62 protein-coding genes and 1 riboswitch (2 of these 63 running past the window's edge) are annotated in these 57,671 nt (G+C 29.7%); of the genes, 52 read left to right on the top strand and 10 right to left on the bottom strand.

Annotation, left to right across the window (positions count from 1 at the left end; genetic code table 11):
• The 34 genes from LGK97_RS01675 to scpB all read left to right on the top strand — a co-directional run.
• Positions 1-31, top strand: partial view of a GspE/PulE family protein gene (locus LGK97_RS01675; protein WP_226257993.1) — the 3' portion only. It extends 1,637 nt beyond the left edge of the window; only the last 31 of its 1,668 coding nucleotides appear in the window; the start codon falls outside the window, past its left edge; it ends in the stop codon at positions 29-31.
• An 84-nt stretch (positions 32-115) separates the two neighbouring features.
• A complete protein-coding gene (locus tag LGK97_RS01670) occupies positions 116-1,312 on the top strand; it encodes a type II secretion system F family protein (RefSeq protein WP_226257992.1) in 1,197 nt (398 codons plus the stop codon).
• Between the two features lie 37 nt (positions 1,313-1,349).
• Complete coding sequence (locus LGK97_RS01665; RefSeq protein WP_226257991.1) at positions 1,350-1,793, top strand: type II secretion system protein; 444 nt, start codon at positions 1,350-1,352, stop codon at positions 1,791-1,793.
• Complete coding sequence (locus LGK97_RS01660; RefSeq protein WP_226257990.1) at positions 1,774-2,220, top strand: prepilin-type N-terminal cleavage/methylation domain-containing protein; 447 nt, start codon at positions 1,774-1,776, stop codon at positions 2,218-2,220. The genes LGK97_RS01665 and LGK97_RS01660 overlap by 20 nt, the downstream gene beginning before the upstream one ends.
• Positions 2,217-2,675 (top strand): hypothetical protein, encoded by a 459-nt coding sequence (locus LGK97_RS01655; protein ID WP_226257989.1) that lies wholly within the window; start codon positions 2,217-2,219, stop codon positions 2,673-2,675. Before LGK97_RS01660 ends, LGK97_RS01655 begins: the two co-directional genes overlap by 4 nt.
• Entirely contained in the window at positions 2,665-3,102 is a 438-nt protein-coding gene (locus tag LGK97_RS01650) for a hypothetical protein (protein WP_226257988.1), read from the top strand. The genes LGK97_RS01655 and LGK97_RS01650 overlap by 11 nt, the downstream gene beginning before the upstream one ends.
• A gap of 3 nt (positions 3,103-3,105) precedes the next feature.
• Positions 3,106-3,912 carry a hypothetical protein gene (locus LGK97_RS01645; protein WP_226257987.1) on the top strand — a complete coding sequence of 269 codons (807 nt, stop codon included), beginning with the start codon at positions 3,106-3,108 and terminating at the stop codon, positions 3,910-3,912.
• A 6-nt stretch (positions 3,913-3,918) separates the two neighbouring features.
• Entirely contained in the window at positions 3,919-4,365 is a 447-nt protein-coding gene (locus tag LGK97_RS01640; RefSeq protein WP_226257986.1) for a hypothetical protein, read from the top strand.
• 1 nt (position 4,366) lies between these two features.
• A complete protein-coding gene (locus tag LGK97_RS01635) occupies positions 4,367-4,771 on the top strand; it encodes a hypothetical protein (protein ID WP_226257985.1) in 405 nt (134 codons plus the stop codon).
• 248 nt (positions 4,772-5,019) lie between these two features.
• Positions 5,020-5,577, top strand: a complete 558-nt coding sequence (efp, locus tag LGK97_RS01630; RefSeq protein WP_226257984.1) for an elongation factor P — start codon at positions 5,020-5,022, stop codon at positions 5,575-5,577.
• A gap of 184 nt (positions 5,578-5,761) precedes the next feature.
• A complete protein-coding gene (spoIIIAA, locus tag LGK97_RS01625; protein WP_226257983.1) occupies positions 5,762-6,691 on the top strand; it encodes a stage III sporulation protein AA in 930 nt (309 codons plus the stop codon).
• Positions 6,684-7,202, top strand: a complete 519-nt coding sequence (gene spoIIIAB / locus LGK97_RS01620; RefSeq protein ID WP_226257982.1) for a stage III sporulation protein SpoIIIAB — start codon at positions 6,684-6,686, stop codon at positions 7,200-7,202. Before spoIIIAA ends, spoIIIAB begins: the two co-directional genes overlap by 8 nt.
• Before the next feature lie 14 nt (positions 7,203-7,216).
• Positions 7,217-7,414, top strand: coding sequence for a stage III sporulation protein AC (gene spoIIIAC / locus LGK97_RS01615; protein ID WP_226257981.1), 198 nt, complete (start codon positions 7,217-7,219; stop codon positions 7,412-7,414).
• Positions 7,415-7,487: 73 nt separating this feature from the next.
• Positions 7,488-7,871 (top strand): stage III sporulation protein AD, encoded by a 384-nt coding sequence (gene spoIIIAD, locus LGK97_RS01610; RefSeq protein ID WP_226257980.1) that lies wholly within the window; start codon positions 7,488-7,490, stop codon positions 7,869-7,871.
• An 83-nt stretch (positions 7,872-7,954) separates the two neighbouring features.
• A complete protein-coding gene (gene spoIIIAE, locus LGK97_RS01605) occupies positions 7,955-9,103 on the top strand; it encodes a stage III sporulation protein AE (RefSeq protein ID WP_226257979.1) in 1,149 nt (382 codons plus the stop codon).
• A gap of 68 nt (positions 9,104-9,171) precedes the next feature.
• Positions 9,172-9,765 (top strand): stage III sporulation protein AF, encoded by a 594-nt coding sequence (spoIIIAF, locus tag LGK97_RS01600; protein WP_226257978.1) that lies wholly within the window; start codon positions 9,172-9,174, stop codon positions 9,763-9,765.
• 48 nt (positions 9,766-9,813) lie between these two features.
• A complete protein-coding gene (gene spoIIIAG / locus LGK97_RS01595) occupies positions 9,814-10,464 on the top strand; it encodes a stage III sporulation protein AG (RefSeq protein ID WP_226257977.1) in 651 nt (216 codons plus the stop codon).
• Between the two features lie 38 nt (positions 10,465-10,502).
• Positions 10,503-11,006, top strand: coding sequence for a SpoIIIAH-like family protein (locus LGK97_RS01590; protein WP_226257976.1), 504 nt, complete (start codon positions 10,503-10,505; stop codon positions 11,004-11,006).
• Positions 11,007-11,087: 81 nt separating this feature from the next.
• Positions 11,088-11,477 carry an Asp23/Gls24 family envelope stress response protein gene (locus LGK97_RS01585; RefSeq protein WP_226257975.1) on the top strand — a complete coding sequence of 130 codons (390 nt, stop codon included), beginning with the start codon at positions 11,088-11,090 and terminating at the stop codon, positions 11,475-11,477.
• 183 nt (positions 11,478-11,660) lie between these two features.
• Entirely contained in the window at positions 11,661-12,056 is a 396-nt protein-coding gene (gene nusB / locus LGK97_RS01580) for a transcription antitermination factor NusB (protein ID WP_226257974.1), read from the top strand.
• 338 nt (positions 12,057-12,394) lie between these two features.
• The gene (gene xseA / locus LGK97_RS01575; RefSeq protein WP_226257973.1) at positions 12,395-13,600 is read left to right on the top strand and encodes an exodeoxyribonuclease VII large subunit; all 1,206 of its coding nucleotides are present in this window, start codon (positions 12,395-12,397) and stop codon (positions 13,598-13,600) included.
• Complete coding sequence (locus LGK97_RS01570; RefSeq protein WP_226257972.1) at positions 13,600-13,833, top strand: exodeoxyribonuclease VII small subunit; 234 nt, start codon at positions 13,600-13,602, stop codon at positions 13,831-13,833. Before xseA ends, LGK97_RS01570 begins: the two co-directional genes overlap by 1 nt.
• 64 nt (positions 13,834-13,897) lie before the next feature.
• Positions 13,898-14,767 carry a polyprenyl synthetase family protein gene (locus LGK97_RS01565; protein WP_226257971.1) on the top strand — a complete coding sequence of 290 codons (870 nt, stop codon included), beginning with the start codon at positions 13,898-13,900 and terminating at the stop codon, positions 14,765-14,767.
• A gap of 100 nt (positions 14,768-14,867) precedes the next feature.
• Positions 14,868-16,730, top strand: coding sequence for a 1-deoxy-D-xylulose-5-phosphate synthase (dxs, locus tag LGK97_RS01560; RefSeq protein WP_226257970.1), 1,863 nt, complete (start codon positions 14,868-14,870; stop codon positions 16,728-16,730).
• 55 nt (positions 16,731-16,785) lie between these two features.
• Complete coding sequence (locus LGK97_RS01555; protein WP_226257969.1) at positions 16,786-17,598, top strand: TlyA family RNA methyltransferase; 813 nt, start codon at positions 16,786-16,788, stop codon at positions 17,596-17,598.
• A 67-nt stretch (positions 17,599-17,665) separates the two neighbouring features.
• On the top strand, positions 17,666-18,547 hold the full coding sequence (locus tag LGK97_RS01550; RefSeq protein ID WP_226257968.1) for an NAD(+)/NADH kinase: 882 nt from the start codon (positions 17,666-17,668) through the stop codon (positions 18,545-18,547).
• Positions 18,516-18,968, top strand: a complete 453-nt coding sequence (locus tag LGK97_RS01545) for an arginine repressor (RefSeq protein WP_226257967.1) — start codon at positions 18,516-18,518, stop codon at positions 18,966-18,968. Before LGK97_RS01550 ends, LGK97_RS01545 begins: the two co-directional genes overlap by 32 nt.
• Positions 18,969-18,979: 11 nt before the next feature.
• Positions 18,980-20,668, top strand: coding sequence for a DNA repair protein RecN (gene recN / locus LGK97_RS01540; protein WP_226257966.1), 1,689 nt, complete (start codon positions 18,980-18,982; stop codon positions 20,666-20,668).
• A gap of 253 nt (positions 20,669-20,921) precedes the next feature.
• The gene (gene spoIVB, locus LGK97_RS01535) at positions 20,922-22,052 is read left to right on the top strand and encodes a SpoIVB peptidase (protein WP_226257965.1); all 1,131 of its coding nucleotides are present in this window, start codon (positions 20,922-20,924) and stop codon (positions 22,050-22,052) included.
• 228 nt (positions 22,053-22,280) lie between these two features.
• Positions 22,281-23,105, top strand: coding sequence for a sporulation transcription factor Spo0A (gene spo0A, locus LGK97_RS01530; RefSeq protein ID WP_226257964.1), 825 nt, complete (start codon positions 22,281-22,283; stop codon positions 23,103-23,105).
• Positions 23,106-23,489: 384 nt separating this feature from the next.
• Positions 23,490-24,140, top strand: coding sequence for a stage II sporulation protein M (gene spoIIM / locus LGK97_RS01525; protein WP_226257963.1), 651 nt, complete (start codon positions 23,490-23,492; stop codon positions 24,138-24,140).
• 514 nt (positions 24,141-24,654) lie between these two features.
• Complete coding sequence (locus tag LGK97_RS01520; protein WP_226257962.1) at positions 24,655-25,836, top strand: D-alanyl-D-alanine carboxypeptidase family protein; 1,182 nt, start codon at positions 24,655-24,657, stop codon at positions 25,834-25,836.
• Positions 25,837-26,154: 318 nt separating this feature from the next.
• The gene (locus LGK97_RS01515) at positions 26,155-26,895 is read left to right on the top strand and encodes a segregation/condensation protein A (protein WP_226257961.1); all 741 of its coding nucleotides are present in this window, start codon (positions 26,155-26,157) and stop codon (positions 26,893-26,895) included.
• Position 26,896: 1 nt separating this feature from the next.
• On the top strand, positions 26,897-27,499 hold the full coding sequence (scpB, locus tag LGK97_RS01510) for an SMC-Scp complex subunit ScpB (protein ID WP_226257960.1): 603 nt from the start codon (positions 26,897-26,899) through the stop codon (positions 27,497-27,499).
• 179 nt (positions 27,500-27,678) lie between these two features.
• Here scpB and ytfJ read toward each other — a convergent pair whose 3' ends face one another.
• Together ytfJ and LGK97_RS01500 are read right to left on the bottom strand one after the other, a co-directional pair.
• Positions 27,679-28,110 (bottom strand): GerW family sporulation protein, encoded by a 432-nt coding sequence (gene ytfJ, locus LGK97_RS01505; RefSeq protein ID WP_226257959.1) that lies wholly within the window; start codon positions 28,108-28,110, stop codon positions 27,679-27,681.
• Entirely contained in the window at positions 28,103-28,663 is a 561-nt protein-coding gene (locus LGK97_RS01500) for a DUF2953 domain-containing protein (RefSeq protein WP_226257958.1), read from the bottom strand. Before LGK97_RS01500 ends, ytfJ begins: the two co-directional genes overlap by 8 nt.
• A 133-nt stretch (positions 28,664-28,796) precedes the next feature.
• On the opposite strand from LGK97_RS01500, the gene LGK97_RS01495 reads away from it, so the two are divergent.
• Positions 28,797-29,930 (top strand): D-alanyl-D-alanine carboxypeptidase family protein, encoded by a 1,134-nt coding sequence (locus LGK97_RS01495; RefSeq protein WP_413228405.1) that lies wholly within the window; start codon positions 28,797-28,799, stop codon positions 29,928-29,930.
• Between the two features lie 182 nt (positions 29,931-30,112).
• On the opposite strand, the gene LGK97_RS01490 is transcribed toward LGK97_RS01495, so the two are convergent.
• Positions 30,113-31,711, bottom strand: a complete 1,599-nt coding sequence (locus LGK97_RS01490; protein WP_226257957.1) for a recombinase family protein — start codon at positions 31,709-31,711, stop codon at positions 30,113-30,115.
• Between the two features lie 211 nt (positions 31,712-31,922).
• Here LGK97_RS01490 and LGK97_RS01485 point away from each other — a divergent pair, with 211 nt between their 5' ends.
• Complete coding sequence (locus tag LGK97_RS01485; protein ID WP_226257956.1) at positions 31,923-32,078, top strand: hypothetical protein; 156 nt, start codon at positions 31,923-31,925, stop codon at positions 32,076-32,078.
• A gap of 190 nt (positions 32,079-32,268) precedes the next feature.
• A complete protein-coding gene (locus LGK97_RS01480) occupies positions 32,269-34,587 on the top strand; it encodes an ATP-dependent Clp protease ATP-binding subunit (protein WP_226257955.1) in 2,319 nt (772 codons plus the stop codon).
• A gap of 48 nt (positions 34,588-34,635) precedes the next feature.
• Here the strand turns inward: LGK97_RS01480 and LGK97_RS01475 are convergent, their stop codons facing one another.
• Positions 34,636-35,295: a phosphatase PAP2 family protein gene (locus tag LGK97_RS01475; protein WP_226257954.1), complete on the bottom strand. Its 660-nt coding sequence runs from the start codon at positions 35,293-35,295 to the stop codon at positions 34,636-34,638.
• A gap of 117 nt (positions 35,296-35,412) precedes the next feature.
• On the opposite strand from LGK97_RS01475, the gene LGK97_RS01470 reads away from it, so the two are divergent.
• The 3 genes from LGK97_RS01470 to LGK97_RS01460 all read left to right on the top strand — a co-directional run bounded on the left by LGK97_RS01470 (position 35,413) and on the right by LGK97_RS01460 (position 38,528).
• Positions 35,413-36,348: a sulfide/dihydroorotate dehydrogenase-like FAD/NAD-binding protein gene (locus LGK97_RS01470; protein WP_226258008.1), complete on the top strand. Its 936-nt coding sequence runs from the start codon at positions 35,413-35,415 to the stop codon at positions 36,346-36,348.
• Positions 36,345-37,622, top strand: coding sequence for an FAD-dependent oxidoreductase (locus tag LGK97_RS01465; RefSeq protein WP_226257953.1), 1,278 nt, complete (start codon positions 36,345-36,347; stop codon positions 37,620-37,622). The genes LGK97_RS01470 and LGK97_RS01465 overlap by 4 nt, the downstream gene beginning before the upstream one ends.
• 354 nt (positions 37,623-37,976) lie before the next feature.
• Positions 37,977-38,528 (top strand): hypothetical protein, encoded by a 552-nt coding sequence (locus LGK97_RS01460; RefSeq protein WP_226257952.1) that lies wholly within the window; start codon positions 37,977-37,979, stop codon positions 38,526-38,528.
• A 126-nt stretch (positions 38,529-38,654) separates the two neighbouring features.
• On the opposite strand, the gene LGK97_RS01455 is transcribed toward LGK97_RS01460, so the two are convergent.
• Complete coding sequence (locus LGK97_RS01455; protein ID WP_226257951.1) at positions 38,655-40,283, bottom strand: transglutaminase domain-containing protein; 1,629 nt, start codon at positions 40,281-40,283, stop codon at positions 38,655-38,657.
• 269 nt (positions 40,284-40,552) lie between these two features.
• On the opposite strand from LGK97_RS01455, the gene LGK97_RS01450 reads away from it, so the two are divergent.
• The 5 genes from LGK97_RS01450 to LGK97_RS01430 all read left to right on the top strand — a co-directional run bounded on the left by LGK97_RS01450 (position 40,553) and on the right by LGK97_RS01430 (position 45,246).
• Positions 40,553-41,245, top strand: a complete 693-nt coding sequence (locus LGK97_RS01450; RefSeq protein WP_226257950.1) for a response regulator transcription factor — start codon at positions 40,553-40,555, stop codon at positions 41,243-41,245.
• Positions 41,246-41,258: 13 nt separating this feature from the next.
• Positions 41,259-42,233 (top strand): sensor histidine kinase, encoded by a 975-nt coding sequence (locus LGK97_RS01445; protein ID WP_226257949.1) that lies wholly within the window; start codon positions 41,259-41,261, stop codon positions 42,231-42,233.
• A 125-nt stretch (positions 42,234-42,358) separates the two neighbouring features.
• Complete coding sequence (locus LGK97_RS01440) at positions 42,359-43,105, top strand: ABC transporter ATP-binding protein (RefSeq protein ID WP_226257948.1); 747 nt, start codon at positions 42,359-42,361, stop codon at positions 43,103-43,105.
• The gene (locus tag LGK97_RS01435) at positions 43,105-44,670 is read left to right on the top strand and encodes an ABC transporter permease (protein WP_226257947.1); all 1,566 of its coding nucleotides are present in this window, start codon (positions 43,105-43,107) and stop codon (positions 44,668-44,670) included. Before LGK97_RS01440 ends, LGK97_RS01435 begins: the two co-directional genes overlap by 1 nt.
• Positions 44,671-44,688: 18 nt before the next feature.
• Complete coding sequence (locus tag LGK97_RS01430; protein WP_226257946.1) at positions 44,689-45,246, top strand: VanZ family protein; 558 nt, start codon at positions 44,689-44,691, stop codon at positions 45,244-45,246.
• 24 nt (positions 45,247-45,270) lie between these two features.
• Here the strand turns inward: LGK97_RS01430 and LGK97_RS01425 are convergent, their stop codons facing one another.
• Both LGK97_RS01425 and LGK97_RS01420 read right to left on the bottom strand, forming a co-directional pair.
• The gene (locus LGK97_RS01425) at positions 45,271-45,444 is read right to left on the bottom strand and encodes a helix-turn-helix domain-containing protein (protein WP_226258007.1); all 174 of its coding nucleotides are present in this window, start codon (positions 45,442-45,444) and stop codon (positions 45,271-45,273) included.
• Positions 45,445-45,664: 220 nt separating this feature from the next.
• Complete coding sequence (locus LGK97_RS01420; protein WP_226257945.1) at positions 45,665-46,435, bottom strand: YkgJ family cysteine cluster protein; 771 nt, start codon at positions 46,433-46,435, stop codon at positions 45,665-45,667.
• A gap of 202 nt (positions 46,436-46,637) precedes the next feature.
• On the opposite strand from LGK97_RS01420, the gene LGK97_RS01415 reads away from it, so the two are divergent.
• The gene (locus LGK97_RS01415) at positions 46,638-47,060 is read left to right on the top strand and encodes a putative ABC transporter permease (protein ID WP_226257944.1); all 423 of its coding nucleotides are present in this window, start codon (positions 46,638-46,640) and stop codon (positions 47,058-47,060) included.
• Between the two features lie 83 nt (positions 47,061-47,143).
• Here LGK97_RS01415 and LGK97_RS01410 read toward each other — a convergent pair whose 3' ends face one another.
• The 3 genes from LGK97_RS01410 to LGK97_RS01400 form a co-directional block, all read right to left on the bottom strand.
• Complete coding sequence (locus tag LGK97_RS01410) at positions 47,144-47,590, bottom strand: MarR family winged helix-turn-helix transcriptional regulator (protein ID WP_226257943.1); 447 nt, start codon at positions 47,588-47,590, stop codon at positions 47,144-47,146.
• 255 nt (positions 47,591-47,845) lie between these two features.
• Entirely contained in the window at positions 47,846-48,391 is a 546-nt protein-coding gene (locus LGK97_RS01405) for a glutathione peroxidase (RefSeq protein WP_226257942.1), read from the bottom strand.
• Positions 48,392-48,639: 248 nt separating this feature from the next.
• Positions 48,640-51,591 (bottom strand): hypothetical protein, encoded by a 2,952-nt coding sequence (locus tag LGK97_RS01400; protein WP_226257941.1) that lies wholly within the window; start codon positions 51,589-51,591, stop codon positions 48,640-48,642.
• A 260-nt stretch (positions 51,592-51,851) separates the two neighbouring features.
• Here LGK97_RS01400 and LGK97_RS01395 point away from each other — a divergent pair, with 260 nt between their 5' ends.
• The 6 genes from LGK97_RS01395 to LGK97_RS01370 all read left to right on the top strand — a co-directional run.
• Positions 51,852-52,343 carry a ferritin family protein gene (locus tag LGK97_RS01395; protein WP_226257940.1) on the top strand — a complete coding sequence of 164 codons (492 nt, stop codon included), beginning with the start codon at positions 51,852-51,854 and terminating at the stop codon, positions 52,341-52,343.
• Between the two features lie 422 nt (positions 52,344-52,765).
• The gene (locus LGK97_RS01390; protein WP_226257939.1) at positions 52,766-52,996 is read left to right on the top strand and encodes a hypothetical protein; all 231 of its coding nucleotides are present in this window, start codon (positions 52,766-52,768) and stop codon (positions 52,994-52,996) included.
• Positions 52,997-53,297: 301 nt separating this feature from the next.
• Positions 53,298-54,305: an asparaginase gene (locus LGK97_RS01385; protein WP_226257938.1), complete on the top strand. Its 1,008-nt coding sequence runs from the start codon at positions 53,298-53,300 to the stop codon at positions 54,303-54,305.
• Between the two features lie 61 nt (positions 54,306-54,366).
• A riboswitch (purine riboswitch) is annotated at positions 54,367-54,466 on the top strand.
• A gap of 87 nt (positions 54,467-54,553) precedes the next feature.
• Positions 54,554-55,915: an NCS2 family permease gene (locus LGK97_RS01380; RefSeq protein ID WP_226257937.1), complete on the top strand. Its 1,362-nt coding sequence runs from the start codon at positions 54,554-54,556 to the stop codon at positions 55,913-55,915.
• A gap of 165 nt (positions 55,916-56,080) precedes the next feature.
• Positions 56,081-57,235 carry an aminotransferase class I/II-fold pyridoxal phosphate-dependent enzyme gene (locus LGK97_RS01375; RefSeq protein WP_226257936.1) on the top strand — a complete coding sequence of 385 codons (1,155 nt, stop codon included), beginning with the start codon at positions 56,081-56,083 and terminating at the stop codon, positions 57,233-57,235.
• 206 nt (positions 57,236-57,441) lie between these two features.
• Positions 57,442-57,671, top strand: partial view of a YicC/YloC family endoribonuclease gene (locus LGK97_RS01370; protein ID WP_226257935.1) — the 5' portion only. The gene runs 649 nt beyond the window's last position; only the first 230 of its 879 coding nucleotides appear in the window; its start codon is at positions 57,442-57,444; the stop codon falls past the right edge of the window.

Raw genomic sequence — 57,671 nt, 5'->3', positions numbered from 1 at the left:
TGAAGAATTTATAAATGCTACTTATAGTTAAAATTTTAATAATGCTTTTACAAGAACATACTATAATAAAAGTTGGTTATTCTTGTAACGTAGCTAGTGATAGGTGAAATATAAAATGAAGTATAAATATATGGCCAAAACTCTAAGTGGGAGTTTAATAAAGGGAAGCGCTGAAAGTGACAGCGTTTGTGAATTAGCATTACGATTACGTAAAAACAATATATTCTTAATAAAAAGTAGGCAAGTAATAAAAATACCAGAAGTTTCTACTAGGCCAAATCTTAAAACTATATCTATATTTTGTAAACAATTTTCCATATGTATAAAATCAGGAATACCAATATGCGACATTCTTAATTTGCTTTATGAGCAAATGTTACATAAGTCCATTAAAAATAGTCTTGTTAGCATTAGAGAAAATGTACAAAAGGGTAATTCTTTACATTCAAGCATGAAAAGAACTATAAATGTGTATCCTGAATTTATGATAAATATGATTTATTTAGGTGAAGAAAGTGGAAAACTGGATACAATTCTAGAGGAATTATCAACTTATTATGAAAAAGAACATAAACTTATAAAAAAATTTACTAATTCAATGATTTATCCCTGTACTGTATTTCTAACAATAATGATAGTGTCATTATTTTTGTTTATTAAGGTTATCCCTGTATTTATTGGGAATTTGAATTCACTAGATGCTGATATTCCACTTATAACTAGAATTGTTTTAGGGATTAGTAATTTTTTAAGTGGAAATATTTTATGGATATTAATAACCAACTTTATTTTAACTTTTATTCTTATAAAATATTTCAAAACTGAAGGCGGAAAGGTAAGTTTTGATAAGTTCAAGTTTATGTGCCCAGTATTTAGTTCGGTATATAAAAGGCTTATTTATACAAGATTTAGCAAAGGGCTTAATATATTATTAAGTAGTGGAGTTGGGCTTTTAAAGGCTTTTGAAGTAATTAATGACGTTATTGGTGATAGGTATTTCAAACTAAAACTTAAAACAGTTTTTGAAGATATAAAAAAAGGAGAAGAATTGTCAAGCTCTTTAGATGCAATGAACCTGTTTCCAAAGTTTTTTATAGCAATGATAAAAATAGGTGAAGAAACAGGTAATTTAGAGCATATGTTTTTGACTGCTGCGGATATATTCTATGAAGATGCACAGGAAAATGTAGAAAAAGCTACTGCATTAGTAGAACCAATTTTAATAATATTTCTAGGAATTATAATTGGAATAATTGTACTATCGGTGATGCTACCCATGTTAAGTGTTATGGATTCTGCAGGAAAACTATAAAGTGCATCACATTTTTATAAATAAGAAGGGTAACTTTATGCGTAGAGGATTTACATTAATTGAAGTAGTGTTAGTTATATCCATTATGAGTATAATTGCCGGATGTAGTTTTATCTCTTTAAGGTATTACAAAACGATAAGAAATAAAGTAGATGCAGAGTATTATTGTGATGCTGTAGTGAGTTTTATTAATAACTCGAAAATGTATAGTAGAGAAAACTATTGTAGCGTAACTATAATTTTTGATATAGAAAAAAATAAAGTAATGGCTAAAATCGGAAAAGATAAGATAAAAGAGCTATTGTTTAGCAATAGGATAACATTATATGAGGTTAGTGGAAGAAGAGTTAACAAAGCTGTTGTAATTGATAAAGAGGGTTATAGCAACGATGCGTTTACAGTAGTATTAGTGGATAATAATTTAATAAGGCATGAGATTTCCATGAGGGTGGGTACAGGATATGTTAAGGCTAATAAGTAAAAAAGGATTTACTTTAGTTGAAGTATTGTGCAGCTTGGGGGTATTCTCCATAATTTTTATTTGCATGATCTCTTATGAAGTATCTTCTATAAATATAAAAAGGAATATTAAAACTATAAATGATAACGTATTAATAATGGAAACTTTTAAAAATAATATTATATACTCCATGACCTTTGAAGAACTAGAACTGTTACAAAGGGATAATAGAACTTTTATAAATAAAGAAAATATGACTTTTGACAAAAGCAATGCAGCGTTAGCAGATGTGTTTTCAAAACAAGTGGACATAGAAGAACCATACATGAAGCTAAGTTTTGTTAAATACGAGTTAAAAGTATATAGTTTAAATCTCTCATTATATTCGGGGAAACCAAATAATTCTTTAGAACTACAATGTAACTTTTATAAAGGGTGTCATAAATGAAGAAAAAGGGTGTTTCGCTTATTGAAATAGTGATTGTTATAGCCATAGCATTTTTAATGGTGGGGGTAGTAGATAGTATGCTTATTTCCTATTTAAAAAACTATAAAGTTACTTTATTACAAAGCAAGGGAATCAATCATTTAAGTGAGGCCTTAGCCATAATGGAAAAAGAAGTGAATCAAGACACCAATAAAGTAATAACTGAGGGAAATGTTATTAAGATAGCATATTTTAATAAGAATACTCAAAATTATATAAAATGTATCGATAAAAATATTTATATTCTGTATGGAAAAGAACTTAGTTTACCTACAAGTAATTCACCGAAGAATATGATTATTGATGATGTAGAGGATTTTGTGGCTATAAGATATAAAAAGACTCTTTATATAAAAATAGTTTGGTGCAATGGTCAGAAAATTGAGAGGTGCTTAGTAATAAAAAATGCAAACTAAAAGGGGTTTTGTTCTCGTCTATACAATTTTAGTGGGATTAATATGTTTAATTATAATGATGTATATATTTGATATTCAAGTGGAAGAAGTCAAGTATTCTATAAGTGCAAAAAAATATATATTAAAAGAGGATAATTATCAAAGGAACAAAGAGTATTTACTGACTTTATTTTCGAGTTTTATTGATACGAATAATGAACAAATTAAGAGAGAGGGTATAAATGGATTCTTTTACAACTTTAAGGGTAACATTATAGAGTATGGAGAAGCTATGGTAAGTTACTCTAATAATACTAATGAATTTATTTTTGAAACACCTGACGAATATAGAACAACTAGAAATGATTATTTTAAATTAGAAGTTCTTGGTGAAAGGGTTCAGATGATATTTGTAAAAACTGATTATACTTATAAAGCAGGGAGGTAAAAAATGAGATTTAGAAAAAATATGTTTCTAGAAGTTTCCACACAAAGAGTTTCAAGTATGGAGTTTTCTAAAAGTGTAATATTAAATAAAGTTAATAACTTTTTTCATGAAAATACTTACTATGAAGAAACTGAGAATATAAAAGATTTTCAAATTGATATAAAAAATAAAAACTTATATGTTCTTGTGGAAGGTGAAACTGTTTATATTAAAATTATGACTTTGCCTGTGGTGAAAAAACATCAAATTAACGATATGATTAAAAATGAGTTGCGTTATTATTATAAGGAAATAAATCACATTGCATTTACATATAAGCTAATTAAAGAAGATAAATTTAATATGGAAGTATTAGTTTTTTGTTTAAAGGGAAGTAACCTAGACATATTAAAAAATAGCATTGATAATAATATTAAATTAAAAAGAGTAAGTTTAATTCAGTTTTGCTTTAAAAACTATTATTCTAATAAAATTCACGAAAAGAACTATGTTTTTGTTTTTTACTATGGTTTTAATTTGTACTTTTTAATATGTCATAATGGTGAGATTGTGGTTAATAATGTTATGAATATTACGCAGCTATCATCATTTAGTTTTTCAGATATCATGAACGAATTTTTAGAAAAATATAATGATAATGCAAAGCTATGTAAAAAAATATATTATGCAAACATTGGTCAGCTAGATATAAAAGATTTAAATACTGAAGCATTAAGTATTATGGAATTTAAATACTTAGGATTACCACACCAAATATTAGATGATTTAAAGCGAGAAGAGCTGTTAAAGTATATTATAGTAAAAGGGTAGATGGATATGGCAAATAAAACATTTATACCTAATTGGTATATAGATAAAAAGATCAAAGGAAGAAACAAGAAAAATAAGATATGTATCATAGTAATTTCAACCATAAATATTATTTTGTTAAGCTTTATATTAAGTAATTCAAATAAAATCCAAAATATAGAGAGAAAGGTTGTTAGTGAAAAAAGTAATATTATTATTGAAGAAGCATTTAAACCAAATACAATTGTTATTGAGAAGCATAAAGAACTTAGCAGTTTCTTTCAGGCAAATAACTTAAGTTACAAAAATATGACTATAACTAAAGATAACTTAGAAATAGACATTGAAGTAAAAGATTACGAGGAATATATTTATGTGATAAGATGCATAGAAAATCAATATTCAATAAAACAGTTGGTTCCAAACACTAAAAGTGAAGGAAAATTTGACTTCAAGGTTATATTAGGGGTGTAAAATGTGTAATAATCGAAAGTTTGAAATAGGGCTAATTATTTCAGTTATTTTAATGGCGACTTTGTCTTTAAACCTTATTTCTATAAAGAATAAGGTTATAGAACATAAAAATCATACTGTATTTAGTAATACAATTGTAAAAGAATGCAATAATTTAGAAGAATATGGATATAGTGATATTTTGGAATGTTTAAAGGGAAATAGTGATTTACAAATACAATCTATTAGTGCAATAGAAAATGAAAAATGTAATGTTGAAGTAAGTTATAGTGGCGATATAAAATTATTGAATAACTGTTTGTATTATTTAAGTGAAAGTAGAAACTTTTTAGGGGTAAATAGCATTATCATTAATAATGATGCAAAAATTACAAGTATAAGCGTTGATTTTAAGAAGAATAAATAGCTTATTTGTAAAAAATGAGATATAATTATTAATGCTATAATAATGATATTGTAGCTTTAAGTTATATTGTTATAAGAAAACAGAAGATATTTAAAAAATATATAATTTAATTTGCAAATATCATTAACTTTTGATAAAATAACATTGTTCTAAATAATGTTTATGTTTAAGTCGGTATCGATTTGCCTAATAAGGTTATAATATAAATGGGTTAATTGAATTATAAATGAATTTTGGAGGGATACTTAATGATATCAGCAGGAGATATAAGAAAAGGAACCACATTTGAAGATGGTGGACAAGTTTATACAGTAATAGAGTTTTTACATGTAAAACCTGGTAAGGGTGCTGCATTTGTTAGAACTAAGTTAAGAAACGTTATTAACCCAGGGGTTACAGAAAAGAATTTTAACCCAACTACGAAATTACAAGATGTAGTTATAGAAAGAAAAGAAATGCAATATTTATATGCAGCTGACGACCTATACTACTTCATGGATCAAGAAACATATGAGCAAGTACCACTTAATTACGAAAAGGTTGAAGATGCTATCAAGTATCTAAAAGAAAATATGTTTGCTACAATAAAATTTTATAAGAATGAAGCATTCTCTGTAGAAGCTCCAAACTTTGTAGAATTAGTTATAACTAGCACTGAGCCAGGTGTTAGAGGCAATACATCATCAAGTGTAACAAAACCAGCTACTGTAGAAACAGGAGCAATAATTCAAGTTCCAATGTTCGTTAATGAGGGTGAAACTATAAGAATAGACACTAGAAATGGCGATTACATGGAAAGAGTTTAATTAGAAATTTTAAAAAGAGCCTTTGGGCTCTTTTTTTTATTCTTTTTTGGAGGGTTAACACATATATTATGTAAAATGAATTTCAATTAAGTTAAGTCGCATTCTAATAAATAATAAGTTTTTAGTAAAACGGAATACTTTCCTAGATAGTAAAATACAAATTATATATGAAAGGGTGAAAAAAATGTTAGTAACAAAAGATTTATTTGAAATATTACCTAGAACTATTAGAAGTAAATTAGAACAGGTAGAAAATGTGCAGCAACTTGAGGAGCTTAGAATAAAGATAAATAAACCTTTATTTATTCATATCGGCAGCAGAGAAGAGATGTGGGATTATATTGCCACTGCCGAGGATATAAAGTATATAATGCAGAGAATAAGCAACTACTCAATATATGCCTTTGAAGATGAAATTAGACAGGGATATATAACTATAAAAGGTGGACATAGAGTTGGACTTTGTGGAATTTGTGTTATTGAAAATAATACTATAAAAACTATTAAAGAAATTTCATCCATAAACATAAGGGTATGCAAGGAAGTTATTGGATGTGCTGATAAAGTGATGCCCTATATTACTTACAATAATTCGGTATACAATACCATTATTATATCTCCGCCTAAATGTGGGAAAACAACGCTACTTAGAGATATTTCAAGGAGCTTATCAGAGGGCAATAAAGATAAAAAGATTTACGGGAAGAATGTTTCTATAATTGATGAGAGATCTGAAATAGCTGGTTCTTTTAAAGGGATACCACAAATGGATGTGGGTATTCGTTCGGATATATTAGATAATTGTCCAAAGAGCCAGGGAATTATGATGGCAATTAGAAGTATGTCACCAGACGTAATAGTTTGTGATGAAATTGGTACTCAAAAGGATATGGAAAGCATATTAATGGCACTAAACTCTGGAATTAGTTTAATTACAACTATTCACGGCTTTGGTATTGAGGATCTTTACAAAAGGTTAGTTTTTAAGGATATAGTAGATAATTATGTGTTTACTAGGGCAATAGTACTAAGTAATAAAAAAGGAATCGGAACAATTGAATGCATTTATGATTTTTCTAAGGCTAAAGATGTGTGGAGGTCAAATTATGATTAAAGTAATCGGATGTACTGTAATTTTAGCTGCTTCAACTATGGCTGGATATATATATAGCGAAAGGTTAAAGTATAGAGTTACGCAGCTAAATGAAGTCCAAAGGGCAGTTTATCAACTTCAAAATGAAATAACATATGTACATGCTCTTTTGCCTGATGCTTTAAAAAACGTAGCAAGTAAAAGCAGAGAACCAATAAAAGAGCTTTTCAATAAAACTAGTGAATTATTATCTGACAATGAATATGAGAATGTGTATGAGGCAATGAATAGTGCAATGAACATAATAAGTAGTAGGTTAAACCTAACGCTAGATGATACAAATGTTATTTTAGATTTAGCCAAAACCTTAGGAGAGTCTGATATTGAAGGTCAAAATAATATGTTCTCATTAACTATAGAAAATTTGAAAAAACAAATTAAAATATCCGAAGAATTTATGAGAAAGAATATAAAGATGTACAGATATTTAGGTTTTTCTTTTGGTGCAGTACTGGTAATAGCATTAATATAGAGGGGGTTTTCTAAGTGTTAGATGTTAGTTTGCTATTCAAAATAGGAGCAACAGGTATTTTAATTATTATTATTGATAAGATTTTAAAAAGCGGTGGCAAGGATGACATAGCCGTGGTTGCAAATTTAGCAGGAGTAATATTACTGCTTATGATGGTGATAAACTTAGTAAGCAAACTATTTACTTCCGTGAAAACTTTATTTCAATTTTAGGACAAGCAGAATAATAATTGGAGAGAGTTAGCTACGTGCAAAGACAATCACTATGGCGAACAAGGAGGGTAATATGGAAATAATTAAAATAGTTTCATTTGCTTTCATTGCATTATTTATTGTACTTATATTTAAGGGAAAAAGGGATGATATAGCCATCCAAGTTAGTATTGCAGCAGGAATATTGATTTTTTTATTTATGGTAAACAAGCTTACTATAATAATGAGTTTTTTACAAACACTAGCAAATAAAGCCAGTATTGATGTTGTATATTTAAATACAGTTTTCAAGATACTTGGAATTGCTTATTTAGCTTCCTTTTGTAGTGAAATATGTAAAGATGCTGGGGAGAGTGGTCTTGCAGCTAAAGTAGAGTTCTCAGGAAAAATATTAATACTAGTTTTAGCAATACCTATTTTAATGGCAGTAATGCAATCAATTTTAAAAATAATGTAAAGGTATAGTGTGAAAATATTATTAATTTTAGAACAAAAACAAAGCATAAGAAAGTATTACTAATTTTAATATAGAGGTGTAATATGAAAAAAATATTACTAATTTTATTATTTTTAATATGTTTGCCTATTAGTGTACAAGCTACTGAAATAGGCAAAGTGGGAGAAACTGATGAAAGAGAAATAAGTAATCTATATGAGTATATTACTAATATAAAAAGTAAGTATGAAATATTTAACGATATGGAGCCACGAACTTTTGTAGAAGAATTTATGAAAACAGGCGAAAATGGATTTAGTTTTAAAAAGATATCAAATTATGTTACTAAATATGCATTTAAAGAATTAGTTGTATCCACAGAATTAATTGGTAGTTTGATTATTATTGCTATTGTTTGTGCACTACTTAATAATCTTCAAAGTGCCTTTAATCAAGAAAGCTTATCTAATATTGCTTATTTTGCATGTTATGGATTAATGATAGTGCTTATAACTAAAAGTTTTTATATAGGAGTTGAGCTTGCAAAAAGTACTATCGTTAATATGGCAGACTTTATGGCAGCACTTATGCCAGTATTAATGATGCTGCTAGCAAGTGTTGGAGGCTTCACAGAAGCGACATTACTGGACCCAGTAATAATGGGGTTTGCTACTGTAAGTTCTAGAATTTATATAGATATCATTATTCCAATAATATTTATGAGCTTAATTCTGCAATTTGTTAAGAATATATCTAGTGATTATAAAATAAATAATTTAACAAAACTTTTAAAACAAATTGCTATTTGGACACAGGGAATAGTAATGACAATATTTATTGCGGTAATAACTTTAAGAAGTATAGCAGCAGCAACAATAGATCAAGTTACTATAAAAACTGCGAAGTTTGCAGTAGACACTTTTATACCTGTGGTTGGGAAATGCTTATCGGATGCAATTTCAACCGTAGCAGGATACTCACTTCTTTTAAAAAGTGCTATTAGCGGGCTTGGACTAGTTATTATTCTAATAATAGTTTTACTACCTATTATAAAACTGTTAATTATGGCTTTTCTATATAAGCTAGCAGCAGCACTAATTGAACCAATAAGTGATAATCGTACGGTAGATTGTATAAATTCAGTAGGAGATTCCATTATTCTCTTAATGTCTTGTGTAATATCAGTAAGTATAATGTTTTTTATAATGGTTGCAATAGTGGCTTCTACTGGAAAGGCTGCAATGATGGGCTAAATTATCATTTTTGATGCTGCAATATTGTTAAAGGTTATTCTAACTTGTCTATAAAAGGTGGTGATGATTTGATAGAAACATTAAAAGCTTGGGTGGTAAACATCACCATTGCTGTGTTTTTTACATCAGCCGTGGAAATGATTTTACCAGATAACAACATGAAGAAATATGCAAAGTTTGTACTTGGATTACTGCTAATTGTAGTGATTATAACTCCGCTAATTAAAGTTTTTGATAAAAGCTTTGACTTTTATTCTTATTCTAATAAGGCAATGAGCTATGTGGATGATAACAGCAAAGATGGGGAACTCAAAAAATACAAAGATATTAACATATTGAATACATCAAAAAACTTCGAAAAAAACTTAGAGGATGAATGTATTATAAATTTAGAGGAGGCTTATCCGGAAAACAAGTACAATGCAGATGTAGAGGTTATTTATGATAATAAAAGTGGAGTATTCAATATTAATAAAGTTGAAATTGGAGTTATAGACAAAGGGATTAAAAAAGTTAAAAAAATAGATATTAGTGTGAAAAGTGTAGCAGCCCCTAAAGGTGATATTGTTTACGGAGAACAAGGGGAAAAGATAAAGAAGACATTAAGTAGTAAATTTCAAATATCTGCAGATATTATTACTGTCTATAAATTGAACTCATAAACCAAGGATTATTAATTGTTAAATAAGATAAGAAAGAGGGTGTTTTTCATGAACAATAATAATCTGCTTAGTAAAATTACTGAGTATATTAAAACAATATTAAAAGGTGGTGATGAAAACAATAAGAGTAATGGTAGTAAAAAATCTAATAAGTTACTAGGAAACTTGGTATTAATGATTTTAGTGGCAGTAGTGATAGTTTTAGCGAGTAATTTTTTTAAAACTTCTAATTCAAATTCTGCAGTGTTTGAAGAAAAAGAAAAAGTTAACATTGAAAAGACGAATAATTTGGTAGAATCAAAGGATTATGAATCACAATTAGAAAACAAGCTTAAAAACACACTTGAAGGAATTATGGGAGTTGGAAAGGTACAACTTATGATTTATTTTGAAAGTAGTGAAGAAAGCGTACCTGCACTTAATATCAATGATTCTAAAAGCCTAACAGAAGAAAATGATACCTCAGGAGGAAAAAGAAATACTACTCAAGAGAACAATGGAAGAACTGTTGTCATGGCAAGCAATGGGAATGCAAATGAACCACTAATTGTAAAGAAGTATAAACCTACTATTACGGGTGTATGCGTAGTGGCAGAAGGAGCAAATGAAAAAGTTACGCAGCTTAGGATTAGACAAGCAGTAATTAATCTATTTAATTTGCCAGAAAATAAAGTTAATGTATATCCTATGAATAATTAGCATATAATTTCTTAGAAAGGTAGATGGGGGGAAGTATAATGAATAAAAAACAATCTGGTATAATTGTAACATTGCTAGTTCTTATTGTGTTTGCAGGTTATCTTGCAACAAAAGTGAATGGACCATTATATGTAAATGATGGTGATTTCAATAGTGAGAAGACTGCAATATCTTTGAAAGAAAAGAAAGGCTCTTCAAGTTATTTTGAAGAGGCAATACTATCAAGAAACCAAGAAAGTAACAGAACTCTTGAAGTAATCAAGGTCTTAATGGAGGATGCCAATGTTCCAAAAGAACAAAAGGAAACTGCCTCAGAGGAATACTTAAACATAGCAACGGCTACTCAAAATGAAAATGACATCGAACTTGCACTTAAAGCTCAAGGCTTTGATGAAACATTATGTAGTATAGTGGATGACAAGGTACAAGTTCTAGTTAGAACTGATAAAAAGGAACTTTCTAACGAGGAAATTCGTAATATTCAAAATGTGGTAATGAGCAAAACAAAATTAGAAAATATTGTAGTTAGCTTAAAAGAATAATATTTGTAAATCAAATATTTATCTGCTATAATAAGTTTAGCATGAACATGTTTTACCTAAGTTAAACAAGGGGGTACTAATATGGAAGATAAAGTTTTACAAGAAACAGAAATGGGCATTGTTAAGATATCAGAAGATGTGGTTAGTGTCATAGCAGGTCTTGCTGTTGCAGAGATACAGGGAATTGTTGGTATGAGTGCTAGTCTAGTTGGGGGAATAACTCAAATATTAAGCGGAAAGAAAAATTTATCTAAAGGTGTAAAAGTCAATGTTGGAGAGGAAAGTGCAGTAATTGATTTACACGTTGTAGTTGAATATGGTGTTAAGATCCCAGAAGTAACTGAAAAAGCACAAATAAATGTAAAAAGGTCTGTAGAACTCATGACCGGACTTGCAGTATCAGCTGTAAATGTGTATGTACAAAATGTTGTATTACCAAAACCGGAAAAGGTAGAGGAAATAGAAGCATAGTAATAAGCACCCTCTGTAATCAGAGGGTGTTTCTACGTCAAATATATATGTGCTTTGCTTGTTATTTATTTTCATGTGCATAATTATAATTACTTGGACAATAATTTAAATAATATAAAACTTATATTATTATTATAATATTAAAGGTATAATAAAAGATAGAAAAAACTAGGAGGACTACTAATGAACAGAAGAAAGTCACGAGAAATAGCAATGAAATTACTTTTTGAAATGTCAATAAACAAAGAAAGTTATGAGGATACAATTGAAAGCTTCAAGGAGAATACAGATATTGATTTAAATGATATTGACATAGCATATATAACTAAGGTATTAGCTGGAATTCATGAAAATGGTAAGGAAATTGATAAAAGTATAGAAAAACATCTAATTAAATGGAAACTAGATAGATTATCAAAGATGAATCTAGCTATTTTAAGAATAAGTACATATGAAATACTATTTGAGGAAGAAATACCAGATAGAGTTTCTGTAAATGAAGGAATAGAGCTTGCCAAGAAATATGGAGAAGATAGCTCGCCAGCTTTTATAAATGGTATTTTGGCAAAGATGATTTAACAACATCGTAGATGATGATTTAATTGTGGATACTTAATTAATTACAATAACATAAAAAATTTAAGAATAACTAGTCTGATGCCTGATGCGCAAAATATCACTGGCATCTGGGACTAGTTATTTTGTTCAATACACTAAAAATAGATTCTTTTTATTATAAAGAAACTCTTACATTCTTTGAAAATTCGTAATAAATAATATTTTAAAACTATGCAAAAGGATATAGAATGATTAATTGACGTGAATATGGGTAGATTCTATAAGGGAGAAGGCTTTTACTCCTTACACTAAGATTAGGTGTAATTATTATATAAATGCCTACACGGAATGGAGATATAATGTTTATTAAAGTATTAACAGTGACTGCCCTTAATGGGTATATTAAAAAAATAGTAGATAGTGACTTTATATTAAACAATACTAATGTTAAAGGTGAATTATCTAACGTAAAAATACACACTAGTGGACACATATACTTTTCCTTAAAAGATCCATTTGGAAAGATAAACTGTGTTATGTTTAAATCGCAGGCATCTAAACTTAAAATTACCCCTAAGGATGGTATGAATGTTATAATTAAAGGTAAGGTTTCTGTTTATGAACGCGATGGAGCATATCAGGTTTATTGTGACTCAATGGAGTCTGATGGTGAAGGCCAATTATATGTGGCATTTCAAAACCTAAAGGAAAAGTTAGAAAAACAGGGGATGTTTGATGAGGCTCGCAAGAAGAATATTCCTTACTTTCCCACGAGAATAGGGATAATTACATCGCAAACAGGAGCTGCAATTAAGGATATTATTAATGTTGCTACAAGGAGAAATAGAAAGGTTAATATGCTTATATATCCAGCTCTAGTTCAAGGTGTAAACGCCAGTGAAGACATTATAGATGGGATAAAGCATTTTAATAGTCTTAAAAATGTAGATTTAATTATTATTGCAAGAGGGGGAGGGTCCATAGAGGAATTATGGGCATTCAATGAAGAAAACTTAGCCTGTGCAATCTATAATTCTAAAATACCTATAATTACTGGAATTGGACATGAAACAGACTTTACTATAGCAGATTTTGTTAGTGATCATAGAGCACCCACTCCATCAGCGGCTGCGGAAATTGCTGTGAAGAGTTTAGAGGGACTAAATAATGAGATTAAAGCACTTAGAGAGATGCTTTTAAAGTCGGCAGAATTTAAATTGACTAGAGAATATAATAAAGTTAATTTACTAAACAAAACTTTAAAAATAAATAACCCTTTAAATTATATAGTTAATCAATATAATCATATTGATAATTTAAAGGAAAATCTAAGTTATAAATTTAATATGAAGGTTTCATTAGAAAAACATAAACTTTCAAAGCTTAACGCTCTATTGCATGCTCACAATCCCTTGAATGTATTAAATAAAGGATATGCAGTTTTACAAAATAATGAGAAGCAGATTATTAGTGAAATCAACAATCTCAAAAATTTAAAACAAGTAAAAATTACGTTAAAGGATGGAAGTGCAGAATTTAAATTAAGCAACGTGGAGGAATTTTAATGGCAAAGAAAAAAGAAAGTTATGAAAGCATGATGGAAAGACTTGAAGAAATTGTGGACCTGATGGACAGAAATGAGATTACTTTAGAAGAAACCATGGCAAGTTATGAAGAAGGCATAAAAATATGTAACAGTTTATATAAAGTTTTAAATGACACAGAAGGAAAAATAAAGATATTGACTGCAGAAGGTGAAAAAGAATTTATAGAGCCAGAGCATGAGGCTAAAAAGTAAATTATATAATATTGCAACATGGCAGATGATGATTTAACAACAGGTTAAGAGAGGGAGGGAAAAGGTGGATATAAAATTAGTTAAAAATGAAGTGGAACAATGGATGAATGATTATTTTGATGAAAAGCCAGAAAATGATAATAGAAATTTTGAAGCAATGATTTATAGTTTAAAAGTTGGAGGAAAAAGAATTAGACCAACTTTAATGCTTCTTACCTATGCAATGTACAAGGAGGACTATAAAAACATTTTGCCCTTTGCAGCAGCGCTGGAAATGATTCATACATATTCACTTATTCATGATGATTTACCCTGTATGGATAATGATGATTTACGAAGAGGTAAGCCTACAAATCACAAAGTTTATGGAGAAGCAATGGCCATCCTTGCAGGTGATGGATTACTAAACGAAGCAATGATAATAATGCTAAATCAGTGTTTGGATGGAGATTTAAATAAAGTTAAGGCAAGTACCCTTATAGCAAAAGCTTCTGGAGCACAGGGGATGATAGCAGGGCAAATTTGTGATATTTTAAGTGAAGGCAAATCAATATCAGAGGAAGAACTATTATATATGCATAGAAATAAAACTGGTCAACTTATTAAAGTTGCAATATTATGTGGGGCTATATTAGGTAATGCTAATGAAGAGGATATAAGTAGATTAAAAGTATATGGGGATAAATTAGGATTAGCATTTCAGATAAAGGACGATATACTAGATATAATTGGAGATGTTGACATCTTAGGGAAGAATGTAAAGGCCGACGAGTGTAACAATAAAACAACTTTTATAACTATGTATGGACTAGAAAAATGCAAAGAAAAGTGTAGTGATTTAACTCAGGAGTGTTTGGAAATATTAAAGACGCTTAAGGTAAGTACGGAATATTTAGAAGGAATTACTGAGTTTTTATTGAAAAGAGAATACTAAAAAAGTCTAAATTAGATTTTGAATTAAATGTTATTATATGATATAATGTGCCCATAAATATGGGTAAAATAATATATTTAATAAAAGAGGATAGGGATAGATGAATAAAATTTTAGATGATTTTAATAATATAAATGCAATTAAAGAAATGTCCATAAAAGAATTAAATGATTTTTCAGAAGAAATTAGAAACTTCTTAATTGAAAAGGTGTCTAAAACGGGAGGCCATCTAGCCTCTAATTTGGGCGTCGTAGAATTAACGCTAAGTTTATACAATGTTTTTGATTTAGATAAAGACAAAATAATTTGGGATGTGGGTCATCAATCTTATGTACATAAGATTCTTACAGGAAGAAAAGATAAGTTTGATACACTTAGAAATTTTGGCGGATTAAGTGGCTTTCCTAAAAGAGAAGAAAGTAAGTATGATGTTTTTGAAACAGGACATAGCAGTACTTCTATTTCTGGCGCAATAGGTATGGCAAGAGCTAGGGATTTAAGGGGAGAAAATTATGATGTTGTTGCAGTAATTGGTGATGGTGCACTTACCGGTGGAATGGCATTTGAGGCATTAAATGATGTTGGATTTAGAAAAACTAAAATGATTATTGTGCTTAATGATAACCAAATGTCTATCTCAAAAAATGTTGGTGGAATGTCTAAATATCTAAGTGAATTTAGAATTGCTCCAACCTATAACAGGTTGAAGAAAGAGATTAATTCTACTCTTAAAAAAATTCCTACAGTAGGTAATGGAATGGTTAACTCAATTTCAAAGCTTAAGAATGGAATTAAGCAAGTTATTGTACCAGGAATGTTATTTGAACACATGGGTATAAAGTATCTAGGACCTATAGATGGACATGATATAAAAGAAGTAAGTAAGGTTTTAAAGTTGGCTAAGAATATAGATGGGCCTGTGATTATACATGTCATAACAAAGAAGGGCAAAGGGTATAAGTTTGCAGAAAAGGAACCACATAAGTTTCATGGAGTTGGACCTTTTAATTGCTCAAGTGGAGAATTGTGTAGCAGTTCTAGTGAAAGTTACTCTGATGCATTTGGTCAGCAGATTGTGGACCTTGCAAAGAATAATAAGAGCATAGTGGCAATAACAGCAGCCATGCCTGAGGGAACAGGACTTGAAAAGTTTTCTAAGGAATTTGCAAATAGGTTTTTTGATGTAGGTATTGCAGAGCAACATGCAGTTACCATGGCTGCAGGAATGGCAACGCAAGGTTTAAAACCTATTTTTGCAGTTTACTCTACTTTTCTTCAAAGAGCTTATGATCAAATTTTACACGATGTTTGCTTGCAGAACCTACCAGTTATTTTTGCCATAGATAGAGCTGGTATTGTCGGACAGGATGGTGAAACGCACCAGGGAGTATTTGATTTATCATATTTATCTCATATACCTAATATGACAATTATGGCACCTAAATGTGTAAGTGAACTTAAGTCTATGTTAACCTTCGCGGTTAAGCAAGATTACCCAATTGCAATAAGATACCCTAGAGGAGGGGACAATTGTAATGTTAATATGTCCTCTATTGAAAATTTTAAAAGAGGAAAGTGGGAAGTTCTTTTGCATGGAGGGAAAATAGCCCTTATAGCTACAGGCAAAATGGTGCAAAGTGCTATTTTAGTTAGAGAAAAGTTAAAAAATATAGGTGTAGATGCGACTGTAATTAATGCATGTTTTATAAAGCCTATTGACAATGACATGATTTCAGAGCTAGTGGATAAAAACTATGATATAGTAACTATAGAGGATAATCTTATACATGGAGGGTTAGGCTCTTTAGTGTTAGAGTATATAAATACATTAGATTCAAAAACAAGGATAATTAACCTAGGATTTAAGGATGAATTTATTCCTCATGGAACAGTCGATATATTATATAAGTTACATGAACTTGATGTAGACGGAATTTTTCAAAGTATTTTGAAATTAGTTTAAATATTTTTAGTAGTTAATACTGATGCATAGCAGAGGATAATTTAAGGAGTTTTTTATGTTAGAAAGCAAAGAGAGATTAGATGTTCTTGTAGTTCAAAGGGGGATTTTATTTTCAAGGGAAAGAGCAAAAGAAAATATTATTGCTGGAAATATATTTGTAGATGGTATTCGGACTACGAAGTGTGGCAAAAAGATAGAGTTATCATCTAAAATTGAATTTGAAGGAGAAGATTTTCCTTATGTGAGTAGGGGTGGATTAAAGCTTGAAAAAGCTATAAAATCCTTTGATATTGATCTTGAATCTAAAGTTTGCCTGGATATAGGTGCGTCTACAGGAGGATTTACAGACTGCATGCTTTTAAGTGGAGCCTCTAAAGTGTACTCAATAGATGTTGGAACAAATCAGTTAGATGAGAAATTAAGAAATAATGAAAGAGTAGTATCCATGGAAAATACAAATATAAGATATTTAAGTGTAGATAATATAGGAGAGTTTGCCGACTTTGCCAGCATAGACGTATCGTTTATATCCTTAGAAAAAGTTATTCCTAATTTGCTGAGCTTATTAAAAGATGATGGAAGTGTAGTAGCACTATTAAAACCACAATTTGAAGTAGGCATAGGTATTGTAAATAAAAAAGGGGTGGTTAAAAACCCTAGTGAGCATGTAGGAGCCATAGTTAAAATTTTAAATCTCTTGAAATGCTTAAATGTAAAGGTTATTAATATTAGTTACTCATCAATAAAAGGCCCTAATGGCAATATTGAATATTTAATTTACTTTACAAAGTCTAAAGAGTTCAATGGGGATTTCATTGAAACCTATGTATCACAAGTAGTTAGTGAAGCTCATAAAGATTTAAATTAGGTGAAAAACAATTTAAATTGAAGCGCTGCAGGTGATGATTTAACCTAAGTATAGGCAAGGAGGAAATATGAAAAATATTGGCATTAATATAAATACCACTAAGGATAAGGATGGCAAAATAATAAAATATATAAAGAATACCATTGTTGAGTATATGGGTGAAACTAATATATTTATATTCAAGGATTCTATAGGACTTGAAAATACTAAACATAAGGATTTAGATATTATTATTGCTTTAGGTGGGGATGGTACTATTTTAAGAACATCACGAAATCTAAATAATACAAGCATTCCAATCTTAGGAGTAAATATAGGAAATTTAGGGTTTTTATCAAGCGTAGAGCTATTAGAATTTGAGGATGCAATAAAATGCATTAGTGAAGGTAATTATTATGTAGAAGATAGAATGATGCTTAATTGTACATTGCCTTATAGGGGTGGAAATGAAGTATATACTGCATTAAACGAAATAGTTGTGTCAAAGGGTACATTAGCGAGAATTGTTAAATATGAAATCTACATAGATAATAAATTTTACACAGCATTTACAGGAGATGGACTTATAATATCCACTCCAACGGGATCTACAGCATATTCTTTATCCGCAGGTGGACCAATAATTCATCCTAATTTAGATGTTATAGCACTAACACCTATTTGCCCATTATCTTTATCCATGAGAACTATAGTGCTAGATTGTAAAAGTGAAATATCTATAAGTATAAAAGGCGAACATGAAAGCATATTTTTGACATTAGACGGACAGCGCGCCATAAAGCTAAATAATTATGAAAAAATGATAGTAAGTGTTTCAAATAAAAAATGTAGATTGGTTAAGCTTAATGATTATAATTATTTTGATATTTTAAGAAAAAAGATAATTTCTAGAACTACAGATTGTGAGGGAGGAAGAAATGAAGATTGCACGGCAAGCAAAGATAATTGAAATTATACAGGATAAGGACGTTGAAACTCAGGAACAGTTAGCTGAAGAACTAAAAAATAAGGGGTTTGATATTACCCAAGCAACTGTATCTAGGGACATAAAAGAACTAAAATTGATTAAACTTATGAATGAACAAGGAACCCATAAGTATGCGACTGTTTCTCCAGCAGATAGTTTTTTATCAAATAAGCTTGTTAATATTTTTTCGCAAACTGTGCTTTATGTGGATCAGGTAGAAAAGTTTGTAGTACTTAAAACTATATCTGGGGCTGCATCTGCGGCTGCAGAAGCTTTAGATTCTTTAAAATTTAATGGTATTGTAGGAACTATAGCCGGAGATAATACTGTATTCATTTTAGTTAGAACTGAAGAAGATACTAAAGAACTAGTTCAAAAAGTTAAAAAAATGATAAGTGAATAGGAGGAAGCAAGATGCTCCTACAATTAAATATTATGAACTTTGCCCTAATTGAAAAGTTAAGTATTAATTTTGAACAAGGATTTAATGTTCTTTCTGGTGAAACAGGAGCTGGAAAATCCATTTTAATTGATGCTATAAATTATGTGTTAGGTGGGAAGTTCAATAAGAACTTAATTCGAACAGGTGAAGACAAAACTTATGTTGAAGCCATATTTTCAATTGACACTAAAAACAACAAATCAGCTTTAGATGAGATGGATGTTGATTATGAGGATACCATATTTGTAAGTCGAGAAACATTCCAATCTGGAAAGAGTATTGCCAAGATTAACGGGAAATCTATGCTGCTTTCAAAGGTTAAGCATATTAGTAAGACTCTTTTAGATATTCATGGTCAACATGATAATCATAATTTATTAGATAAAGTTAATCATATAACCTATGTGGACTCTTTTGGTGAAACTAGGATTAGTAACGTTATTGGTATCTATAATGAGAAATATGAAAGATTAACTATTATTAAAAATAAAATTCTTAAACTTGAGGGAAACGAAGGACAACGTGAAAAGAGAATTGATTTTTTAAATTACCAGTTGCAAGAAATAAACAATGCCAATTTGAAAATCGGTGAGGATGCAGAGCTTTTAGAAAAATGTGCAATAATTAGTAATGCTGAAAAGTTAGAAAAGCATTTATCAAGAAGCTATAATTTGTTATATACTAGTGATGAAGAAAGTACTTCTGTATTTGATAATTTAGCTATGGCAATTAAAGAATTAAGAACCATTGAAAATCATATGGAAAAAATAAAGCTAATTACAGATTCCATAGAAGAAAGTTACTATAACATAGAGGAAAACATCACGGATTTAAGAAACTTAAAAGAAAATATTTACTATGATGAAAAAGAACTTGAATATATGAATAGTAGAATACAGCAAATTAATACTTGTAAAAAGAAGTATGGATCTACTATTGAAGAAATCTATGAGTATAAAGAAAAAACTCAAGCTGAGCATGAAGAATTAACTAATAGTAGTGAAATAATCGCTTTGCTTAAAAAAGAAAAAATAGTTATAGAAAATCAAATGAGAACTATAGCTGCTGAAATTCATGAAATTAGATGTAGTATTGCAAAGGAACTTCAAGATAAAGTAAAACAAGAATTAAATTATATAGGGCTTGAAAAAAGTAAATTTTATATTGAAGTTAAATTAGAGGATGAATTTTATGAAAATGGATGTGATAAGGTTCAATTTTGCATATCAACTAATCCAGGAGAACCATTAAATCCATTAGAAGATATTGTTTCTGGAGGAGAATTATCACGTATAATGCTTGCACTAAAAACTGTTTTTGTCGATAAAGATGAAATACCTACAGTTATATTTGATGAAATAGACACCGGCATTAGCGGAAGAATTGCACAATGTGTTGCAGAAAAAATGTATTTAATATCATTAAAACATCAAATTTTTTGTGTAACTCATTTAGCACAAATAGCAAGTATGGCAGATACAAATTATTTAATATCTAAAAATGTTATAAATGATAAAACCTATACTAACATTATAAAAATGAATGATATTGAAAAACAACAAGAAGTAGCCAGAATGATGGGTGGAATTGAAGTTACTAAATTAACACTTGAAAACTCTAAGGAAATGATAAATATGGCTAAAAAACAAAAAAGAGATTAATTTTTTGTTTTTTGCAGATAAATCATAATAAAAATAAGTTTTATAGGAGAAAATAAAATCATAAAAATATGGTTTTATTTTTTTGCTTAAAATACGCTTAGTATATCAAAGAAGTAAATCTGATTCCAAAGTTGTTAATATTTTAGCACCTTAGGTGATGATTTAACTAATAATGAATTAATGTTATAGGATAATGTGAAGAATTAGAGGGTAAATTAAAGTTAAGATTATAAGAAAAAAGGAGGTATAGCTTATGAAAAAAAAATTTAATATAATATGCTTGATTATGGCCCCTTTAGCGATTATTATTTTATGTGCATATTTCAAAACCCCAAATATAACTATGTCTATATTTAACAAACCAATTAAATTAAATTATTCGAAGCCTTTAGAGGTTCAAGCAGCTTTTGTAAGAGATAACTCAGAGATAACAGTTTACCCGGGAGGACAGCCAGTTGGGGTTAAACTAAACACTAAAGGTGTTTTAGTAGTAGCATTATCCGATATTGAAGGTGTTAATGGTAAAACGCCTAGCCCTGCGGCCAGTGCTGGAGTGCAAATAGGAGATAGTATAATAAAGATAAATGATGTTGAAATAAATCATGCAGAAGATGTGACAAGGCTTGTAAACGAGAAAAAAGAATCTGAAATCACACTTAAATTACAACGTAAAAATAATGAAAACTTTTTCGAAATAAAGGTTAATCCTACGATTGATTCTACAGATGGAAAACAAAAAATCGGTTTATGGGTAAGAGATTCAACAGCCGGTGTAGGAACACTAACTTTTTATGATGATAAAACTAAAAAGTTTGCTGCACTTGGTCACCCAATTACAGATGCTGATACAGGGACTATACTTAGTGTTAATAATGGTGTAATTGTATCATCTAATATTGTGTCTGTAAAAAAAGGAACGAAAGGAAATCCAGGAGAACTTAGAGGACTTTTTGTAGATGAAAATAAAATAAAAGGACAAATAATTAAAAACACCCAATGTGGAATATTTGGAGATGGAACTAAAAGTCTAATAAACAATAAATTTAATAAACCTATGAATATAGCTTTAAGGAGTGAAATTAAGGAAGGAAAAGCTGAAATATTAACAACAATAAATAGTAGCGAACCAGAATTATTTGAAATAGAAATTCAAAAGCTATTACCTCAAAGTACACCTGGGTCAAAAAGTATGGTAATCAGAATTACAGATCCTAGGCTTTTAGAAAAGACTGGTGGAATAGTTCAAGGTATGAGTGGCAGTCCAATAATTCAAAATAATAAAATAGTTGGCGCAGTTACCCATGTTTTAATTAATAAGCCAGACACCGGATATGGAATATATATAGAGTGGATGCTTAAAGATGCAGATATTTTATCGAAATAGCTAGCATTATTTAAAAATAAGGGTTAAAATAGAAACTAAGGAATAAAGGATAGCAAATGCTATCTTTTATTATATAAATAATAACTGATAGTATGTTTTTAATTTATAAAAAATAGAAAATAATTATTTATTTGTAATTTTTTTAATAATAAGAAGGAATTAAAATTCTTTTGTCGAATTTAATAATTGTTAAGATATGGTAATTTATTTATAAAGGGGAGTTATAAGATGGAGGAAAATAAAATTAGTGTTCTTATTGCAGATGATAATAAGGAATTTTGCAATATTTTAAATGATTACTTGTTAAGCCAAAGAGATATAGTAGTCACAGGAATTGCAAAAGATGGAATTGAAGCTCTTAAGTTAATTAAAGAGAGAAAACCTGATTTAGTGGTATTAGACATAATAATGCCTCATTTAGATGGTTTAGGGGTACTGGAAAGATTGGGAAGTATGGACCTAGATCCAATACCAAAAATAATAGTATTATCTGCAGTAGGTCAAGATAAAATCACACAAAGGGCAATTACACTTGGGGCAGATTACTATGTTGTAAAACCTTTCGATATGGATGTATTTACAAAAAGAATAAGACAAATGTTTAATAACACAATTTCTAGTGATAACAGTAGGAGATCGATTCCTTTTATGGATACAGATACAACTGAACCTATGAAAAGTAATCGTAATCAACCGATGGATTTAGAGGCAGAAATAACAAGCATAATTCATGAAATTGGAGTTCCTGCACATATAAAAGGTTACATGTATCTAAGAGAAGCAATTACTATGGTTGTTAACGATATTGAACTTTTATCTGCAGTAACAAAAGAATTGTATCCATCAATTGCAAAGAAATTTAATACAACTGCTAGTAGAGTAGAAAGAGCTATAAGGCATGCTATTGAAGTAGCCTGGGGACGTGGACAAGTTGAAACAATAAATAAGCTATTTGGATACACTATTCACAATGCTAAAGGTAAACCTACAAATAGCGAGTTTATAGCCATGGTAGCTGATAAGCTAAGATTACAAAACAGAGGCGTTAGCTAAATTAATTAATCTATGTACTTTATGTGCATAGATTATTTTTTTAATACAAATATGGGTTATTAGAAGTTGCAACAATACAAATTTATGTGTTTGTTAATGTTAAATCATCATCTGCGATGCTGCAATATTACCTTCTGAAATGTCATTAAATCATCACCTGCGGTGCTGCAATATTAACAACTTTGGAAGCAGATTTAGACTGCCACCAAAGTAACTTTTTTGGGCTAGGCAACTGCCACTTATAGAAGATGGCAGACTTGAAGCTTCCAAAATGTTGTTAAACTTAATATGCATATAAACCCCTTTTATATCATAAATATTAGGTAAGTTATAATATTATAATTGCTAATAAATAAAAGATGATTAACAAAGGGGGATTGGGTTATGTCTTCAAGTACTATAACCAACAGTATAAACAAACACATACAAGAAAATTTTTGGTTATATATTATAAGTATTCTTTGCGTATTTACAGGTATAATTTTAGGAATATATAGTGTAAAATATATGGGCGATTTTGAGCGAAATGATTTAGTAAATTACTTAATGAATTTTGTTGAACCTTCAAACACAAACAGTATTAGTTATAAGTTAATACTCTTACAATCTATAAAAAATAATCTTCCCGTTGTTATTTTACTTTGGTTTTTGGGTTTGACAATTGTTGGAATACCAATAATTATAATAATTAACTTACTAAAGGGTTTTGCAGTTGGGTTTACTTTTAGCTTTATGATAAGTGGTCTAGGCAAAAGTGGTGTAGGAATTGCAATACTAGGGGTGCTACCTCAAAATTTAATATATGTTCCATGTATTATTTTTGCATCTGTAGTATCCATGGAGTTTTCAATAATGCTACTTAAGAATAAGTTTAATAAACAATGGACAAGTAGTATAATTAGTAGAATAATATATTATAGTGTGATTTTTATAATAATAATTATTATATTATTTATAGGAATTATTATAGAAGCATATATTGCTCCACATTTTATCAAGGGACTTATTGGTAGCTTAGGAAACATGAGCAAATGAGAAATAAAGATTTTTGGCGTTTTATATTATTAACAGGAAAGTGCTTTATAATCTTATTAGTAATTGGATTACTACTTCCAAAGGCGATAGACTACTTACTACAAAACTTAATTAATAACACAAGGATATACAAAAACAGTATTATGGTATACAAACTTGTTGATAAAAACTATAAGTTAATTTACAATTATATTCTTACATTTTATTTGTTTTTTAGATTCTAGTGCATGTGTATAACTTAAATTCATTAACTATATTTAAAGAAAAAATAGATGGTTAAGGTTTGTAAAAATGATTATTACAGGAAATAAGCCAAAGTAGAATAAATGATAAGTCAGTATCTAGTATACTGACTTATTATTTATTCCAGTTTAGATAGAATGTTCCTTTACATTATTATTGATAAATAGTGATAATATTAAGGTAACTTGGTAAAAATAATCTTATAAATTTGAAATAATCTAGGTGGCAATTAGTAGTTGTTGTCTATCAAATTAATAAGAGGAGGATACATATGAAAAAAATCATTAAAAATGTATTATGTTTAATTTTATCAGTAGTTTTAACAACACAGCTTTTTAGTATTCCTGCAAAGGCAGAAGGCGAAGGTGTTGATAATAAAGGAATTTTAGTAGAAGCAAAATCAGCACTACTAATGGAGCCCTATAGTGGTAAGGTAATATATGAGAAGAACTCTCATGAAAAGTTTGCACCTGCATCAGTAACTAAAATAATGACTATGCTCTTAGCTATGGAGGCTATAGATGCCGGAAAGATTAAGTTACAAGATAAAATAACTATAAGTGAGAACTCTAAAAAAATGGGTGGAAGCAGTATGATACTTGATACTGGTGAAATTAGAACAGTGGAAGAAATTTTAAAAGGTATAGCTATTGCATCAGGAAATGATGCGGCAGTTGCAATGGCAGAGTATTTAGGTGGTAGTGAAGGCGCTTTTGTAGATATGATGAATGAAAAAGTAAAAGTTCTTAATATGAAAGATACTTCCTTTAAAAACTGCACTGGCTTAAGTGCAGAAGGGCATCTTACTTCTGCTTTTGATATATCAATTATGTCTAGGGAATTGTTAAAACATCCACAAATATTAAAATACTCTGGAACTTATATGGAAACTATTTCTGAAGGCCGCAAGACACCTATAGGTCTTGTTAATCACAATAAACTTGTAAGATTTTTTGATGGATGTGACGGACTTAAAACTGGATTTACAAATGAGGCAAAGTACTGTATATCTGCTACAGCAATGCGAAACAATGTAAGAATGCTAGCAATAATTATGGGTGCACCAACTTATAAAATAAGAAATAGTGACGCTAGCATGTTAATGAACTTTGGATTTTCAAAATTTGAAACTAAAAAAATTATATCAAAGGATGAAGAGTTTGAAAAAATACCTTTAAACAAAAAAGGTGATAAATATCTAATTCCAAAATCTCAAGAAGATTTTAGTATAACGCTTGAAAGAGGTAAGAAAAATGAAATTACTAAAAAGGTTGTTATACAAGAAGGCTTGAGGGAATATAAAAAAGATAAGGCAATTGGAGTATGTGAGATATACGTTGATAATGAATTATGTGGCAAGGTTATCATATACAGTGACAGGGATATTAAAAAATCTAGGGTTTGGAGTAATTTTAAAAATAATATTACAGACTTATTTAATAGGGCAATTTAAGTAATTTACACTAAAATTCACATAACTATGTGGAGTAAACTATAGCTTCTAGCAATGATTGTTTTGCTTAGAAGCTATGTTTTTTAAAACAGTGTAATTTTATATTGATATTGTTATATTATATATGTTTCAATAGTATTTGTACAATTACTTTACGCTCTGAACAAATATTCACCAGTAATTTAAATGTAGTTTTAAAGTTGAAACATATATACTAGTTATTTTTTAAAAGATGCATTATACTTAAAACAAGCTAAAATAAAAAATCATATAAATATGATTTTTTATTTATAATTATTTATTTAGGAGAGAGTATACATGTCATTAAGCATAAAAGTAACTAATTTTGAAGGACCATTTGATTTATTATTACATCTTATTAAGAAAAATGAGATGAATATTTATGATATTAACATTTTTGAGATTACAAATCACTATTTAGAATACCTTGAAGATATGAAAGAAATGGATTTAGAGGTAACATCAGAATTTATTGTCATAGCAGCAACTTTAATTGAAATTAAGTCTAAGCACCTATTACCCAAAAATAAAGATGAACAAAGCCAGGATGACGAAGAAGATATAGAAAAGGAATTACTAAATAAATTAATAGAGTACAGGAAGTATAAAGTTATAGCTGAAAATTTAAAGGTGCTAGAACAGGGTACAGGTATTTTTTTTAGTAAAAAACCTGAAATAATTGAAGAAATTAATAATGAAGTTAATGAAATAGATTTCTTAAAGAATGTTACAATGTTGAATTTGTATGATTTATACAACAATTTAATGCAACAATATAGAAATAAAATGAATACAAACAATGTAATAAACAAGAAAGTCTTAGTAGATGAATACAAAATTGAAGATAAAATGTTAGAATTAAAAGAAAAATTGGATAAGTGGGGAAAAATCCATTTTACAAAGTTAGTTAAGGACTATTCATCAAAGTTAGAAATTATTGTTACGTTTTTAGCATTACTTGAGATGATTAAAATTAGGAGTGTTAGAGTAATTCAAGAAAATAACTTTAAAGATATATATTTAGAAAGGGTAATTTAACATGAGTGAATTGAATATTAAACAACTAGAGATTGAAGAGGTATCTACCAAAAACATCTATTTTTCTATTATTGAATCATTGCTATTCGTTACTGGTGAATCATTAAAGTTAAGTGAAATAGCAAATATATTAGAATGTAGCATTGATTTTACAATTGAATTATTAAATGAATTAATAATGAAATATGAAGAAGAAGAAGAAAGAGGTATTAAAATTATAGTAACTAATGATGAATATCAATTTGTTACAAAGTCTTGTAATAGTGAATATGTTCAAAAACTATTAAAGACAAACATCAAGCAATCCCTATCACAAGCATCACTTGAAACCTTAGCAATAGTTGCATATAAACAACCCATAACTAGGGTGGAAATCGAGGAGATAAGGGGTGTAAAAAGTGATAGGGCTATATATACCTTATCTGAAAAAAAACTAATTAAAGAAAATGGACGAAAGAATGTTCCGGGAAGACCTATTATTTATGTAACAACAGATGAATTTCTTAAGCATTTTGATTTTGAAAGTCTGGGTGAAATGCCTTCTTTAGAGGAATTTAATAAAGAGGATTTAGATCCAAGCATTGATGAGAATGAAACTGATTAGTTATTTTTGATATAAATGATATATCAATTATTAAACCTCAACACCGTAAGGTTTTTCAGTGAAAAAACTTACAGTGTTGAGGCTTATTTTTAAAAAAATCATAAGTGATAATCGGGGACTAATCACCACTTTAAAGTTTGGGAATTTTGCATAAAAGTAGTTGAAATTTCAAGTGTAGACTACTTTTCATCACAACTTTTAGTATTTTCATCTTCAGGCTGTGAGGGATTATCACATTTTTCTTTAAACATACCTTTAATAATATCAATAACCTGAGGTACGGCATCAACAATTTTATCATATGTATTTTGTTGATCTACGGATAATAACCTTATTGAATCCTTTTTAATTACTAAAAATGCAACAGGTTTAACAGTTACGCCAGCACCAGAACCACCACCAAAAGGATATTTGTTGTCTGAGTCAGAGCATGAGGTACTGTTGAACTCACTACCTCCTGATGCAAAACCAACACATACTCTTGAGATGGGGATGATTGTAGTTCCGTCTGCAGTTGATACAGGGTCACCAACAATTGTATTTACATCTATCATATCTTTTATACTTTCCATAGTGCTTCGCATTAGATTTTCAATTGGATGATTATCCATTTACATTTCCTCCTTTATATTTTTTCAAGTTTGTTTTTTTATGTTTTATTTTTATAAGGCAAATCAAGATTATAAATGCCATATAAATAATTTTTACTAAATTCATATAAATTATACCCAAGATTTCCATATTAAAATCACTTTCTTCAAAATGAGGTATTACTACAAGATTAAATTTTTTTACTTCAATATAATTCATTAATAATGAATACAAAAAACTATAAGAGGAGTGAATTAATCCAAATAAAATAGCTACAAAAGCAGCGTCATCAAATCCGTACTCTAGTTTGGTGTTTAAACTTAATGTGAGCTTTAGTTTTAATTTCTTAATTTTATTTAAGATTTGTTTCATATCTTTTAATTCAAGGTGGCTATATAATTTTTTTTCTGGTAAATTTTTTATAGCATCTTTTGATAATTCTTTCTTTTTCAATTTTTTATTATATATAAAAACTCCTAAAGTTTTGTTTGAGTATTTAAGAGTTATTTTTAAAGGTATTGGAAATAATATAATTGTTAACGTAAAAAGAAATACTATTATAGTTATAAACATCTTAACCTCCCAATGCATCTAGTAATTTCTATTATGTCCAATAGTTTATAAAAAAATCAATAAATAAGAATAATTCCATTATCCGTATCTAATTGAAAGTTAAATTTTAATAAAATTTTGAAGAGGTGATACAGTGAAAAAAGCATTTAAATTTTATTTGTCATTATGCTTAAGTCTATTATGTATATTAACGTCTTTTGCATCTATTGTATATGCGGATGATATCTATGTTAATGCTATAAGTTCAATAGCAGTAGATTGTGAAACGAAGATTGTTTTATATGAAAAGAATGCATACAATCCAATTGAAATTGCAAGCACAACTAAAATATTGACTGCATTAGTAGCAATTAAATCTGGAGATTTAAACAAAAAAATAGTTATATCGGAAAAAGCTGCATCAATAAGAGGATCAGAGATAGGATTAAAAAAGGGAGAAGAAATAACCTTAAAAGAGTTATTATATGGTCTTATGTTAAGGTCAGGAAATGATGCTGCAATTGCCATTGCAGAGGGAATAAGTGGATCCGTTGATGAATTTCTTAAACTTATGAATGAATATGCATTAGAAATCGGATTGTTAAATAGTCATTTTGAATCTCCTCATGGACTAGACAGTACAAACCACTACTCAACAGCATATGACTTAGCGTTAGTTACTACAAAGGCAAAAGAAATAAAACTTTTTAATGAAATAGTAGGCTGTAAGGATATTGATGCCAAGGAGTATAACTTTACTAGAAGTTATCATAATATAAATAAAATTTTATGGCTTCTACCAAACGCTACAGGAGTAAAAACAGGTTTTACGGGAAAAGCAGGCAAATGTTTAGTGACTTCAGTTAAAATTCAAAATAGAGATGTTGTTATAGTAACTTTGAATTGTACACCTAGATGGGAAGAGACTAAAAAGATTAGTGAATACGTGGATAAAAATTATGATTTTAAAAAAATAATTACTAAAGGTGATGTTTTAGAAAACGTTAGCATAAAAAATGGAACTAACAATGTTGAAATAGTAAGTAAAAAAGATATTGTAATTCCAGTCAAAAAAGGTGTAAACATAGAAGTTAAAGTTAAAAAGCCATTATACGATGTATATGCACCGTTAAAACAAGGGGAAGGCATAGGAATGGTAGAAATATATGGGGACAATAAACTTCTATTTACGGAAGGATTAGTGGCTAAGAACTCTGTGGACAGAAAGAATAGTCTGATGTTAAAACTTCATAAAATTAAAAAATTAATAATACCTCATAAATCTTAAGACTTTTAAACGCTCATATTGCAACACTACAGGTAATGATTTAATTGTAACAAATTTTAGAATCTTAAGTATTTTAATAGTATATAGTACTTAGGAGGTATTCTTATGAGTTATGAGCCCTATGATTGTATTGATGTAGGAAGTGAATTTTGTCCTAGAAACACTAAACTGCGATAAGCAGTCTAGTGTTTTGTCTTAAAATTAATATTTACGGTACATTTGACACCATCCCAATATATAGATTCTATAATACTATTAATTAATGAACGTTTTTTATTAAAATCTAAATCATCAATTATAAAAGACAAGTCGGTTAAAGAATTAAAAAACTTGGGTACATATGACTGCTGATTTAGGTGATTATATGAAGTGAGTTTTAAATTTTCATTATTGAGCTTTAGCTTTTCTAGTTCATTTCCCAATTTTAAGATTTTAGGTCTCAAATACTTTGAAATTTCATCATCCAAGGATAATTGGTTAATCAAAATATCCATTTGGGATTGTTTTATTTTAATTTGTTTTGGTATATCAGAAGTTTCATATTTCGTAGAGTTACTTTTGATAATATTAAACCTAATTTTATTTAGCTCTTTTATAAAAACATCTTTATCAATGGGAATGTTTTTCAAGTGGTCTATAACCATTGTTTCTAGTATGTCCACACGGATATTAGAATTATTGCACCGCACGCCTTTTGAATAATCCTTAGTGCTACAAACATAGTATTGAATCTTTTTATTATTCTTGGCGCTAGTATGACCATGTTTAACAACCATACTTTTACCGCACTTAGAGCACTTTAAAGTTCCAGTAAGAAGTGCAGCAGCGGAAGTACCAAGTCTCGGGGCTTTATTTTTATTCTCATCTAATATTTGTTGAACATCCAGCCAGAGCGAGGCATCTACGATTCCCTCATGTGCAGAAATTGCAGCAATCCATTCAGTTACATCACGCTTAATTTTGGTGCCTTTACTCTTGTTGTAAGTTAGGATGCCATGTTTATTATCAGCTATTCCAATTACATTCATTCCAATAGCGTCAAGATGTTTCATAACATTTTCATCTGCTCTAACATAGAGTGGATTTCTTAGTATAAGTTGAATTCTTTTCTTATTAAAGTCAGCACCATTTTTGGTTTTGATATTGTTTTTAAAAAGATATATAAAAACTTGGTTGATAGATTTGAATTTCAAATACTTATCATAAATGACCTTTACTACTTGCAATTCCTCCTCTATAGGAGACAATATATTCATAGTCTTTTCATTAAATTCAGCATTTAAATAGCAAAGTTTTTTACTTTCATAGCCTAAAGGAGTTTGTCCTCCGAGCCATCTTCCAGTTTTAGATAATTCCAACATGTTATCTCTAACTCTTTCACCTATAGTTTCACGCTCTAACTGTGCAAAAATAGAGGCAATATACATCATAGCACGGCCCATAGGCGTTGAGGTATCAAATTGTTCATTAACACTTATAAAGCTTATGTGAAAGCTATCTAATTGATTTATAAGAGTGGAAAAGTCGGAGATATTTCTACTTATTCTATCTAGTCTATAACATATAATTACATCAAATCGTTTTTCCTTTGCATCAATGAGCATTTTTTGAAATTGTGGTCTTTTAATATTTTTTCCTGAAAAACCTTCATCTTCGTATATTATGAATTCTTCAATACCTAAATGTAGTCCTTCCTGCCTGCATATTTCAATTTGGTTAACTATTGATTCGCCTTTTCCAGTAATTTTTGATTTCCTGGAGTATATAGCAGCAGTTTTCAATTTATTTGCTCCTAATAATTAATTTTACTTATTGATAAAGCATATAGATACATAACTATATAATTCCTCTATAAAATATAGATATGAATTTTAGAAAAATAATATTCCGTAACAATGTATTGAGGTAAATATATTTGGTTATATTCACTGTTAAGTAGCATTTATGCTAAAAACGAATACTATAATATAAAATCCTACTTGGAGGAATATAATGAAGGTCAACTGTAGAATACTATTAGAATCAAATAAAGAAGAGGTAGAAACTTTGCAAAAGGAATATACTATTAGTGTTGCAAGAACAATAGCTTCTGATCTTTCATTAGAAGATATAGATGAATTAATAGAAAAGATATGTCTAAAGAATTAAATCTACCGAGGGTTGTAGTTTATTAACAAAGAGGAAATTATACGAATATATAAACAAATTTTATGTGAAAAATGATATACTGTTATAATATTGATATAGGTGGATTTAAATAAGTAACAAATGGGATAATAGGCTATTTTAGCTTATTATTTATTTGAATATGAAAACATGAAATATGGAGATGATTTATATGAAGTTATGTGAAATGTGTAAAAAAAATATAGCAATGATATTGACATCGAAAGTTGAAAATGGGAAAACTGAAACTATAGCTTTATGCATAGAGTGTGCTAGAAAAAAGGGGATTCCCGTAATGGATCAGTTGATGCAGCAAGCTTCAATATCTCCAGAGGATATAGAAAATCTAAATCACCAAATGGGGAGTATATTCAAGGATATGAACTTAGACGAATTAGATATTGAGGACTTTAAAAATTTGGATATGAATATTGCTAGTGGCGATGGTAAAAAGCTTATTGATAGTATCTTCAATGGTTTTCATTCAACGAAAGAGGAAGAAAGTGAAGATATAGAAAATGAAGCTGAAATGTTTACTAAGGAAAAAGAACCGGATGCTAGCAAATCAAAAAAGAACTGGTTTAAAAAGAAGCGAAAGAACTTAGATACATACGGTATAAATTTAACGGAAAAAGCAAATCAAAATGGTGTAGATAAGGTAGTTGGAAGGCATGGAGAAATTGACAGGGTAGTCCAAATCTTAAATAGAAGAAGCAAAAACAATCCTATATTGATTGGTGAAGCTGGGGTAGGTAAAACAGCTATTGCAGAGGGATTAGCCGTAAGAATTGCAGAAAAACAAGTTCCAGAGAAGTTATTTGGTGCTGAGGTTTATCTACTTGATCTTACTGCTGTGGTTGCAGGTACACAATTTAGGGGACAATTTGAAGGCCGCATGAAAGCAATTATTGAAGAGGCTAAAGAAAGTGGAAATATAATATTAGTTATTGATGAGGTACACAATATAATGGGTGCTGGTGAGGTTCAAGGTGGGGCAATGAATGCAGCGAATATTTTAAAACCAGCATTAGCTAAGGGAGAAATACAAGTTATTGGAGTTACTACCCTAGAGGAATACAGAAAGTATATAGAAAAGGATGCAGCGCTTGAGAGAAGGTTTCAGCCAGTACTAGTTGAAGAACCAAGTATAGCAGAGACAATAGAAATATTAAAAGGTATACGTGAATACTATGAAGACTATCATAAAGTTATAATATCAGATGAAATAATTGAAGAAGTTGTAGATCTATCTGAAAGATACATAACAGATAGGTTTTTACCAGATAAAGCTATCGACGTTATTGATGAGGCTGGGTCTAGAGCTAATTTAAAAAATAAAGGTCTTTTGGAACTAGCAATATTAAAAGAAAAATCAGAAGAAATTCAAAATGAAAAGAGAGATGCAGAAGGCAATGGCGATTTTGAAAAAGCTGCGCAGTACAGAATGGAACTTTGTAAAATAAAAGAAGATATAGACGATTTTGAAAAGGGATCTAGAGATATTCAAATTACTTTAGAGGATATTGCCTATGTTATTGAAACATGGACTAAAATCCCAATTCATAAAATTACAGAAAAAGAAGCGGGAAGGTTATTAAACTTAGAGAATAGATTACATAAACGTGTAATCGGCCAAGATGAGGCTATAATAAGTTTAGCTAGAACGATTAGACGTAATCGTTCAGGATTTAGGAAAAAGAAAAAGCCATCTTCTTTTATTTTTGTAGGTCCAACTGGAGTTGGAAAAACAGAGCTAGTAAAGGCTTTATCCTGTGAGCTTTTTGGAAGTGAAGAAGCATTAATTCGTATAGATATGTCTGAATACATGGAAAAACATACTGTTTCAAAACTAATTGGTGCACCACCAGGATATATTGGTTATGACCAAGGTGGGCAGTTAACTGAGAAAGTTAGGAGAAAGCCTTATTCTGTAATTCTTTTAGATGAAATAGAAAAAGCTCACTCAGATGTATTTAACATGTTACTTCAAATCCTTGAAGATGGAAGACTAACAGATAGTCAAGGCAGAACAGTTTTCTTTGAGAATACCGTAATAATAATGACATCCAACGCAGGTACTCAATTTAAAACTGGTAGCATCGGGTTTGCAAAAGATGGTTACGATATACTAGAAGCTCGTGTCAAAGACGCATTAAAAGAAACCTTTAGACCAGAATTTTTAAATAGAGTAGATGAGACAATTATATTTACGCTTCTTAAAAAAGAAGAACTTCGTAAAATAGTAGATTTAATGATTATGGAAGTAGTGGGAGAGGTAAAAGAAAAGAAAATTACATTGGATATTTCTGAAGAGGTAAAGGATTTTATATTAGAAAAAGGGTATGATGAGAAATATGGTGCAAGACCACTTAGAAGAACTATTCAAAAATACATTGAAGATGAGCTTGCAGATTACTATCTTCAAAACAAGGTTAGTGAAGGCTCAAACATAGTTATGAAGCTAAATGAAGGCAAAATTGTTATAGTATAAGACAAAAGCTACTGAAGGTTATTCAGTAGCTTTTGTGATTAAGTAATATTATTGCTTGATGTCTTGTTTTGTAGAGGTAGGAATTTTTTTTGAGTTAAACAATATGTACTGCTTATCTGCATATGTAATCAAATTGAAGAACATATCACATAATAACATTGCAAAAAAAATATCCATTATAACATGTTGTTTAACAAATTCAGTAGAGATAATTATAAGAAAGCCTATGATATTAACCGGAATTTTAATTTTCTTTATAGCATTAGTAGCATTAATTCCTTTAATTGCTAGGTAGGCTGTAATTACATGTATGCTTGGGAAACAATTAAATGGTTCATCAGAATTATAGGTAAATAAAATCATTTTTGAAAATAAATCATTTCCGGTAACAACTGGTCTTGTAACTGTTGTTTGAAAAAAGTAATAAGTGATAAATGCGACAACATAACATAATACCAAGGTAAGCATAATCTTATAATAAACCTTTCTATTTTTAAAGCATAAATAAACATAACAAACGGCCAAATAAAACCACAAAGTCATATAAGGTATTATGAAGATTTTTATAAGTGGCAGCGCTCTATCTAAATCAGTAGTTAAATCATAAATGCCTCTTTGGGTATTATTTAGTGCCCAATAAAAAAGATTAGAAAGGGGAACAGAAGCAATGAGCAGTAGGGGCAATAAATTTTTTAAATATTTTTTCAAATAATCAGTCCTTTCTTCAAACACTAGTTTAACTGAAAAATACAAGAGTTTCAATAGCTTTGTAAGAAAAAGTTATAAAAGTATCGCAGTTTAGTACCTCAACCATGTCCTTGCCGTCTGGCAGAAACGGGGGACTGTATATTATGTTCACAACTTGCAGGTAAAAATTTCTGTGACTGTTGCAATTTCAATGGAGTATGTATATATCAAGATTATGCTTCAAACAATTACAAAGCTAAAGAAGGTAGGAAATATTACAAATGTAAGATATTAGACAAGGAAAGGTTTGAGGACAACGTTATTATATTTACATTAGAATCAAGTGATAAGTTGGTAAGTGAGTTGATTCATCCAGGTAGTTATATTTTTGCACGAAGACCAAACACGCAAAGTATATTTGATACTCCAATATCAATAATGGATACTGATACAAGAAATAATACAATAACTATTGCCATAGAATTAAAGGGATCAAAAACAAAGGCATTAGATGTGTTAAATGAAGGTGATATGATGCTGGTAAAAGCACCATTTTGGAATGGTATTTTAGGATTTAAAAACATAAATAGCATAAAGGATAGCAAATGCATAATTGTTGCAAGGGGAATAGGTCAAGCGCCTATGATTCCACCACTAAAATACTTGAATGGAAACAAAAATGAAATTATTGTAGTTATTGATAATTCTCCGTACAAAAATAGCTTTGTTAATGAGTATTTAAAAAAATATGCTTCAAAAGTAATAGAGTGTAATACCATAGTCCGTGGACGAATCACAGAGGAATTTAATAATATATTGGATGATCTAATTAGTAATAATGATATTAGCTTAGTTCATTGTGATGCAGCAGATATTTTAAATTATGAACTTATGAAAGTTATAGAAGATAAAGATAAAAATATTAAATATTCATGTTGTAATAATGCGAAGATGTGTTGTGGAGAGGGTATATGTGGTTGCTGTACAAGAAAGAATAATGATCGTAAATTGAGAAGGCTATGTAAAATGCAAACAGAGCCTAAATATATATTAGAGGGGAGGAGAGTATTTTGAAGGTTATCGTAATTGGTGGTGGTTGGTCTGGATGTAGCGCGGCAATAACGGCGAAAAAAGCTGGTGCAGAAGTTGCATTATACGAAAAAACAGATATGCTTTTAGGTCTAGGGAATGTGGGTGGAATAATGAGAAATAATGGAAGATACACTGCAACTGAGGAATTAATAGCACTAGGAGCAGGAGAATTAATACATTTGACTGATAAGAACAGTAGACACAAAAACATTGATTTTCCAGGTCATAAACATGCTTGGCTTTACGATGTAAACAAAATAGAACCAGCTATATTAAAATGCTTGGAGGATATGGGTATTGAAGTAAACCTTGTAACTAGGGTTGTGGATGTTGAAAAGGATGGCGATAGAATAAAAGGGATATATCTATCTGATGGAAAGTATATAGAGGCAGATGAATTTGTAGAAACTACAGGCTCTACTGGGCCAATGGGTAATTGTTTAAAGTATGGAAATGGATGTTCTATGTGTATTTTAAGATGTCCAGCATATGGTCCTAGGGTTAGCATAAGCTACAGAGCTGGAATTGAAGATTTAAAAGGTGAAAGAGAGAAAGATGTATACGGCGCATTTAGTGGATCATGTAAACTAGCGAAGGAATCTTTATCAGATGAGGTAATAAAACAGCTAGACGAAACTGGAGTAGTGGTTTTAAAGGTTCCAGAAGAGGATGTGAATTTAGATAAATTAAAAATGAAGGTATGCCAACAATATGCTCTTAAAGAGTTTGCAGAGAATTTAATTTTGTTAGATACTGGTCATGCTAAATTAATGACTTCTTATTATCCATTAGATAAATTAAGAAAGATTAAAGGTCTTGAAAATGCAAAATACGTTGACCCGTACGCTGGCGGCAAAGGGAACTCAATTAGATATTTATCTGTAGCCCCAAGAACCAATAGTCTTAAGGTTGTAGGTCTTGGTAATTTATTCTGTGCAGGAGAAAAAGCAGGACTATTTGTAGGGCATACAGAAGCAATAGCTACAGGTGCTCTAGCAGGGCATAATGCTGTGCGAAATTATCTTGGTATGCCACTACTTATACTACCAAGAGCACTAGCTATAGGTGACATAATAGCCTATGTAAATGAGAAAATGGACTCAAAAGAAGGAAGAGCAAATAGATATACCTTTGCAGGGTCAGAATATTTTAATAGAATGGAGGAAATGGGACTTTATACTTTGGATATAGATAAGATTGAAGGAAAAGTGGAGAAATTAAATCTAACCCATATATTTGATGAAAAACTTATATAACAGTGAAAGAGGAAAGGTAAAATTCTTACCTTTCCTTTATTGCTTCTTTTAAATTAAAGATAAACTTACAATTCATGTTAAGAACTCGAGGTGTGAAACAGTAACTGGAAGGTATGATTTCTAGTATAAACCATACTATTTAAATAATGACAATATAGTAAACCTCAATATAGTAAAAGAATCTTTAGTCTAGAAGGAATCATATCAAAAATGTAGAAGATAATATAAACATACGGTTATATGAGTTATCAAGCTATCAAGGATTGTAAACCATTTGTAACATATCAGTAGGATATTTATATTACAATATTTATTGTAAAGAAATATAAGTATTGTAAACATAGGAGGGGAATTATGAATAAAAAAGTAATAGCTTTATTATTAATTAGTATATCTGCCATAGCAATAACTGCTTGTAGTAACAAAAATGATATAGATGCAATTAAAAATAATACACCTACTAAAATTGAGGATAAAACAAAAGATAAGACAGAAGACAAGACAAAGGATAAAACAGAAGACAAGACAAAGGATAAAACAGAAGTCAAAGAAAAAACTCCTAATAGATATAGTATTGCTGGAATAGATGATGCAGTTGAATTTGAGCGAACCTTCAAGAATATTCAATTATTAGTAGCTAAGGGTGAAAAAGAAAAAGTTGCGGAGTATATTAGCTATCCTTTAGTGGGAGTAAACAATAAAATTACGACTAAAGCAGAATTTATTAAGAATTATGATTCAATAATCACAAAAGAAGTAAAAAATGCCTTGGTTAATCAAAAGGTGGAAGAAACCGTTGTTAATTATAAAGGTGCTATGGTAGATGACGGAAAAATATGGTTTGCTGCCAATCCCGCTAGTAACTCAACCTCACCTAAATATATAATTTTTGCCATAAATCAATAATAATTGTTATCTTACACATATTAAAATGAAGAGAAGATTTCCAAAATACAAAGTCCTAATTTGAACGAGAAAGAACTATCTAAGCTTTAGATAGTTCTTTCTCGTTTATGATGTATGAAAAAAAATTTATTTTATATTTACAGTTATGTCATAGTCCTGCATTGATTTTCTGCCATCTGCATCTGTGATTCCTTTAGAAACATACAGAGATACAAGTTCTTCATTATCCAGAGATACCTTAGAACGAACTGTTAATGTGCGTTCATTTTCACTCCAGCTCATGTGGATAGGTAAAGCTTCACCTTTTTTATTTACTAGTGATACAGCTTCCTTTGGAAGAAACTTAGTATTCATATTCTTTGAGAATTCAATGTTGAACTTAAATGTTTGTGAACGGGATACTGTTATTTCATCTTGATGTTTGCTATTATTTATATTGAAGTTAGACTCAACGAAAGGATTTAAATTAATAGTATTTTCTTTAGCTCCATTTTCAGCAGTAGTATAATGAAGTATGCTATTCTTTAGATTCATACTTTCTACTTTTAGTGAACCATCTAGCAACTCTACTTCCTTTCCTGGCACAAGTTTATATAATTTTCTATTATCCATATTAATAAAATAAAGGATGCCATTAAACATTTTTAAATAGGTTCCCTGCATGGTAGATACAGTTTCTAGACCTTTACTATCCAGAGTCATCCTTTTAATTCCATCTCCATCTGAATAATAAATCCAGTTATTATCTATATCTAAAGCATATTCATAATGAAAATCATAGTATGCTTTAAATCGCTTATTAGCAGCAGGTAATGGCTTTGTGGTTGTATCCCCAGGGTATCCTTCTATAACTGTATAGCCACCAAAACCCGCATTATCAAGTGTAATTTTGCGTTGCTCATCATCCATTAAAATAGTATTTATTGAATTGTTGGTACTGCCATAACTACCAGCACCCCAGGTGATATCGCAAAGAAAATTCTCTCCATCAATATTAACCATATTCCAAGCATGAGGTTCATTGCTGATATACTCTGTCTTAATACCAACTTTATTTAGAACATAATAACCTAAGTTTGAAAAGCCACCGCAGATACCCTTACCCTTCATTAAAATGCTATAGGAGGAATGAGTTGAACTATCTTGCATATCGTCTGTGTAATCTGAATGATCAGTAATATAATCATAAACTCCGAACAATTTTTGAAGTGGTGAATAAGTTTCAGGAGCAACATTATAGATTAAATGACTCAATTTCAAATAAAAGATTTCTTTATTCTTTTTTACCTCTTCTTTTGAATCATTGTAAGTTATGAGTGCAGAATTACCATCATTGCTTAGTTTTATTCTATTTAGATAATAAAACTGGAGGCCAGCTTGCTCGTACATGCTATCTATAGTAGCTATTTTTTGAGAGATTGAAAGCGGAAGATTTTTAATATCTACAGTTGTTTCCATGTTATCAATAGCTTTAAACAATTTATTATACAAATCCTTGTCAGGTTTGTAGGATCTAATTATATACTTATTTACATTATCATAGGGGGCATTATTTTTTATTTCCTCAAGGGAAGGATCCAGATCAACTTTAATAGTTAATGAAATTGGGGGTGTTGACGTAGGTTTTGTTATTGGCTCCGGTTTTGATTTTGTATCCTTTGAACATCCACCTATCATTGCCGAAGCCATAACTATAAAGATCATTATAAAACAAAAAATCATTAAGTTACTATTTTTAAATAATTTATATTCCAACTTCATACCTTCTTTCTATCCATTTTGATTTCTTAAAAGTCATGTACTGGTTATTTTTACTATAATATTATAAATTACACTATATCTATAGTATAGCATGATTAATCATATAAATAATTACAAATATATTACATCGTTGTTCATTATATTTTTATTTATCAGCTATTTTAGATTTAAGAATTTAGAACTTTGTTATAATAGTATTATCAAAAGTATTATATTTTTACTAGCTTGAGCTATTTATAGAAATTGAAGGGGGAATATTTAATATGGAATATAAAGTATATATTGTTGAAGATGATTTATCCATAAGTAATTTATTAAAAGATTATATAAAAAAATATGGATTCGTAGTTAAAACAGCTGAAAATTTTGATAGCATAATAAAAGAATTTAATTCCTTTAACCCAGACTTGGTATTAATGGATGTTAATTTACCTAAATTTGACGGGTTTTATTGGTGTAGACAAATAAGAGAAATATCAATAGTTCCTATAATTTTTATATCTGCAAGAGAAAGTGGGATGGACCAAGTGATGGCACTTGAAAATGGTGCAGATGATTATATAACAAAGCCATTTTCTTTTGAAGTTGTGCTAGCTAAAATAAAAAGTCAGATTAGGAGAGCATTTGGAAATTACTCTATTAATAATGATGAGCGAATTGTGGAATTGGAAGACTTAAAGTTCTATCCGGAAAGATTAGAACTTAAGTTTAAAGAGAAAACTTTAATTATTACGAAGAAAGAAGGAATGCTCCTAGAATGTCTTATAAAAAGATATCCTAGAGTTGTTAGCCGTGAATATCTCTTAGAAAAAATGTGGGATGATATGGCTTTCGTTGACGAAAACACCCTTAATGTAAATGTAACCAGATTAAGAAAAAGACTTCAAGAGTTTCATATAGAAAATGGAATAGAAACTGTACGAGGATTAGGATATAAACTAAATAAAAACTGGTAGGATGTGTTATGAAATGAGATCTTTTTTAAAGAACAATAAAACATATATCTTTATATATTTTTTTAGTATCGCTTTAACTCCCGTTTACTGTGCCCTCATGAAGTATATTGCGTTTTCAGAAGTTATATATATAATCTTGTTTAATTCCTTTATACTTATTTGCTTTCTAACTTTCGAGTACTACAAAACTAAAGAAGTATATGGATTATTTAGAAGAGGACTTACTTCTATTGAAGAGTCCACTTTAGATATGGGAGGCTCATACATTGGAAAAAATATATCAGAGCTTTTGCAGCAGCAGTATAAACTATATGAAATTAAAATTCAAGAATATAATAGAAAACAAAAGGAGCATCTAACATTTATTAATCAATGGGTACATCAGATGAAGACACCACTTTCTGTAATACAGCTTCTCATTGAAGAATATGACGGTGAGCCACGTGCAGAAAGCATTAGTGAAGAAGTTTATAAAATAAATACGAACCTAAACCTAGCATTATATTTTGCACGGGTTGATGCTTTTGAAAAAGACTTTGTTGTAGAGCAATTAAATTTACAACAATTAGTTTTAGATACTGTGAATAAAGAGAAAAAACTCTTTATAAAGAATAAAATACTACCTAAAGTAGATATTAACAAAACAATTAAAGTTTATACAGATGGAAAGTGGATGAAATTTGTATTGGAACAAATTATAACAAATGGCATTAAATATTCACTAGGAATAGGTAAAGAACTAACCATACACGCCTATTTACAAGAAAAACATGTTGTGCTTGAAGTTATTGATGAAGGTATTGGTATATCTGCTAAGGATATTAGAAGAGTTTTTCATCCTTTCTTTACTGGAGAAAATGGGCGGAAATATGGTGAATCCACGGGCATGGGCTTATACATTGTAAGGAAAACATGCGAAAACTTAGGACATAAAGTAGAAATAGAATCCGAAGTTAATAAAGGTACTAAACTAAAAATAGTATTCTAGATAATTGATTTTTACTATCTCCCAATCTTACACACATGTAATAAAACTGTAAGGAATTTAAATAGCTAGGATCCATTAAACTTATTATAATAAAGTGTATAAGGAAGAGAAAAGGAGAGCTGAGAATGGAGATATTAAAAATTAACAATTTAAACAAAGTATATGGTAAAAAAGTACTTTTTAATGCTTTAAATAATATAAGTTTAACTATAGACGGAGGTGAATTTGTTGGAATAATGGGGCCTTCTGGCAGTGGTAAGACGACTCTTTTAAATATTATATCAACGGTAGATAAACCTACTTCAGGAGATATCTTAATCAACGGTAATAATCTCATAGGTTTAAAAGGAGAGGAGCTTGCACTATTTCGAAGAAGAGAGTTAGGTTTTGTTTTCCAAGATTTTAATCTATTAGATACTTTAACTGTAGGTGAAAATATTATTTTACCTTTAACTTTGGATGGTGTTCCTATAAATTCGCAGGACATAAAGTTAAAAAAAATAGCTGAAATACTAGGAATAGAAAATCTATTAGATAAGAGAATATTTGAAATTTCAGGAGGAGAATGCCAAAGAACTGCTATTGCAAGAGCCTTAATACATAACCCTTCAATACTTTTAGCAGATGAACCTACTGGGAATTTGGATTCGAAAGCTTCAAAAACTGTTATGGAATTGTTTGTAGAAATAAATAAAGAAGAGAAGGTTACTACTGTGATGGTAACTCACGACCCACTAGCCGCTAGTTATTGCAATAGGATACTATTCATTAAGGATGGTGGTATATACAATGAAATTTATAAGAATGGTAGTAGGCAACAGTTTTATCAACAAATAATCAATGTGCTTTCACTGCTAGGAGGTGACAGCTAATGGACTTTAGAACTTTTGCATATAAAAATGTATCAAGGAATATTAAAGCATATTTTGCCTACTTCCTTAGCACTTGTATATCCTCAGCATTATTTTTTTCTTTTACAATGTTTTTATTTCATCCAAATAAGGGACAGTTTAAATCTTATATCGGGAAAGCGATCTTAGTAACTGAAATTATCGCATATCTATTTCTATTTTTCTTCGTGTTTTACTCTGTAAGTGTATTTTTAAAAACCAGATATAAAGAATTTGGGGTTTTGTATATCATAGGGATTTCTAAAAAGCAGCTTTATAATATGATTTTCATTGAAAATATTATTATAAATGCTATTGCAACTTTAAGTGGCATAATAATCGGATTGGTGTTTTCTAAAATATACTTAGTGGTCATAGAAAGGCTTTTAAGACTTAATTCTTTAAGTTTTTATTTTCCTATAAAAGCAATAGTTATAACGTTTGCTTCTTTTGTACTTTTAGGTGTATTTGTTTCATTTTTCACTTCTTCCATTATAAGAGAGAAAGAAGTATTAAAGTTATTAAAAGCCACAAAAGCTCCTAAAACAGAGCCTAAAACCTCTATATTTTTAGCTGTGCTTGGATTTTCTATGTTAATACTCGGATACTATATTACATTGACTGCTAGCAAACAAAATCTTGATAAAATCATTTTACCCGTGGTAGCTATGGTTATATTTGCTACTTATCTATTATTTTCTCACCTTAGTGTTTTCTCCATTAGATTACTAAAAAAGAACAGAAGATTATATTTAAAAAAGACAAATCTCCTTTTAATATCAAACTTGTTTTATAAAATAAAGGATAACTCAAGGATGTTTTTCTTAATAGCAATAACCTCAACAGTAGCTTTTACCTTTATAGGAACTAGCTTCGCATTTTGGAAGAACACTTTAGGAGATATTGAAAAAAGATATCCTTATGATTTTACTTATACTACTTTTGGGGAGTCAGCTAAGCTTAAAGAGGAACTTAACTTCCTCGAAGCTATTCTAAGGGAAGAAAATTATACTTATAAAAAAGTTAAAATTGAAAACACTTATACTTTTCAGGTGAAGGACTGGTCTGATACCTATAAAGTATATGATAAATATGCAGAAAAATATGGAGATGATCAGTTTAGTTTATTATTATCTAAATCTCATATCTACGAAACTGAAAAGAGGGCCTATGGAACAATAATGTTTTTATCAATATTTATAGGGATTCTATTCTTTGTTACTTCTGGAAGTTTTATATATAATAAATTTTACATGGATGAGGAAGTCGATAAACAAAAATATTTGCAATTGAATAAAATTGGACTCACATATAATGAAATTAAAAAAGTGATCACGCTTGAAATTGGAGTATTATTTTTATTTCCTTATATTGTTGCAGTAATTCACTCGTCCTTAGCTCTGACTGTATTAAAAAATGTCTTTAATGTAAATGTAACAGGAGCTGCATTTCTTGTAATGGGTAGTTTTTTATTAGTTCAAATCCTCTTTTTTCTATTTATAAGAGAAGGATACTTGTCGGAAATGAGAGATCGGTTAATAGATTAAAAATTTGGAGGTTATTTAATGACAAATTCTATAAGATTTACAATTAACTCATGGACCATTCTTGTGCCAATATTTTTACTGTTGTTACTGTATATTACATTCTTAGTTAAGTTTAAAAATTTTAAATATACTTATTTACAGTATATTTTAATAACATCATTTTTTATTTATTCATTATGTGTTATTCATCTTGTACTGTTTCCAATTGACGTTAATATAGGACTTTATGCCAATCAATCAACCTGGTATAAGTCAATAGGTATCATACCTATAATAACAATTGACATAAAAACATTTGTTTTAAATATCGTTATGATGATACCTTTTGGCATGTATTTACCACTAATAAACAATAAGTTTGATTCTGTAAAAAAAACAGCCAAACTGGCATTTATAATTAGTCTATCAATTGAGATATTGCAGTGTATTATCGGTGCGACGTTAGGTAGTTTAAGGAGTTCAGATATAAATGACATTATTGCAAATACCCTTGGGGCAGTAGTAGGGTATATACTAATAAATAAATTGATGAAATTTAATTTATTTAAAAATATCCTGGCTAATGCAAAATTATAAAATAATAAAGATTCATACAAAAATTTAGCATTTTAAATAATTCAAATCAATATTTAGAGCATTGCTTATTTTATATATATTTTTTTCATTTGGTGTTGATAAACCTATCTCATATTTGCAAATGGAACTATAGCCAATGTTACATATCTTTGCGAATTTACGCCGAGTATAACCACCACTAATCCTTAATTTGTAGATTTTCTGAGATATTGTATCTTCAGGTAATATAGATATACCTTTGCAAGGTCAGAGTATTTTAATAGGATTAAAGAAATTAGGCTTTATACTTTGGATATAGATAAGATTAAGGGAAAGGTAGAAAAATTAAATTTAACTGATATATTTAGCCAAAAACTTATATAGAAATAAAGAAAGAAAGGTCAAATTCAAAGTATGCCTTTCTTTTTTAAAAAATATGTTAATCGTAAATAAACCAAGATAAAATATGTTTATACAGGCAATGGTCATCAAAGGTTAACTTGTTAAGATTTACAATAGCTTCCTTTACAGCCACGTGGTAATTTGAATAATACTGATCGGTTTTATTTAAAGTGTTTTCGCAAACTGATGGATCATTAAAAACTAAGTATTTTCTGCAAACATAAGGCCTTACCTCATAAATCATACAATTGTTATTATTATCTAAAAAAGAACACCGAATATTAGAGGCTGAGTATAACTTATAATTTTCATCTGAAAATTTACCGTTAATGTTTACTAATTGTGAAAATGTGTCTTTGTTTTCATTGATTTTATTTTTAAACTCCGTGAGCTCATTTGCAGAATAGTTATCCTTCATATATTCTTTTATCAATTCATTTTCAAGTTCAGTTGATAATATTGGTAAGTAGCAACAATGATTACAACCCTGTTTGCAAGAGGTAACCTTTTGTATAGGCTTTAATGCATTATCGAGTTTTTCGTAAAGTCTTCTTAGTTTTCTTAAACCCTCGTTAAGAGATAATTTAGAATTTACATTTTCAATTCTATCTTTAATAAAATTATTTAAATTTTGTACTGCCATAATAATTTCAGTTTGATCGTAAATAACTTGTCTTCCAGTATCCTTTAATACGATTATTTCATAAAGGTGATTTTTTTTCTTGCAGCAGTCTACAAAAGGCTTATTACTTCCACATATGCATAATTGTTCATTTAGAATTACTGGTGCACCAGCATTAATTTTCATTTTAATTCTTCCCCCTTGTTTAGGTACATTAAGACAACTTAATTACTTCTCATATCAACATATATTATATTACATAATATATGTTGATGCTATAATAAATAATAAATATATTGTAGTTGACTAAGGTATATTGAGTAAATGTGTTTCTGACAATTCATAAAAACAACAGTATATTTTACAGCACAATACAAACAATACATTCATGTGGAAAAGATTTGTTATATACGGACTATTAGGTCTTTGTGCAGAAGTTTTTTGGAATGGTTTTGGAGCTATGATTAATGGGGATGTATTACTTAGAGGCACTACTTGTATCTGGATGTTTCCTATATATGGGTTTGCCATATTTCTTGAACCGGTGCATTATAGGATAAAACATCTTCCGCTTATGGTGAGGGGAGGTATATATATGGTTCTTATATTTTCAGTAGAATTAATTAGCGGACTACTGCTGAAATTTATGTTAGGTACGTGCCCATGGAATTATGTAAGCAAGGGAAGAGCAATACTGGGAATTATAACATTAGATTATGCACTAGTATGGTTTGCAGTGGGAATTGCTTTCGAAAGAATACATGATACTATAATACACATTGAAAGTAGCGTAAAGCTTAATTCTAAATGAGTATAGACTGATAATTAGCAATATAAAAACTCCAATTCATAAGCTATATGTAACAAACACACTAAACTTATAGAATGGAGTTTTTATTTGCTATTATGCTCAGGAGTTAAACCTAATAATAAGGAATTAATATTCGCCTTCAAAAGAAGTGCGTTTTCAAGGGTAAGGCCCGTAGAACAGAGAATTTCACTTGGAATTTCAATAGCCAGTTTCTTTAATTCAATACCCTTTTGAGTTAACGTAACATATACATTTCTTTCGTCAATGGTGTCTCTATTTCTTGTTACTAAATTCATGCTTTCTAATTTTTTTAGTAAAGGAGTTAAAGTACCAGAATCAAGATGTAATTTCTTGCCCATTTCTTTTACTGTTATATTATCTTTTTCCCATAACACTAATAAAGAAATGTATTGGGTATAGGTTATGTTAAGTTTATCTAAGATTGGTTTATACAATTTTGTAACTTCTCGAGAACATGCATACAAGGCAAAACATAATTGGTTATCTAATTTAAGAACTTCATCATGCAATTATAATCACTTCCTCTTTATTTTTAACAACATTTTGGAAGCTTGAATTCTACCATCTTCTATAAGTGGCAGTTGCTCATCTCAGGAAGGTTGCCTTGGCGGCAATCTAAATCGCTTCCAAAGTTGTTAATATTGCAGCATCGCAGATGATGATTAAATAATAAAATAAGCGTGAACCTAAACCATACATAAAAGATAGGCAAGTATAGGGCAGGGTTCACGCCATTATAGTTAATCAATGCAAGTCATATAGATTTAAAGCAGATTTTTAATATCTTCTTCAATGTCTAAAGGTTCAACTGTTGATTCAAATCTTTTCACAACATTTCCTTGTTTGTCTACCAAAAATTTAGTGAAGTTCCATTTAATTGAGTCACCTAACAAGTAGTCAGGGAATTTTTCTTCTAGAAATGAATATAACATTTTACTACTTATGTTACTTAAATCAAATCCGTTGAAAGGCAATTTTTCAGTTAAATATTTAAATAAAGGATGTGCATCTTTGCCTCTTACATCAATCTTTTCAGATAATGGGAAAGTTACCCCGAAGTTGATTTCACAGAACTTTTTCACTTCGATATTATTTGAAGGTTCTTGGTCAGCAAACTGGTTAGAAGGGAAACCAAGTATTTCAAAACCCTGAGAATTATATTTTTCATATAATTTTTGTAAATCTTTATATTGAGGTGTAAAACCACATTTACTTGCAGTATTCACAATTAAAACTACCTTATCCTTGTACTCTTCAAGAGTTGCATCTTCACCATCAATAGTTTTAAACTTAAAGTCATAAATTTTCATAATATAATATTCCTCCCCTGTATTTTTATTTTATATAATTAGTATCAGATTGATACAATTCAAATGCATCAATCTAAATTGCATTCAATTGATTTATGATTTAAATTTATCATATTAATCACAAACTGTCAAGTGCTTATTTTTAAATATGCCAAGATTATTTTATATAAAATAATACACCAGTTGTTATAATAGAATTATTATAACAACTGGTGCAAAGTTTTAACTTAATAAGTGATTACTGCTTCTTAAAAAGTTGGGTTTGGAATATTAATTTTATTCACCATAAAGCTTGACACATAATCAAATTCATACCACTTTTGAACCTGAGCTTTTTCACCTAAGAAGGTTGATTCAACTGGTGCGCCATTTTGAATATAAAGTTTTGGCATAGTGTTGAATAAGAATATTCCATTAGCGCCGGATTCATATGATTCAAATGCACGTAGCAAATACTGCTGAACATCTAGATACTCGTTATTGTGTACATATAAACCTTGCTTTATTAATGCTTCTTCCTGTTTTGTTAGATCATGTCCACTAATGTTTGAAGTAATACCAATATATAGTTGTACATTTGTATTTTTAACCATATCTACATAAGGGTTAACGTTAAAGAATTCTTCGTTACCAATGCTTGATGGAATTAACCTATCAAGCAAACCTTCTTTAACCCAAGTATTAATATCAAATCCATATTGTAGTGGGTTACTGTAAGGTACCCTTATGGAAATAGTTTTATTCGGTGGCATCTCGCTTCGTAAGTTTCGCAAGAACTCATTCATAATGAGTACAGTTTCTTCTTTGGATGTTTCTGGACCGAAGACTGTAGGATACCTACAAAAATCTAATGTTATGCCTCCTACATTATCTATAGAAGCAGCTTCTATAAGTACATTTTTTATATATTCCCTAACCTCAGGGTAGAGATAGTTTAATGACGGGCTTGTGGATTGAGCATATTGATTATAATCCTTATACATAGCTCCGTTTAAAAATCCGTAAATTGTTGGAAGATAAAATGTGTCCATTCTAAAGGAAGCATTGACCTTCATTCCTTTTTCGTAGCCTCTATCAGCTACAACTTCTAAGGGTGAGTTTCCAGAACTTAATATATTTGAAATTTGATATTTTGCTAACACATCACCATCTCTAAGTTGATCATCAAACTCTTCAACACCTTCAAAAGCCATGCCTGCATATTTGCTATTATAAGTAAGCATTCCTGTAGTGCCTACACACCAGTTTAATTCTCCAACATTTTTAGTAGAAAGAGCATCAACAGTTTTACTTTTGAGAGAATCAATATCAGGATATGCTCCATTAAAGAAATCAGTATACCCATCAAAATCATAAAGAACTGTTCTTTTCTTTTCATCTTGCTTTCCATATAAGGATATCTGTTCTTCTGTTAAACCCACTAATTTAATATAAGCGATTCTCGCTTTTTTAGATCCGTTTGGGAAAATTTCAATAGAACTGTCATTAAAGTTTGATATTATTGTAGATTTTTCATAAATCCATTGATCGCCATATGATTCTTTAGATTCCATAGAAATATCACCATTTATTTGTAGAGGTGAAGCACTATTTGTTTCGGCTATTTTAAAGCTTTCTGTATCTGATACATATCCTACATAAACCCTAAACCATCCATTTAGATTTATAGGCACACGAAGGGGTTGCGCATTTGCTCCATTTTCAATTATTGTCCCATTTTTGTTACTCTCATAATCTTTGTATGGATGAAGTACCCAACCAGAGTGAGCTGCATCATTTTGAGTATTTGATGTTAACTTATCTATTTGAGAATATAAATAGACTTTTCCTGGCTGAGAGCTAATAGTTTGACCTTGCTCTATGTTAACCTTAGAAATATTAAATTTTATAATTTTCGATATTTCAGCAACTGTTTTATCCACAGAAATAATTCTCACTACCAGTTCCATTTCGCCAGAGTGGGTTATATTATTAAGTGCAAAAGATATAGTTTTACTGTCTAGCTTGGCTGTATCCTCTGCTACAATTTTATTATTTTTATATAAGCTACATTTAATTAAATATAGATTATCTTTTATAAGTTTTTCATCATCTGCATTTATAGATACCGATGCACTTATATTTTGCTTAGCCTCATCAGGTATTATAGCGAGGTCTTTCATTGATAAAGATTTTACTACAGCAAAATTATCAATATATACTTTATTTATACCAGTAGCTACATCATTCATATCACTATATAAAACAACCATATCCTTAATGTCTCCACTTGCTAATTGAGGATTATAAAAGCTTGCTATATTAGATCCGTCTAATAATACTGAGATTGCATTATCTCCATCGTATTTAATAGACCACCTATGAATATTGTTATCCTTTGGCAGAGATACATTAACAGTTTGATAGGAACCTGATCCGGATGCATTATTTAATAAGTGTATCTTGATGTTGTTATCTGAGTCCTTGCTATTAAAACTTAAACGGTACCTTTTCTTATTAGCAACCACATCTAAGCCAAAGCCAGTCCAATTTTTATCATTAGCTTGGGTCTGCAAATCTTCAATCTTTGCATCAAATTCTATATTAAAAGGTCCTGCACCAATCTCTACGTTTTTAGTGATTTTTGAAATTGATTTAGGTATTGTATTATAAAACAGATACTGCCCATAAGGAGTGTGAGTAGAGTACTTTTCGTTATCATTGTAATCTGCTACAAATGATTTTTGTACATATCCAGAGCTTTTACTCCAAGCAGAATTATCTAGGCTAGTACAGTTATCATTAAAAAGAACCTTAATGTTTTCATTGTTTTCTACAAGTACGTTATTATTAATTTTAAAATTCATTTGTATAGGTTTTTGCAATTTAATATCATCATTTGAATGAATATCGGTATCAATCTTCAAAGTATAAAGTCCTCCTAAGACATATCCTTTAGTTGGTGGATTGATTAAAATAGATTTCATATCTTTTCCAAGCTGGAGTTTTGTAGGGACTGGATTACCAGAATTGTCCACTATTACTATTGATTTTTGTAACTCATCATCAAATCTAAGCTCTTTATTAAACTGGATATTCCATACCTTATTGGAAGCGACTACTTCATTATTTATTGGCTCAAATGCATATGTATTATGCGTAGGTAATAATAAAATACAAATTGATAATAAAATAAATATAGTTTTTATTAATTTTTTCATGGCTTATAACCCCCGTATGTACTTTCTTTTATGTTCCTTAGTATTTTAACATAATTTTCATTATTATATAACAAGTTTGGAATAAACTTAATTATATATATTTTTTATATAATTATATTTTATTTTAAAAACCCAATAAACATAAGTATTGTATTAAACTTTAGTATATGCTAAAATAGTAAAAAGATAGAAGTTATTAATGAATAATTAATATATACAAAGAATAAAATCATAAATAGAATATTGAGGAGGAGATAGCAATGAACAATCAAGAATTAATGATTATAAAACAAGCAATTATAAACGAGATTGAGGGATATGAGTTTTACAATATGGCATCAAATAAAGCTAATTCTAGTGAAGTTAAAAACGCATTTTTAGAATTAGCGGAGGAAGAAATGCAGCATGTAAATTGGTTAAAGGATTTGTTTAATAAAGTTAAAGATAATAACATTGATAATTTTCAATTGGCATTAATTTCAGAGCCCACTTCTCCTGCGATTTTTAAATGGGAGAATATTGATAGAAAAGATGCAGCTATTGCAGTATCAGCTTTTGGTATAGGAATACAAATGGAAAAGGCTTCTATAGAATATTATGAAAAAGCTGCTAAGGAAACAGATTTAAAGCAGGCAAAAGAGCTTTATAACATTCTGATTAAGTGGGAAAAGGTTCATTTGGATAAGTTTTCATCACAGTATGAAGAGTTGAAAGAAGATTGGTGGTCAGATCAAGGATATGCTCCATTTTAAATAAGTATTTGTATATTTAAAATCTTTATTTGTAGGATTATAATTTTAATATTGCAGCACCGCAGGTGATGATTTAATAAGGCAAATATGGCTAATATCCATATTTGCCTTATTTTTTTTATAATGAAATATAAAAAGTGTGGCATTTAAAGATAGTTATTTAACAATAATAAAACCACTACCCAAATTGCTGGGCGGTGGTTTTTATGGGGGTTAGAAACAATCAAATAATTTATAATTAGTATGGTTAAGTTACTACAATATATACTATGGAAAGTTTGAGAAAAGGTTACTATATTTTAAAAAACTTATAAGAAATAAATAAATATAAATTCTAAGTAATGCTGCTATGTATAATAATATTACATGGAGAGAAAATAAAGATGGTAATTATAATATAAAAACTGAAGGAGGGAAATAATATGCAAAAGGAGTGTGGTTTTATGGAAAATAAAATAGATGATTTTATAAGCCAGGGATATAAGATATTGGCATTTGAACGTGATATTGATAAGGTTACCGGTGAAGAAACAGGAAAAATAGAAATAAAGGCATTAGATGGGCATAGGCGTTATATTACCTTTGATGATAATGCAGCAGATGAAGTAGAAAGGGTATTGTTTGAATATTTAAGAAACAAAGAGGAAGAATAGCTATGTTGTGGTACCAATAAAGCTAAAATGGTATTGTGTAACATATATTAATGCAAATAAAGTAAATATGATGTCCTCATTTAAGAAAGTACATCATATTTACTTTTATTATGCGCAAAACTAAAAAAAAAGTGGTGTAATTGTTATAGATATATTGTAAAATAGATTTTGTTTGCTTATGCAAAATTATGTGTATTAATATATTTGGACAAACTGTTTGAGGCAATAATTGCCTTTGCAGTTAAACTAAGGTGAAATAGATTACTTAATTTTAAGCCTAAGTTATAGGAGGGATTTTTATATGAAAAAAGTTGCGGTTATCTTTAATGGAGGGACAATCTCTATGACGGTTGATCCAAGAATAAAAGCTGCGGTTCCAACACTAAGCGGTGAAGAAATAATGTCTATGGTTACAGGTATTGAAAATTATGCAGAAATAGAATCATATACTTTTTCAAGTTTACCAGGGCCTCATGTGACGCCAGAACTAATGATGGAGTTATCTAAATATGTACAAAGTTTCCTTGATAGAGAGGATATATGTGGGGTTGTAGTAACCCATGGGACTGATTCCCTTGAGGAAACAGCATATCTGCTACATCTAACAATAGATAACCCGAAACCTGTAATTGTTACGGGCTCAATGAGAAACAGTTCGGAGCTTGGTTATGATGGCCCGGCAAATTTATCAGCCTCTATTTGCAGTGCTATTTCTGAAGAGGCACGTAATAGAGGAGTACTTGTGTGTCTAAATGATGAACTTAACTGTGCTGCTGAGGTTACTAAATCACATTCTATGCATCTAAATACTTTTCAGAGCCCGGAGTTTGGACCAATAGGTATCATAGATAACAATGAAGTGATATTTTACAGAGACAGTTTAAAAAAAGAGCATATAATGACGGAAAAAATAGAAACTAGGGTAGACTTAATAAAGGCATGTGCTGGAATGAATTCAAAGCTTATTGATTTTTGCGTGCAAGAAGGTGCAAAAGGACTTGTAATTGAAGCCATGGGAAGGGGAAATATTCCACCTGAGATGGCTGAGGGAATAAAAGTAGCTATACAAAAGGGTGTGGCGGTAGTTATGGTATCTAGATGTTTCAAAGGCAGAGTATTAGATTCCTACGGATACCCAGGTGGTGGTAAGGAACTTAGAAATGCTGGTGTTATTTTTGGAGATAGTTTACCAGGTCAAAAGGCTAGGATTAAGCTTATGCTTGCACTGGGAAAAACAACAAATATAGAGCAAATTGAGGGTATGTTTGAAAGTGGACTTTACAAAAGCCGAATTGAGAAGAAAAATTAACTTAAAACATTCGCAATGGTATTGACGTAATGATATTTTTTTGGTATTATGTTTGTATTAAAACAAAATATCCACTACATCTCATATAGTTCTGATAATATGGTTCAGAAGTTTCTACCGAATACCAAAAATATTCGACTATGAGAATCTTTGGGGCCATTTAGCATGTTTACATTTAAATGACCACTAAGGTTTCTCATGAGCCTTAGTGGTTTTATTTTGAAGTGCAAACATAGGAGGAAGACTAAATGGAATATTTCAAGTTAAAAGAAAATGGTAGTGACGTGCGAAAAGAAGTTATTGGAGGTATAACCACTTTCTTAACAATGGCTTACATAATTGCAGTTAATGCAAACATACTAGGTGATCCTGGCGTGGGTATGTCCGCACCGGCAGTAGTAACAGTAACTTGCCTAACAGCGGGTTTAACAACAATTTTTATGGGGTTATATGCTAATATTCCCTTCGCTTTAGCATCTGGAATGGGATTAAATGCATTCTTTGCTTATACAGTAGTAATAAAGATGCAAGTTCCATGGCAGGTAGCATTAGCAGCAGTATTTGTAGAAGGAATTATATTTATTATATTATCATTAACCAGTGTTAGGGAAGCGGTAGTTAATGCTATACCAACAACTTTAAAATTAGCAGTTACTGCAGGTATTGGACTTTTTATAGCATTTATTGGATTTGTTGATGCTGGTATTGTTGTTACTGATACAGCAACAAAAGTAGCTATGGGTAGCTTTACAACGCCTACAGTATTAATAACTGTTGTTGGAGTGGTTGTAATAGTAGTTTTATCTAAGAAAAAAATTAAAGGCGCTATATTATGGGGAATAGTTGCAAGTACTTTGTTAGCATGGATATTTGCAATAATATCACCAGAAGCGGCAGCAACTTATAGAATAGCTACACCAAAAGGTATTTTTAAATTTGAATCAATAGCACCAATTGCATTTAAACTAGATTTTTCGTACTTAACTGATGCAAGTAGGATATTAGAGTTTTTTGTAATAGTATTAACGTTTTTATTTGTTGACTTTTTCGATACTGTAGGGACTTTAGTAGGAGTTGCTTCAAAGGTTGGACTGGTTGATAAAAATGGTAATGTGAAAAATGCTGGGCGTGCACTATTGGTAGATTCAATTGGTACTACGGTAGGAGCTATACTTGGTACTTCAACTGTAACTACTTTTGTGGAAAGTTCAGCGGGATTTGCAGAAGGAGCTAGGACTGGACTTGCATCTGTTGTAACGGGAATTCTATTTTTAATGGCAATGTTCTTTTCACCTTTGTTTGTTGCAATACCAGCTTGTGCAACTGCACCTGCTTTGATAGTTGTAGGATTTTTTATGATGGAGAACATAGTTAAAATAGATTTTAGCGATTTCACAGAGGGAGTTCCTGCTTTTTTAACTATTGCATTAATGCCTTTAACTTATAGTATTGGAGACGGATTAACTATGGGAATTCTTTCTTATGCAGTGTTAAACTTCGTAAACAATATATTTACTAAAGAACCTAGTGAAAGAAAGAAAGTTTCAGGAGTAATTTATATTTTGGCTGTATTATTTATTATAAAATTAATTGCCACTGGTTCGAAATAGTAATAAGGATATTAGAAAAATACTAGAGCATGAAGCTTTTCATGCTCTAGTATTTTTTATCAACAATAAATAAAGTAAACGTTAATGACATATAAGTAAAAGTTCTGTAACAAAGCTAGTATCACCGGAATAACATAATAAAAAAAATGTATAAAGGGTGATACTATGAAAATAAATAATAGACTATCAAATATTGGCGAATATCATTTTAAAAAGATTAATGATATAAAAAATGAAGTGCTTCTTACCGGTAAAAAAATTATTGATCTAAGTATAGGGGATCCAGATTTAGGAGTCCATTCAAAAGTTACAGATGCATTGATAGAAGGATTAAAAGATGATAGATACAACAATTACCCACCTTACGATGGCATAATTGAACTAAAAAAAGCGGTTATAAGATACTACAATCAGGTTTATTCTGTAAGTTTAAATTTGGATGAAGTAATAATTCTTATAGGTTCAAAAGAAGGAATAAGTAATGTAATTCCAGCAGTATGTGATATTGGAGATTGCGTAATAGTGCCTGAACCAGCATATCCTGTTTATAATATTTGTTCAAAGCTTTGGGGTTGTGTTCCTTACACAGTACCATTAAAGCTAAAGGATAAATATTTACTAAATACTGATGAAATACCTTGCGAAATCGTAAGTAAATGTAAACTTATTTTTATGAACTATCCCAATAATCCAACTGGTGCCACTGCTACCGCTGAGTTTTACAAGGCTATTATAAAGTTTTCTTATGATAATAATATTGTTTTATGTAACGATTCAGCATATAATGAAATAATTGAAGTAGATAAAGATGCTATTAGTCTTATGCAATATGATACAAAAAGGCAATGTGTGGAATTTGGAACTTTATCTAAGACTTACAATATGACAGGGTATAGAATAGGGTATGCTGTAGGTAACGCTAAAGTAATAAATGCCATTTTAAAGATTAAGAGTAATTGTGATTCTGGTCAATTTGTTCCATTGCAAAAGGCTGCTATTGCTGCATTAAATTTAGAACGTGATTATGTTAATAATATAAGAAACATATATGATGAAAGACGAAAGGTAGCTAAAGATATTCTATTAGAAAAAAATATTAGCTTTTTTGATGCTAAGGGTAGTTTTTATTTGTGGTGCAAAACACCTAAGAACTATACAACTGATGAATTTTGTGAAGAGTTGCTACTAAGCCATGGCATTTTGGTTACACCTGGAAGTGCTTTTGGTAAGCTTGGATATGATTATTTCCGTATAGCACTTACAAAAGACTGGTTTATTATTGAAGCAGCCTTGAAGTCTTTAAAAAAATTTGGTGATTAATATTATTATTGGTATAATATAAACTATATAGGAAATATTTTATGATAAGTGTGAAGTATTTTTTAATATATAAAATTACGGTTTAACAGCGATTTTAATATATAATCGCAATAAAACTAAGGAATTTTAATTTTACCTTGAAAGTAAGGTAATAATATATGTATAATTATAAAGATTCATTGTGAACATGGGAAGGATGCGTTGTTATGATTAGGAGTATGACAGGATTTGGTAGCGGGAGCTATGAAAAGGATGGTAAAAGCTTTACCATTGAAATTAAAAGTGTTAATCATAGGTATTTCGAAACTAATATAAGAATGCCTAGAGTATTAATATCTTTTGAGGATAAAATCAGAAAGGTAATTAGTGAAAAAGTAAAACGAGGTAAGCTTGATGTATTTGTAACTCAAGGAAATTATGATAAGGAAGATGTTGA

Origin of the sequence: Clostridium sp. CS001 (assembly GCF_020443565.1) — a bacterium.
Classification (GTDB): Bacteria; Bacillota; Clostridia; order Clostridiales; family Clostridiaceae; genus Clostridium_AD.
This window is presented reverse-complemented; position numbering and strand designations above follow the sequence as displayed.

What these genes read in the sequence shown, in the direction of transcription:
- LGK97_RS01670 (WP_226257992.1), top strand. Translation starts at nt 116, where the DNA reads ATGAAGTATAAATATATGGCCAAAACTCTAAGTGGGAGTTTAATAAAG.
- LGK97_RS01665 (WP_226257991.1), top strand. Translation starts at nt 1,350, where the DNA reads ATGCGTAGAGGATTTACATTAATTGAAGTAGTGTTAGTTATATCCATT.
- LGK97_RS01660 (WP_226257990.1), top strand. Translation starts at nt 1,774, where the DNA reads ATGTTAAGGCTAATAAGTAAAAAAGGATTTACTTTAGTTGAAGTATTG.
- LGK97_RS01655 (WP_226257989.1), top strand. Translation starts at nt 2,217, where the DNA reads ATGAAGAAAAAGGGTGTTTCGCTTATTGAAATAGTGATTGTTATAGCC.
- LGK97_RS01650 (WP_226257988.1), top strand. Translation starts at nt 2,665, where the DNA reads ATGCAAACTAAAAGGGGTTTTGTTCTCGTCTATACAATTTTAGTGGGA.
- LGK97_RS01645 (WP_226257987.1), top strand. Translation starts at nt 3,106, where the DNA reads ATGAGATTTAGAAAAAATATGTTTCTAGAAGTTTCCACACAAAGAGTT.
- LGK97_RS01640 (WP_226257986.1), top strand. Translation starts at nt 3,919, where the DNA reads ATGGCAAATAAAACATTTATACCTAATTGGTATATAGATAAAAAGATC.
- LGK97_RS01635 (WP_226257985.1), top strand. Translation starts at nt 4,367, where the DNA reads ATGTGTAATAATCGAAAGTTTGAAATAGGGCTAATTATTTCAGTTATT.
- efp (WP_226257984.1), top strand. Translation starts at nt 5,020, where the DNA reads ATGATATCAGCAGGAGATATAAGAAAAGGAACCACATTTGAAGATGGT.
- spoIIIAA (WP_226257983.1), top strand. Translation starts at nt 5,762, where the DNA reads ATGTTAGTAACAAAAGATTTATTTGAAATATTACCTAGAACTATTAGA.
- spoIIIAB (WP_226257982.1), top strand. Translation starts at nt 6,684, where the DNA reads ATGATTAAAGTAATCGGATGTACTGTAATTTTAGCTGCTTCAACTATG.
- spoIIIAD (WP_226257980.1), top strand. Translation starts at nt 7,488, where the DNA reads ATGGAAATAATTAAAATAGTTTCATTTGCTTTCATTGCATTATTTATT.
- spoIIIAE (WP_226257979.1), top strand. Translation starts at nt 7,955, where the DNA reads ATGAAAAAAATATTACTAATTTTATTATTTTTAATATGTTTGCCTATT.
- spoIIIAG (WP_226257977.1), top strand. Translation starts at nt 9,814, where the DNA reads ATGAACAATAATAATCTGCTTAGTAAAATTACTGAGTATATTAAAACA.
- LGK97_RS01590 (WP_226257976.1), top strand. Translation starts at nt 10,503, where the DNA reads ATGAATAAAAAACAATCTGGTATAATTGTAACATTGCTAGTTCTTATT.
- LGK97_RS01585 (WP_226257975.1), top strand. Translation starts at nt 11,088, where the DNA reads ATGGAAGATAAAGTTTTACAAGAAACAGAAATGGGCATTGTTAAGATA.
- nusB (WP_226257974.1), top strand. Translation starts at nt 11,661, where the DNA reads ATGAACAGAAGAAAGTCACGAGAAATAGCAATGAAATTACTTTTTGAA.
- xseA (WP_226257973.1), top strand. Translation starts at nt 12,395, where the DNA reads ATGTTTATTAAAGTATTAACAGTGACTGCCCTTAATGGGTATATTAAA.
- LGK97_RS01570 (WP_226257972.1), top strand. Translation starts at nt 13,600, where the DNA reads ATGGCAAAGAAAAAAGAAAGTTATGAAAGCATGATGGAAAGACTTGAA.
- dxs (WP_226257970.1), top strand. Translation starts at nt 14,868, where the DNA reads ATGAATAAAATTTTAGATGATTTTAATAATATAAATGCAATTAAAGAA.
- LGK97_RS01555 (WP_226257969.1), top strand. Translation starts at nt 16,786, where the DNA reads ATGTTAGAAAGCAAAGAGAGATTAGATGTTCTTGTAGTTCAAAGGGGG.
- LGK97_RS01550 (WP_226257968.1), top strand. Translation starts at nt 17,666, where the DNA reads ATGAAAAATATTGGCATTAATATAAATACCACTAAGGATAAGGATGGC.
- LGK97_RS01545 (WP_226257967.1), top strand. Translation starts at nt 18,516, where the DNA reads ATGAAGATTGCACGGCAAGCAAAGATAATTGAAATTATACAGGATAAG.
- recN (WP_226257966.1), top strand. Translation starts at nt 18,980, where the DNA reads ATGCTCCTACAATTAAATATTATGAACTTTGCCCTAATTGAAAAGTTA.
- spoIVB (WP_226257965.1), top strand. Translation starts at nt 20,922, where the DNA reads ATGAAAAAAAAATTTAATATAATATGCTTGATTATGGCCCCTTTAGCG.
- spo0A (WP_226257964.1), top strand. Translation starts at nt 22,281, where the DNA reads ATGGAGGAAAATAAAATTAGTGTTCTTATTGCAGATGATAATAAGGAA.
- spoIIM (WP_226257963.1), top strand. Translation starts at nt 23,490, where the DNA reads ATGTCTTCAAGTACTATAACCAACAGTATAAACAAACACATACAAGAA.
- LGK97_RS01520 (WP_226257962.1), top strand. Translation starts at nt 24,655, where the DNA reads ATGAAAAAAATCATTAAAAATGTATTATGTTTAATTTTATCAGTAGTT.
- LGK97_RS01515 (WP_226257961.1), top strand. Translation starts at nt 26,155, where the DNA reads ATGTCATTAAGCATAAAAGTAACTAATTTTGAAGGACCATTTGATTTA.
- scpB (WP_226257960.1), top strand. Translation starts at nt 26,897, where the DNA reads ATGAGTGAATTGAATATTAAACAACTAGAGATTGAAGAGGTATCTACC.
- ytfJ (WP_226257959.1), bottom strand. Translation starts at nt 28,110, where the DNA reads ATGGATAATCATCCAATTGAAAATCTAATGCGAAGCACTATGGAAAGT.
- LGK97_RS01500 (WP_226257958.1), bottom strand. Translation starts at nt 28,663, where the DNA reads ATGTTTATAACTATAATAGTATTTCTTTTTACGTTAACAATTATATTA.
- LGK97_RS01485 (WP_226257956.1), top strand. Translation starts at nt 31,923, where the DNA reads ATGAAGGTCAACTGTAGAATACTATTAGAATCAAATAAAGAAGAGGTA.
- LGK97_RS01480 (WP_226257955.1), top strand. Translation starts at nt 32,269, where the DNA reads ATGAAGTTATGTGAAATGTGTAAAAAAAATATAGCAATGATATTGACA.
- LGK97_RS01460 (WP_226257952.1), top strand. Translation starts at nt 37,977, where the DNA reads ATGAATAAAAAAGTAATAGCTTTATTATTAATTAGTATATCTGCCATA.
- LGK97_RS01450 (WP_226257950.1), top strand. Translation starts at nt 40,553, where the DNA reads ATGGAATATAAAGTATATATTGTTGAAGATGATTTATCCATAAGTAAT.
- LGK97_RS01445 (WP_226257949.1), top strand. Translation starts at nt 41,259, where the DNA reads ATGAGATCTTTTTTAAAGAACAATAAAACATATATCTTTATATATTTT.
- LGK97_RS01440 (WP_226257948.1), top strand. Translation starts at nt 42,359, where the DNA reads ATGGAGATATTAAAAATTAACAATTTAAACAAAGTATATGGTAAAAAA.
- LGK97_RS01435 (WP_226257947.1), top strand. Translation starts at nt 43,105, where the DNA reads ATGGACTTTAGAACTTTTGCATATAAAAATGTATCAAGGAATATTAAA.
- LGK97_RS01430 (WP_226257946.1), top strand. Translation starts at nt 44,689, where the DNA reads ATGACAAATTCTATAAGATTTACAATTAACTCATGGACCATTCTTGTG.
- LGK97_RS01420 (WP_226257945.1), bottom strand. Translation starts at nt 46,435, where the DNA reads ATGAAAATTAATGCTGGTGCACCAGTAATTCTAAATGAACAATTATGC.
- LGK97_RS01415 (WP_226257944.1), top strand. Translation starts at nt 46,638, where the DNA reads ATGTGGAAAAGATTTGTTATATACGGACTATTAGGTCTTTGTGCAGAA.
- LGK97_RS01405 (WP_226257942.1), bottom strand. Translation starts at nt 48,391, where the DNA reads ATGAAAATTTATGACTTTAAGTTTAAAACTATTGATGGTGAAGATGCA.
- LGK97_RS01400 (WP_226257941.1), bottom strand. Translation starts at nt 51,591, where the DNA reads ATGAAAAAATTAATAAAAACTATATTTATTTTATTATCAATTTGTATT.
- LGK97_RS01395 (WP_226257940.1), top strand. Translation starts at nt 51,852, where the DNA reads ATGAACAATCAAGAATTAATGATTATAAAACAAGCAATTATAAACGAG.
- LGK97_RS01390 (WP_226257939.1), top strand. Translation starts at nt 52,766, where the DNA reads ATGCAAAAGGAGTGTGGTTTTATGGAAAATAAAATAGATGATTTTATA.
- LGK97_RS01385 (WP_226257938.1), top strand. Translation starts at nt 53,298, where the DNA reads ATGAAAAAAGTTGCGGTTATCTTTAATGGAGGGACAATCTCTATGACG.
- LGK97_RS01380 (WP_226257937.1), top strand. Translation starts at nt 54,554, where the DNA reads ATGGAATATTTCAAGTTAAAAGAAAATGGTAGTGACGTGCGAAAAGAA.
- LGK97_RS01375 (WP_226257936.1), top strand. Translation starts at nt 56,081, where the DNA reads ATGAAAATAAATAATAGACTATCAAATATTGGCGAATATCATTTTAAA.